The following is a 41,183-nucleotide window of genomic DNA, read 5'->3' on the forward strand; positions in this document are numbered from 1 at the left end:
CGCGGCCTGATCGCGCACTGGATGCTGGAAGAGGTCGGCGCGCCCTATTCGATCGAGGTCAAGGATTACGGAACGACGATGAAGGCGCCCGAATATCTTGCGATCAATTCCATGGGCAAGGTGCCGGCCATCAAGCATGGGGAGACGGTGGTGACCGAGGCGGCCGCCATCTGCGCCTATCTCGCCGACGCCTTTCCGGAGGCCGGGCTCGCGCCGGAGGCCGGGGCGCGCGGCGACTATTATCGCTGGCTGTTTTTCGCCGCAGGCTGCGTCGAGCCGGCGATGAGCAACCACGCCGCCGGTTGGGACCCCGCGACGCCCGAGATGCAGACCCGCTTTGGTTACGGCTCCTACGCCGCCGTGATGGACGCGCTGGCCAGGGCTGTGGCGGGACGTCGATATATTGCGGGCGACATGTTCACCGCCGCGGACGTTTATGTGGGGTCGATGATCGGCTTTGGGCTGCAATTCGGCGTGATCGACAAGCGTTCGGAATTCGAAGCCTATTGGAGCGGCTTGGAAAATCGCCCCGCGCGGCTGCGCGCCGGCGCAAAGGCCGAGAAGCTGGCGTCGAAACAAGCCTGGGCGCCGGCGTGATTCAGGCCACGATCCGCTAAGCGCTCCATGCGGCTGCGCGGCGGCGAACACATTGCCGATCGTCCTGACGACGATCGGCGTTGTGCCAGTTTGGAAATTTGCGTCTCTACGGATGATTTCCGTTATCCTGTCGCGCCGAGTTCCGAGGCTCGCGCCGCCGCGCGTAGCCCATCATCGAGCCACGAGTCGGTCATGCAGCGCTTTCATATTTTTCAAACCGCGATCGGTCCCTGCGGCATTGCATGGAGCGAAGAGGGCGTGACGCGATTCCAGTTACCGGAGCGGGATGATTCAGCTTTGGCGCGACGCATGGCGAAGGCGGATCGGTGGTCAGCTGCCCTGCCTTCGCCGATCGCGCAAGCCATCGCGGACCTCGAGCGATATTTCCGCGGCGAGAAGGTCGATTTCTCGACCCTGCGGCTGGACCTTCGCGCCTGCAGCCCGTTTCACAAGGCCGTCTACGATGCGACCCGCGCCATTGGCTGGGGCGCCGTCGCGACCTATGGCGAGATTGCCCGTGGCGTCGGATCGCCAGGCGCCGCGCGCGCGGTTGGACACGCTCTGTCGAGAAATCCGATCGCGATCATCATACCCTGTCATCGCATTTTGGCCGCCGGCGGAAAAATCGGCGGATTTTCCGCTCATGGCGGCGCAAGCGCGAAGGCGCGCCTGCTTGAAATCGAAGGCGCGCGTTTTGGCCAAGGGGCTGCCGCAAATCCTGACATTTTCGCGCCGTCATTCGGTTGAGCCACAACGCCGCGTTTCGAAATTCGATCGCTCAGGGCGATGACGCGCGACTGTGCTTCGCCAGTTCCAGCTCCACGAGCGCGTTCTTGACGAGAAATTTCAACGCACGACTTCACGACTCATCGGTTTCGTTACGCAAATCCGTTTGCGAGACATGCGACTTTCGGGGCATCGAGAGGCCGATCTATGGGCTTGCGATCCTTCGTGGTGAGAGGGTCGCCAATCCGACCACAACGTTAGTCCCTCTTCGATCGCAAATTTTACGTTAGTAAACCGCGCCACGCGCGGGCATATTTCTTCCGGTATTTGTTATCGGTCTCGGAGGCGATGAGCGCAGATGCCTGCGATTTTATCGCCCGATCCTTCGTCGCCTCGAAGAGAGAACGCGTCGCACAGAGAATATCGTAACGAATGAGGGCGCCGTTCTTCTCGGTCTTGCTCGTCTCGAACCGCTTTGCGAACCAAGCGAGCAGCTGTTTTCTGAGAGCGGGATGCTCCAAGCCGATTTTCCACGACGAAAGCAAGACATGCCGGGCAGTGACAAATCGTTCGTCCCAGGTAGTGGAAAGGATCAATTCGAAATCTCGACGGACGCGCTCCGGAGGAACGCTGCGCGCGAGATTACAGAGCGTCTGGCCGGCTATGGAGCGCGCTCGGTTGTCCTTGTGGGAGAGAAGCGACGTTAGTTCGTCCCAGGCGTCGTCCCCCCATGCCACCTTGTCCGCCGTTGCAGCGAGCAAAGTCTCATAGGCCGATTCTTGGGTGTCGCGTTTCCCCGATGCGAGGTCGGCAATGGCCTGCTGTACGGACCCGGGAATCATGATCAGAGCCATTGTGCGATCTGTATGAGATTGCCGCAAGTGTCGTGGAATACCGCAGTGGCGACCGGTCCCATCGGGACTGGCTTCTGCGTGAACGTAACATCGAGGGCTAATAAGCGCTTATATTCCTTATCGATGTCATCCACCCCGAAGGACGTGGAAGGGATGCCGTCGGCGACGAGTGCGGCCTTGAAGGGTTTGGCGGCCGGATGGGCGTCCGGTTCCAAGAAAAGCTCGACGCCATCTGGGTTCTCTGCCGAAACCAGCGTAAGCCAGCGAAGCTCCCCCATCGGAATATCCGTTTTCCGCCTAACGCCGAGGATAGCTCTGTAAAAGCGCAGCGCCTTTTCCTGGTCATCGACGAGCACGCTCGTCAGCACGATGTGCATCCGAGATCTCTCCGTTCTTTGTGGTCTAGCGGCCAATGCGAGCCTCCAAGTCATGGAGCGCTTGCGTCACGTGCAAATTGAATAATTCTGGCTGCTCGAATGGAATGTTGTGCGCGGCGCCCTCGAACCAGATGAGCGCCTTACTGGGAGCCTGCAGTTGCTCGAAATAGGCTGCGGCCATCCGCGAATCGACATGACGATCGTGCCTTCCCAACATGAAGATGACCGGCACGTCGACGGAAGGCGCCGACAAGCGCAGGTCCAGTTGTGATATTTCGTCATTCATTGCCTGAAGCGAAACATTATTCGCGTGGATAAATTTCCCTATCTCCCAAGGCGCGATATAGCCGCTGCAAATCCCTCTTAGGACGGTCATCAGAAAATTGGGGCGGTTATGAAAATAGCCGCCGAAGCGATCCACCAAATCTTGTGCGCGCAGACCATTCGTCGCTGAATAGGGAGGCGGCCCGATTGCGGCGAGCTCGGTCAACGCCGTCTGATCGCCCAAGCGCCGCGCTTCCGTATCGACGAAGGAATATTGGGCGCGCTGACCCTCGATCCCCGAGACGAATTGCGCGACTCCAACGAAGGCTGCGACTTTTTCTGGATGGCGCCGCGCATAGAGCACCCCAAGCGCGGAACCCCAGGAATGTCCGATCAGAGCGATCTTGTCGGCGCCAAATTTCGCGCGCAGGTGGTCGACGACGAAATCGAGATCCTCCAAGTGCTGCGCAACGGTAAGGCGCGCGGGGTCCGCGTCGGCGGAATAGGAACGGCCCGCGCCGCGCTGGTCCCAATAAGCGACGACAAAATCCGTTTCGAGAGCGCTGTTGAAAAGTCGAAAAAGGGGCCCTTCCGCCCCACCGGGTCCGCCATGCAGCCACAGGATTACAGGCGCGTCGCGACGCGTCCCGCGCGTCAGAAGATAGAGTTCCGCGCCATCCGTGCGTAACATTACCGATGACGCTATGGCTCGGAAATCCTGGCGCGGGTCCAAGCCCAAAAATATCGCGCCGGCCATGACGACGACCCCGAACGCAAGCCCCAACCAGATGACGAAATTGGCAATGCAAAATCGCTTTTTCATACCGTCGTCCCGCCGCAAGTTGCGATTAATCTGGGTCTTTATCCGAAGCGAGTTCTTCGGGCCGATGATGTCCGCCAAGCGCGCACTCGTCAGGGACGCGTTTCCCTTGGGAAAAGGCTCAAATTCAGGCGCAAACCGTCACGCTATCTCGCGGACCACGCCCGCGATGACGTCAAATATGTGACTCCAACCCCGGCTCATTACGACAAAGGCGAAGGCGTTGCCTAGCCCGAAGCCGTCATGCTCCATCCGCGCATGCGTCCCGCCGGCGACAGGCGACAGCGTCCATGTGACGACGCCGTCGAGGCGCGACCCATAGTTGTCGTTTGTCGCCGTCCCGCCGACACGGAGCCGGGCTTTCCAGGCCCCGCTTCGCCGTAGCGCGCAATATTGAGAATGCGCGAATTGGGAATGAGCGAGACATAAAAATTGGCCGCTTCCTTGGCCTCGTGGTCGAACCAGAGACAGCCGCGAACTTTTTGCGTGGGGGTCATCGGCGCGCTCCCCAACTGATTCAAGATTCAGCTCTCGCCTTCAAATCGGCGAGACCGGTTTCAAAGGCGCCAGAGACCATTTTCTCGGTGTTGACGAAAACGCTGAACAACTTCCCCATGAATGGTTGCTTGCCGCTCATCGCCCAAGTGACTTCCGTTCCGCCCGGTAGCGGAGCGAGGGTAAATTCGACGCGGTTTTGACATTTCATCGGACGGTCCATGCGCAGCGCCACGACGACTTTCGAGGGCTCGACGGACTCGATGATTTCCGCCCGGCCGCCGCCGACCTTGTTATTGCCGTCGAAATCATTGGCGGCGCCGACTCCGTTTGGCGGGCCGCTATAGGAGAGCTTGATGTTTGGATCGGCCTTCACGAAAGGGTTCCATTCGTTCATGGCGCGCGGATCGTCGATCAGCGGAAATATCTTCTCGGGCGGCGCCGAGATATGGATCGAACGCGAGAACTGACAACTGTCCGACTTTGTCGAAGCATAAAACAGCACTGCGCCGAGAAGGCCGACCAAGCAGGCGAAGAATATGAGCATCACGAATCTCCTTATTGCGATCTTTCGACATAGCGAGCGAAGTTGTTGAGGATCGCCTGCCAACCGCCGCGCTCCTGCTCGATCGAATGCGTCGCCTCCGCGTCAAATGTCACCCGCACATTAACGCCCGCTTCGGCGTCAGTGAATTCGACCGAGGCCGTTCGATCGCCGAAGAGGTATTCTATGAGTCTTGGCGCAACGATCTTCGTGTAGGTCCCGGCAAAGTCGAAACCCATGCTGCCATCCTTGGCTTCCATGCGCGAAGAAAACATTCCTCCCTCACGCAAATCAACCGTTGCAGCCGTCGTGCGCCAATCGTCGGACGCGGCATTCCATCGTTTGATGTCGTCAGGGCTCGTATAGGCGCGCCAGACTTGGTCGATCGGCGACGCGACCATCGCTTCAACCGTAATTTTCATCGTGTTTGATTCCTGTGTTGACGATCAATGGGCGATCAGGCGCTTGCTATCGGAAGCACCGGCGTCACTTCGATGGATTCTCCTGGGAAATGTTTGAAACGCGGATGATTTTCGAAGAGCTTTGCAGCGGCTTCGTGCGAGTGCGCGTTGACAGGGTTGAATGCTCCCATTGCGTTGCTGATGTCCTCAATTCCGTTCGAGGAAATCTTAGTTGGCATGTCGAGACCGCCTTCAGTGAGTTTGCTGGACGAGTTCGCTCGCAAGTTGCGCGAGATTCTCGAACGCGCCGGTCCAGCCATCTTGATGCGAGCACGCGGACTCTTCGGTCGCGAGGCCTGCATGGATGAAGATCATCTGGGTCTTGCCGCCAATTTCATTGAGAACCACGGTGATTTTCGTGTTCGCTCGCGGTTCGAGGCGGTTGCTCTCCCATGTGTGGGTGAAGACAAGACGCGAAGGTTTCTCGATTTCCAGATATTCTCCGCAATGAATGAAGTCCTCGCCTTCCGGTGAACGCATGCCCGAACGCCATTTGCCGCCAATGCGCAGATCATTCTCGGCAAACAGCACCTTGAACTCCGCAGGGCACATCCAGCGCAGCAGATGGTTGGCTTCCGTCCAAGCCTTCCACACGAGAATTCGCGGTGCGTCGAAGGTTCGATGCATGACCAAAGTATGGCCGTCGCCTTCCTCACCCGTGGCGCGCGCCAATCCTTCGAGAGCGCCTTCCCAGCCGGCGCGCACGCTGACGTCGATCGACGCCCATTCTGGCAAGAGGCGATGCGTGAGCGTGAGGACGCTTCCTGCGCCGTTCGGTTTGATGTCCACGGTCACGACGCTGAAGGGACCATCCTTATTACTTCCGAAAGTGAAAACGATTCGACGGGGACGGACGATTTCGCGGTATTCGCCGAAATGCGTCGCCAATATCTCGCCGCGTTGCTCATGAATTGCGAAACCGCCGCCGACGCGCGCGTCAATTTCGACATGTTTCGAGACGCCGCCAGGCGTAGCGAACAGCCATGCGCCGACGGCCTTCGGATCGAACCAGGCATCGAACAGTCGCTCGGGCGAAGCAGCGAAATGACGCGAAACGATAAGCGTCGGGTAAGACAAGTCAGTTGCGCGGCTCATCGGGATCCCCCTTCTGCAGTTCCTTCAGATAAGCGTCGAGGCGGTCGAAGCTTTGATCCCAGAAGCGGCGGTAGGTCTCCAGCCAGCCGGCCAGATCGCGCAGTGGCGCCGCCTCCAACCGGCACGGCCGAGACTGCGCAACCCGCCCGCGGCTGATAAGGCCGGCCTGCTCCAACACCTTGAGATGTTTGGAAATTGCCGGCTGGCTGATGGAAAAGGGCGCGGAGAGTTCGTTGACGGACGCCTCGCCTTGCGCCAGCCGGGCCAGGATGGCGCGTCGTGTCGGGTCCGCCAAAGCGGCGAGTGTAGCGCTCAGAGAGTCGGACATTATTTGCCAGTCAGTTATATAATGTATAGGTTAAATAAATGGCGTGATAGCCGACGTCAAGCTCCGGCGCAATGGCCGGAGCGTCGGTCAAGTCGGCTACGGACCTATGCGAACCCAGCCCGATCGTCCCTTCCTGCTCAGCCCCACGAGACGGGTGAGATAGTCGGCGAGCCATCCTTGGCGTCCGGCGCGCTTCGGCTTCGAGACGATACGATTGACGAGATCGACCGTAGGCGTATTCGAGCTTGGAGAAGCGCTCATCACGTCGCGCGACCTCGGCGAGGGTAAGCAGACCCGGCATGGCTTTGGCGGTTTTGATATCGGCGTCGAGCAACGGTCGCCACGCGGCGGGCCAAAACTTCACAGCCTTTTCGAACCCTTCGATCCATAGCTCCCACAGAACATCGCCGTTGCGATGGTCGATGGGGCTGTTGCCGGAAGCGCGTTACGACTCGGATGTTGTCGCGGGGCCTCACATTTTGCAATCACGCGGCGTGCAATTCTCCGCGCCCCGCCGTTTCGATTCCCGCGATCCAGCCGCTAATTGCATGCCCGATCGTAGACGCGTGATCTTCCTGAAGGTAATGCAAACCGGGACCAAGATTGAGCGCGCGACACCCTTTCAAAGTCGCGGCGAAGCTCTTGGCGAAGGCCGGAGTCACAAGCGCGCCCGGCTCGCCGAAGAGCAATAGCTTCGGATAGGTCGACGCCGCTAAGGCCTGATGCGCCGCTGCAAGCGTTCGCCAGACGTCTTCTGGTTCGCCCATGATAGGCAATTCTCGCGGCAGCGCGAGTATCGGACGGCGGCTTTCAGCGGTCGCGAAAGGCGCGCGATAGGCGTCCATCTCTTCGTCGCCGAGCTTTCGCATTATCGATCCGGGCAGCACATGCTCGATGAAGGCGTTGCCGTCGAGAATCATCTTTTCTCCTTCGCCCTGCGTTCTGAACTTATTGAATGTCTCGCGCGCGGCGGTCGTCTGGTGAAACTCGACCCAGTTCGCCATCGGCCGGATAAATTCCATGAAGACGAGACCGCGCACAAAGTCCTGCCGCCGCGCAGCCAAATGGAATGCGAGCGCTGTGCCCCAGTCCTGCGCGACGAGATAGGCCGATGCGATCCCCAGATTATCTATAAAGGCGTCGAGATAACGGATGTGATCGGCGAAGCGATAGGCGATATCTGGCTTGCCGGACTGGCCGAAACCGATCAGATCCGGCGCGATCACATGCGCGACTGGCGCGACAAGCGGCAAGATGTTTCGCCAAATATAGGACGACGTAGGATTGCCGTGGAGAAGCAATGCGACAGGCGCGTCCGGTTCGCCTCCTTCCCGATAGGCGATTGTCGAGTCGAGCGTCCGACGGTGGTGGATGGCGACTTCCGGGTGCGTGTTCATGACGGCTCCTTGAAGACGGTTTGGAAGAAGATCGTCTTGAAGCGCTCGAGCGCCGCCGGACTGCGCTCGACCTTCATGCGCAAGATGGCACCCTGCCAGGAGGCAAGCAGGAATTCGGCGAGCTCCGTCGCATCGAATTCCGAGGCGATTTCGCCTTTCTCCTGCGCCGCGGCGATACACGCGGCGAAGGGCGTCCTCCATTCCTCGAAAATCGCCGCAAGGCGCGTTCGCAGCGTCTCGCTGCTCCCGGAAGTTTCGAGACTGAGATCGCCGATCAGACAGCCTCGGCTCCAGGCGTCGCCCTGAAGGCGGCCGGTGATAATGTCGAGATAGCGGCGCAGACGCGCGCGCGGCGACAGGCTCGCATCGTCGAGCGCTTCGGCGACAAGCCGCCTCACATGCGCGAAATAGCGGTCGAGCACTTCACAGGCGAAAGTTTCCTTGGATCGGAAGTGATTGGTGAACGACCCCTGCGGCGCGCCCGCGGCGGCGGCGATGTCACGCACGCTGGCGCCATTATAGCCGGCGCGGAACATGACCTTGAGGCCGGCGTCCAGAATTGCGTCGCGAAGAGAGGGCTTTGGCATGAAGCTATAATACGTACGAACGTATTAATGTCAATCCATGCTGCTTAGCGCCAGTTAAGCGCTTAAAATGAATATCGATTCAACATGCAAAATGGCCAGCGTTCAACGGAACTCGTGGCGCGGGACCCGCCGTGATGACGAAGGTTGACGCAGCCGCGATCGAGATCCAGTAGGCCACACCGAAGGCGGCTGCCTTGCCGACTCCGGCGTGGGTTCGCGATCTTCGTCGCTCTGCGCTATGCGATTTGAAGCCCGCTACTTTGGAATTGCAACCTGATTGAACAATCGCCCACTCCCGCAATGATGAATGCGGGGTCATTGGCGCATGAACTTGATGCGTGCGTGAACTCATGCGGCGTTCCCTGTTCAGGAAGAGCAAAATGAGCTATCTGCTTGCTCGAACATTTGGCTGCAGCAGCGAGTCGAGCAACCCTGCTCGAGTCTCGTATTTGAGGTCGTGTCTGTAGGCAGCGTAACCTTTTTGGTATTCCATGATGCGGGCGACCTCAGAGAGAAAATATTCGTCGTAGCCGGTACGGCGAAGGAGGTGGAAATTCATCTCCATCCCAGATGGCGATCCCTCCGGCCGTGATAATACGTCCGCAAGCGACGATGCGGGCGCGGCACATGCGACAAGAAGGGGCGATTTCCGCCCGACAGCCGCTTTCGGAGCGAAGACTGACTACATCACACCGGGCAGCCCGTGGGAGAACGGCTTCATCGAGAGCTTCAATTCGCGCTTCCGCGACGAACGGCTAGACGGCGAAATCTTCTACTCGCTCAAGGAAGCAAGGATCGTGATCGAAAGCTGCGTTTTGGCGAGGAAGGAAGCAAGAATTTGCGCTACGGGATCTATTACTCGCTCGAACCTGACCTGACCGCTAATGAGTTTCGAGAGATTCTCGTCGCCTCGACGCTTGCAGAGCGTCGTCCCGCTGATGATCTTACTCGGCTCGACAGGATGCTACGCAACGCCGACATCATCATGGTGGCGCGGGATGCCGGACGCATTGTGGGCGTCGCCCGCGCTATCACCGACTTCGCCTATTGCTGCTATCTTTCCGATCTTGCCGTGCATCAGGAATACCAACGTCAGGGGATCGGAAAGCGTTTGATCACTGAAACTCGGGTCGCTGCTGGCGAGATGACGACTCTGGTCCTTGTCGCCGCGCCGCTCGCCGAAAACTACTATCCGCGAATCGGAATGACCCATTTTCAGAACTGTTGGGCCATCCCAAGGGATCTCTGAGCGAGATAAACGCCCAACGGAATAATCTCGTGACCAAGCAGGCCGGCGCCCAAGCCCTCTCGCAGTCCTTCGGCTAGGCAGGCGATAGCCGCGGCGCTATGGCGCATGGCGGCGCGGCATTCTCATCGCCCTTGGGTTCTTGCCCATCAAAGAGCTGTTGCATAAGCTCAATTGGCTAAGTCCGACGCGATAACGCCTCGGATCGACGCCGCATATTGGACGATGTAAGAAGAAGCGTGGCGGCTGCGGGAAACATTAGATGCGCGCCTCTGATAACGCTGCCCGTTATGCGACGATCCACAAGGATCCGGCCTCCTTTGCGGTTCCGTCAAACCTCGCGGACTATCGCGCCGTCTGCGCCGCGTTCAACTGGGAGGCGGCGCGCAAAGGCTTGAGCGGATTGCCGCAGGGAAGGGGTCTGAACATCGCTTACGAGGCGGTGGACCGACATGCCTACGGTCCCCGCACGGATCGCACAGCGCTGCGGTGGATCGGGAAGACCGGAGAACGTCGCGATTATTCCTATCGCGAACTGGTCCTCGCAACCAATCGCCTCGCAAACGCCTTACAATCCATGGGCGTCAAGTCGGGCGACAATGTCTTCGTTCTGCTCGGCCGCGTTCCGGAGCTTTACGTCGCCGTTCTGGGCGCGTTGAAGATGAAGTGCGTCGTCACGCCGCTCTTCTCCGCGTTCGGGCCAGAGCCGATCGCGACCCGCATGGAAATCGGCGACGCGCGCGTCCTGGTCACGACCGAAACGCTTTATCGGCGCAAGGTCGAAGCGCTACGCGGGAGCTTGCCCAAGCTCCACTGCGTTATTCTCGTCGACGCTGACCAAGACGGCGAAGGAACGCGCTCCTGGCGCAAGCTGATGCAAGCGGCCTCCGACGCCTTCGAAATACCCCCGACCGATCCGCAAGAGACGGCGCTGCTGCATTTTACCAGCGGCACGACCGGCCGTCCCAAGGGCGTCATACATGTGCACGAAGCCGTAGTGACGCATTACGCGACCGGACTCTATGCGCTCGATCTTCATGACGACGACCGCTTCTGGTGCACGGCGGACCCCGGCTGGGTGACTGGAACGAGCTATGGGGTCATCGCGCCGCTCACGCATGGCGTAACCAATATTGTCGTCGAGGCGGAATTCGACGCGCCGACATGGTACGGCGTGCTCGCACAGGAACGGGTCACCGTGTGGTACACCGCTCCCACCGCCATCCGCATGATGATGAAGCTCGGCGCGGACGCCTTGAAGGATTATGATCTCTCCGCCTTGCGTTTCGCCGCCAGCGTTGGAGAGCCGCTGAACGCCGAGGCGGTGGTGTGGGGCGCAGAGGCCTTCGGCCTGCCGTTCCATGATAATTGGTGGCAGACCGAAACGGGCGGCATCATGATCGCGAATTTCGCGTCCATGGACATCAAGCCCGGCTCGATGGGCCGGCCCTTGCCAGGCATCGAAGCGGGAATAGTCCGGCGGAAGGCCGACGGCGGGGTTGAAACGGTCAATACTGACCAAGAAGGCGAGCTCGCGCTCAAAAGCGGCTGGCCATCGATGATGCGCGGCTACCTTCACGAGGAAGCGCGCTATCGAAAATGCTTCGCTGGCGAATGGTATCTGACCGGCGATCTCGCACGCTGCGACGATGATGGCTATTTCTGGTTCGTCGGACGCGCCGACGACGTGATCAAATCCTCGGGCCATCTCATCGGCCCCTTCGAAGTCGAAAGCGTGCTGATGGAGCATCCGGCCGTCGCCGAAGTGGCGGTCATCGGCAAGCCGGATCCGATCGCCGGCGAGATCGTCAAGGCTTTCGTCGCCTTGAAGCTTGGCTTTCCGGCGGACGAAGCTATGCGCAAGGAGCTGCTCGGACACGCCCGCAAAAGGCTCGGCGCCGCCGTGGCGCCCAAAGAAATCGAGCTTCGCGCCAATCTGCCGAAGACCCGTAGCGGCAAGATCATGCGGCGCTTGCTCAAGGCGCGCGAGCTCGGCCTGCCGGAAGGCGATCTTTCGACGCTGGAGAGTGACGAGCGATGACCAAGAAAGTGCATCTCGATCACGTCCACTTGCTTCATCTCTTGAAAGCGATGATCCGCATCCGGCATTTCGAGGCCAAATGCGTCGAGCTCTATCAGGCGCAAAAGATTCTCGGCTTTCTTCACCTCTATGACGGCGAGGAGGCCGTTTCGGTCGGCGTGATGGAGGCGCTGACGCAAGACGACGCCGTTATCGCGACCTATCGCGAACATGGCCAGGCGCTCGCCCGCGGCGTCGATCCGAAGTGCCTGATGGCCGAGATGATGGGTAAACTGAACGGGTGCTGCCGCGGGCGCGGCGGCTCCATGCATTTTTTTGATCGCGCGCGCCGTTTCTATGGCGGCAACGCCATCGTCGGCGGAGGCCTGCCGCTGGCGCTCGGCGTTGCGCTCGCCGACAAGATGCAGCGACGATCCACTGTCACGGCCTGCTTCTTTGGCGAAGGAGCGGTGGACGAGGGCGAGTTCCACGAGACGCTCAACTTGGCCAAGCTCTGGCGGCTTCCGATCCTGTTCGTCTGCGAGAATAATCTATACTCCATGGGCATGGCGGTCGAGCGCGCGGAGGCAGATATCGACTTCGTGCATAAGGCGTCGGGCTACAGAGTCGCTGGCGAGAAGGTAGACGGCATGGACGTGGTCGCCGTCGAAAGCGCGGCGAGAAACGCCATTGATAGAATTCGCAGCGAAAACGACCCCTATTTCCTCGAGTGCCGAACCTATCGTTTTCGGGCGCATTCAATGTTCGACGCGCAACTCTACCGCTCGAAGGATGAAGTCGAAGCTTGGCGCAAAAAGGGGCCGATCGTCCGCTTCCAGACTTGGTTGGAAGCCAATCGCTTGATCAAGCCCGAAGAGCTTGCAGCGATTGAAGAGGAGGTCGACAAGGAGATCGCGGCCGCAGTCGCTTTCGCGGAAGCCGGCGGTCTAGAACCGGTTTCGGAGCTTGAACGCTTCGTCACGATGGAGGCGGTCCCGTCGTGAACACACCGCAAGCGAACGCCGCCGCCACGCGTATGACCTATCGCGAGGCCTGCAAGCAGGCGCTTCGCGAGGCGTTGCTCTCTGATTCACGCGTCTTCCTGATGGGCGAGGACATCGGCCGCTATGGCGGCTGCTACGCAGTGACAAAGGGTCTCCTTGAGGAGTTTGGCGAGGAGCGCATTCGCGACACGCCGCTCTCGGAGAGCGCCTTCGTCGGCGCGGGGGTCGGCGCCGCCATGGCGGGGATGCGACCGATCGTGGAAATCATGACCGTGAATTTCAGCCTGCTCGCGCTCGATCAAATCGTCAACAACGCCGTCACCATTCCGCATATGTCGGGCGGCCAGTTCGCGATCCCCCTCGTCATTCGGATGGCCACCGGCGGCGGTCGACGCGTCGGGGCGCAGCATTCGCGCAGCCTCGAGGGCTGGTATGCGCATATCCCTGGACTGCGCGTCCTGACCCCCGCCACGGTCGAGGATGCGCGCTTCATGTTGAAGGGCGCGCTCGCGGACCCCAATCCTGTGATTATTTTCGAGCATGTCATGCTCTACAATATGGAGGGCGATCTTCAGTCGGACATGGAGGAGGTCGATATTGCGCATGCGAAATTGCGTCGCGCCGGACGAGATGTAAGCCTCATCACCTATGGCGGCAGTCTGTTCAAGGCGCTGGAGGCGGCGGACGCGCTTGCTGCCGAGGGGATCGATGCGGAAGTCATCGATTTGCGCGTGCTCAGGCCGCTCGACACGAAGACCATTCTCGACTCCGTCGCAAAGACGAGGCGCTGTGTCATCATTGACGAAGGCTGGCGCAGCGGGTCGATTTCGGCCGAAATCGGCATGCGCATCGCAGAAGAAGCTTTCTTCGAACTCGACGCGCCGCTGCGGCGCGTATGCTCGCGAGAGGCGCCGATACCCTATGCGGCGCATCTCGAAGACGCTTGCCTGCCGCAAGTGGCGACGATCGTCGCAGTAGCACGCGAACTTGTCCGTCCGTCATGAGCGCGTTCAAAATGCCAGCGCTCGGCGCCGACATGGAGGCCGGCACGCTCGTCGAGTGGCTCGTGAAGCCTGGCGATCGCGTCAGATCCGGGGATGTCGTCGCGGTGGTCGAGACGCAAAAGGGCGCGATAGAGGTAGAAATCTTTCTGGAGGGCGTCGTCTCCAACATCCTCGTTCCGGTCGGCGCGCGCGTTCCGGTCGGGACAGTTCTTGCGCAGATCGACGGCGCGCCCGGCGCCGCCCCGCCGCCCCCCCTTGAACCCGCAGCCGCTGCGCTGAAGCCGGCGCCGCAGGTATTGGCGCAGGCGCCGCCGATGCCGGCCATCACGGCGCCGAGCTCGCGACTAAAGATTACGCCCGCGGCGCGGCGCCGAGCGACGGCGTTGAGCCTCGACCCCACAATGATCGTGAAAGGAACCGGCGTCGAGGGATCGATCCGGCTCGCCGATGTCGAAACATACGCGAGCGGAGCAAAGCTCGCACAACGCCCGGCAAAAAAAGGCCTCGATCTTTCTCAGATGCGCCAGGCAATCGCCGCCGCTATGAGTCGCTCGAAGCGAGAAATCCCGCACTACTACCTCACTGAAATGGTTGACCTTCACGCCGCTTCAACCTGGATCGAGCGATACAACGCCGAGAAGACCCCAGTCGAACGCATTCTGCCCGCTGTGCTCTTTCTCAAGGCTGCGGCCTTGGCCTTGCGCGAGCAACCGCAGCTCAACGGCGCTTATGAAAATGGCGCCTTTATTCCTTCTTCGAGCATTCACGTCGGTTGGGCGATTTCTCTGCGGGGTGGCGGGCTGATCGCGCCAGCAATTCGGGACTCGGATAAGAAATCGCTCGCCGAATTGATGGGAGCCATGCGCGACCTCGTCGAACGCGCGCGGCGCGGTAATTTGCGCAGCTCCGAACTCACTTCTGCCACCTTTACCGTCACGAGCGTCGGTGATCGCGGCGCGGAGTCGGTGACCGGCATCATCTATCCTCCGCAAGTCGCGATCCTCGGATTTGGCCGTGTGGTCACGCGCCCATGGGTCGTCGATGGGCGCATCGAGACTCGTCCACTCGTCACCGTCAGCCTCGCGGCGGATCATAGGGTCACCGACGGCCATATCGGCGGCCTGTATCTCGCCGCGGTCGGGCGTTTCTTACAGGAGCCGGATCAATTATGACGGACGCCGAAATCAGAGCGCTCATCCTGGAGCTCATTGGCGAAATCGCGCCCGAGGCCGATCTCGCGTTGGCTCGCAATCAAGATGATTTACGTGAAGTATTCGATCTTGATTCGATGGATTTCGCCAATCTCGTCGTCGCCATTCATGATCGACTGGGGGTCAATATTCCCGAGGTCCACTACAATCAGCTCTTCACGCTGGAGTGTGCGATCGCCTATCTGCATGATGCGCTCACGCAACTAAAACAAAACGATGGATAGCGCCCATCGTCAGGGATGTTTAGCAAGATGCATGTCGTCATCGATATTGGCGGAACGAAGACGCGGCTCGCAGGCGCTCATGATCTTGGTGCGTTCCTAGAACCCGTCATCGTCGATACGCGGCAGAATTACCGAGAAGCGCTCGACGCTCTATATGCTGCAGCTATAGGGGCGTCGACGGGCGCGTCGATCGACGGCGTGGCGATCGGCGTTCCAGGGGTGCTGTCGCGCGATAAGCGCGTTCTGGTTCACGCGCCCAATCTTCCAAAATGGAATGGAGCCAAAATCGCCGACGACATCGAATCCACTGTTGGCGCGCCCACCGTGTTGGAGAACGACGCCGCCCTTGTGGGCCTCGGCGAAGCGACCGATGGCGCGGGAAAGGGCTCGGCGATCCTCGCCTATGTCACGATCTCGACGGGCGTGAACGGGGCGCGCATCGTCGATGGCCAAATCGATCGCACAACCTATGGTTTTGAGATTGGCGAGCAATATGTCGACAATTCGACGCGCACTTTCGAGGAGCTTGTCTCGGGCCGCGCGATCGCCGCGCGCTTCAACATGCCTCCGCGAGAGCTCGGCAAGGACCATCCCGTGTGGGATGAACTCGCTCGGCTCACCGCGCGGGCTCTGCACAATGCGATCGCGCATTGGTCGCCCGACCGCATCGTCATTGGCGGCTCGATGATGAACGAAGTTGGCATTCCGATCGATCGCATATGGACGCATCTGCAGGCGCTGCCGCGCAAGAATCCGGTGCTGCCTGAAATCGTACATGCGACGCTCGGCGACTTCGGCGGATTATGGGGCGGTCTTGCACGACTGCGTCTCGCGCGCGAGCAAATATCGCTCGCGCCGGCCGGCTCAATTCGCCAAGCGAGCGTTTGATGCGGCGGAACGTTCGGGCAGCCGTTGTCGCGCGTCCAACGTCAAATGCAACACGCGGCCAAAGAACTTGTCCTGACTTTTTGGTCCGCTAACATAGATTAGCGCCGTTCCCGCCAGCTCTTGTCCGAAGACATCGAAAAGCGTTTGGCGTGCCTGGGGCGAGAGCGACTCGATCGCCTCGTCCACAACGACGAACCGCGGCTTGTGCAGCAGGACGCGTGCAAAGGCGAGTTGTTGCTGCTCGGGATCTGTCAGCTCATTCTCCCATCGCGCCACCCGATCCAGCAGAAACGCGAAATGTCCCAAATCGAAACGCGTCAGCGCCGCGACATAGGCTTCCTCAGAGAAATCGCTCGATGGCGACGGGTAGGATATAATCGCGCGCAATGAAAGATCGGGTATGTAGGCGCGCTTCGGGACAAAGAGAACGCTTTCCGCCGACGGCAGACGAATGCGTCCGCTCCCGGATGTCCACAATCCCGCCATCGCCAGAAACAACCGCGTCTTGCCGGACCTCGGCTCGCCTACGATCAGCACATGTTCGCCGGGCGCAATCTCGACACGGGCTTCGCTTAAGCTCGTTAGTCCGGCGGGCGAAAGAATGCACAGTTCGTCTAGGACAAACCGATCGTCGGACGTCTCTTCGAATGTGATGCGGCGCGCGTCCAAGCCGGCCTTGTCGATGTCGATCAAGGCTTGCCGAAAACCGCCGACGCGATGCAGCGTCGCGCGCCAATCGGCGATCGTTCCGGCATTGTCGACGAACCAGCGCAGCGATTGCTGCACCTGAGTGAAAGCCCCCACCGCCATGAGCAAGCCGCCGAAGGTGAGACTTCCTGCAAAATAGGCGGGGGCGGCGACGATGATGGGCGCAACGATGGTGAACCAGCCATAGCCGGCGGTCACCCAAGTCAGATTGGTGGTTGCGGAAACAATTCGGCGCAACACGTCGAGAAGACGATCGAGCTCTCGGTGCAGATGAGCTTCCTCCAGCTTCTCGCCGCGGGAAACCGCAATCGCTTCGCCGTGTTCATTGACATGCATCAGCGCAAAACGCATTTCGGATTCTCGCGCATAGCGTTGGGCGCCGAGCTCGACCAGCGGGCGCCCGACACGCCAGCTGGCGAAAGAAGCGACGCTTGCATAGAGGAGCGCACACCACACCATATAGCCCGGAATGACAATCTTTCTGTCAAATAGGCCGAATGCAACGCCTTCGGAGAGTCCCCACAGCACGCCGACGAAACTTAAGAGCAGCAAAGTTGCTTGCAGAAGGCCGATTCCTAAATCCGTTGAGACCTCGGCGAGCCGCTGCGCGTCCGCATGAATGCGCTGGTCTGGGTTGACGCCGATTTCGCCCAGACTCGCGATGCGGAAGCTGCGATGCGATTTCAGCCACTGAAAGAACAATTCCCGGGTCATCCCTTCGCGCAATTTCAGCTTGGCCATCTGAGCCAGCCACGTCTGAGCGACGTTGAGAACCAGCAATGCGCCGGCGATATAGGCAAAAACCAAAAGCTGCTCGATAACGGCGGAGAGCTCCTTTCGCGACAGCGCGTCGTAAAATGGCTTATTCCACGCGTTTAGCCGGATCTGGCCATAGGCCGTCGCGCTGATGATCACGACGAGAGCGAAGCCCAGCCAATAGAGCGCGAATCTTTCGCGAGACGCGCGAAGGGCGCCGAGGATCATCTTGAGATGCGGCCATAGGGTGACGGCCGTGGTCGTTCCCAGAGCCATTGCTTCCTGCTGCGGGTTGTCTTGATCAATCATCTTAAACGATCTCGCCCAAGCAATTTCACGGCGCCGTCTCCGACCGTTTCGCGCCGTCGGCGGCCGGATGATCTGTTATACACGCAGTTTAGAACGGATTGTTCCGCTAAGGCGAGGCCCAGGTCCGCGCCGAGACGGACGGTCGAAACGACGAATAATTATGTGGGCGACGCCATGAGCCGGATTGAGTCCCTTCTGCGCGCCATGACGCTCGAGGAGAAGCTCGGCCAGCTCAACCTCGTCACGGCCGGGCAGGTCGCCACTGGCCCAATCGTCCCAGGCGAGACGACGCAAGACATTCGCGCCGGCCTGGTTGGCGGCGTCTTCAACCTTTGGGGGCCCGATGTCGTCGCGCGGACGCAGCGGCTTGCGGTCGAGGAGACTCGATTGGGCGTGCCGCTGATTTTTGGCCTCGACATTCTCCATGGATATCGCACGATCTTTCCGGTTCCGCTTGCGGAGACCGGCGCTTTTGATCCGCTCTTATGGGAGCGCACGGCCCGCGCTTCGGCGCTAGAGGCGGCATGCGAGGGCATTCATCTGAGCTTCGCGCCGATGCTCGACGTCTCGCGCGATCCGCGCTGGGGCCGGATTGCGGAGGGACCGGGTGAAGACCCCTTTGTCGGATCGAAATTCGCGCAGGCGAAAATTCGAGGCTTCCAGGGCGAGCGCCTGAGCGATCGAGGCGCGCTCGCGGCGACCGCCAAGCATTTCTGCGCGGGCGGCGCCGCCACAGCAGGACGCGACTATGCGGCTGTCGATGTCTCGGAGCGCATGCTACACGAAGTCTATCTGCCGCCGTTTCGCGCCGCCGTCGAAGCAGGATGCGCGGCAATCATGTCCGCCTTCAACAATGTCAACGGCGTTCCGATGACGTCGCACGACAAGCTGTTGAACGGATATTTGCGGCGTAAACTCGATTTCGACGGCGTCATCATGAGCGATTACACGGCGGTCACGGAGCTCGTCGAGCATGGCGTCGCCGCCGATCTTGTCGAAGCGGCGGCCCTTGCGCTCACTGCCGGCGTCGACATGGATATGGTGAGCGGCGCCTATTTGCGTTGCCTTCCGGAGGCGCTGGCGCGCGGCCTCGTCGCTGAAGCGGACATTGACGCAGCCGTCGCGCGCGTCTTGCGACTAAAGGAGCGGCTTGGGCTGTTCGACGATCCCTATCGGTTCGCGACGCCGCCCGCTGAAGGCGTTCAGGAGGCGCATCGGCAGCTGGCGTTGGACGCCGCCCGGCGCGCGATCACGCTGCTGTCCAATCGGGGCATTTTGCCGCTTGCCGCGGATGTGCGCCGCATCGCCGTCATTGGACCCCTGGCGGATGCGCGCGCCGACATGCTTGGTCCCTGGTCTGCGGCCGGGGCCGCTGAAAATTGCGTCACAATCCTCGAAGGGCTCAAGGCCGCCTTGATGGCTTTTGAGATCATTCATTGCGCGGGCGTCTCGATTGAGGGCGACGACGAGAGCGGAATCGAACAGGCTCGCGCGCTGGCGAGGGACGTGGATGTCGTCGTGCTCTGCTTGGGAGAATCCGCCAGCATGAGCGGCGAGGCGGCCAGTCGCGCGACGCCGGGACTGCCTGGAAAACAACGCCAGCTTGCGGAAAGGATAATAGCGACCGGCGCGCCGACGATCGCGCTTCTTTCATGCGGACGCCCATTGACCGCGCCTTGGCTCTTCGAACAGGCGCAGGCCGTGCTCGCCACATGGTTGCTTGGCGATATGGCGGGCCGCGCCATCGCCGATGTGCTGACGGGCCGCTTCAATCCTTGCGCGCGGCTTGCCGTCACTTGGCCGCGCGATGTCGGGCAGGTTCCGATTTTCTATGCGTCGCGATCGACGGGGCGCCCGCCGGACGCGAACAATTTCTACAGCAGCAAATATCTCGATTGTCCTGTTGAGCCACAATTTCCTTTCGGCCACGGACTTTCCTTTGCGCGCGTGACCTTGACGAATCTTCGCATCAATCGGCTTGAGTTCACGCTCGGCGATGAGGTCGAGGCGCGCGTCGATGCGCGCAATGAGAGCGAGGTTGCGACGGAAGAGACGATCTTTCTCTTCCTTCATGACGTCACGGCGCGTGTCGCGCGCCCGCTGATGGAGTTGAAAGCCTGGGCCAAGGTCGCCTTGGAGCCCGGTAAAAGCAAGACGGTTGCTTTCACGCTGACCGCAGAAAGCTTCTCCTTTCCAGGCGACGATATGGAGCCCATGTTCGAGCCCGGCGCTTTCGACATTCTGGTCGGCCTCAGCGCGGACCGGAAAAATTTGCTGACCGCAAGCTTGCGCATGATTTCGACTTAACGCGCGTTGGAGGCGCACATGCCGCACTCCTGGTGGCGAACAGGAACGGTCTATCAAATCTATCCGCGCTCCTTTCAGGACTCGGACGGCGACGGCGTCGGCGATCTCGAGGGCGTGCGGCGCCGGCTCGACTATCTCGTCTGGCTCGGCGTCGACGCGATCTGGCTCTCGCCCTTCTATCCTTCGCCAATGCATGACTTCGGCTATGACGTCTCCGACTATTGCGATGTCGATCCGCTCTTTGGCTCGCTTGCGCGGTTCGACGCGCTTGTCGATGAGGCGCATGCAAAAGGACTGAAAATCATTATCGATTTCGTTCCAAACCATACGTCCAATGCGCATCCCTGGTTTCTCGCGAGCAAGAGCGCGCGTAGCGATCCCAAGCGCGACTGGTATCTTTGGCGCGATCCCGCGCCAAACGGCGGGCCCCCGAACAATTGGTTCGGCCATTTCGGCGGCGGCGCCTGGAACTGGGATGAGCAAACGCAACAATATTATCTGCACTCATTCTTGCCAGAGCAACCCGATCTCAACTGGCGCAATCCGCAAGTTAGCGCTGCGATGCATGACGTGCTGCGTTTCTGGTTGCGACGCGGCGTCGACGGATTTCGCGTCGATGTGATCTCGCATATCGTCAAGGACGCCGCCTTCCGCGACAATCCGGCCAATCCGAGTTGGACCGGAGAAGGGCCCGACATCATTCGTCTCGCCCAGACCTATTCCTCGGACCAGCCCGAAGTGCATGACGTCATCGCCGAGATGCGACGGGTGGTCGATGAGTTTGACGATCGCCTGCTGATCGGCGAAATCTATCTGCCGATCGAGAGGCTCATCGCCTATTACGGCAAAGAGCTGCAAGGCGTCCATCTGCCGTTCAATTTCCAGCTTCTAGACGCGCGCTGGAACGCCGCCGAGATCGGCCGATTGATCGAGAAATATGAAGCGGCGCTGCCGCAAGGCGCGTGGCCGAATTGGGTGCTCAGCAATCACGACAGGCCGCGCATTGCGGCGCGCGTTGGCGTGGCGCAGGCGCGGGTCGCCGCCATGCTGCTCCTGACGCTTCGCGGCACGCCGACGCTCTATTATGGCGATGAAATCGGGATCGGGCATGTCGATATTCCGGCGGATCGCGTGCAGGACCCTTGGACGAAGCGCGAGCCGGACCTTGGCGTCGGCCGTGATCCGTCTAGAACGCCCATGCAATGGGACGCAGGCCAATTCGCGGGATTTTCGACGCGCGAGCCTTGGCTGCCGCTGACGCCAGACCGCGAGACACGCAACGTCGCGACAATGCGCGACGACAAATCATCGATCCTCGCCTTGACGCGAAAGCTGCTCCATTACAGGCGCGAGCGCGCCCCGCTCAACAAGGGCGAATGGCGTCTATTGTGCTCTAGCGACGACATTCTCGCCTATGAGCGTGTTTCTGGCGAAGAGCGCGTATTCGTGGCGCTCAATTTCTGTAGTGAACCCAGAAGTTGCGCGCTTCCCACGACTGCTGGCGCCACAATAACGATCTCGACCCATGGCGACCGCTGCGGTGAAGCCGTCGGAACGGTCCTATGCCTTCGCCGCGATGAGGGCGTCCTCCTCTCCTCACCTTGAACCGCGTTGACCAACCTCGCCTTGTAGCGGAAGGTTATCGTTGGCGGGCTGTGAGGTGAAGGGATTCGGGTGTTCTTCCACTGGCGCAGGCGATTGCTTGGCAGGAGAGATGGTGATGGAGCGCATGATGCCGCCGGTGAGGTCGGTGGTAGGCGAAGTGACGATGTAGAGAAGGGTGTGCTCGCCGGGCGTGGTGGTGTCGATCGAGAAGGCGGTCGTGGTCGCGCCGTTGAGCAGGATGACAATCCCGAGATTGAGATCGCTCTCGGGTGCCACGATGCGAGCGCCAAGGTCGTTGTATGTATCGCCGATTTCGATCGTGCTCGCCATAGGGATCGCTGCCCTCGGTGAAGGCGTCGAACTCCCCAACGCGGCGCACAATCTGTTCCTGCGCCTCCTGCGCCGTTGTGGGGGGCGCGGCGAGCCCGTTGGTGAAGCAGGTAACGCCTGATGCGCCCTGACGACGAAATGCGTCGTTGAGCTCTGCGATGGTGCTCCTACGAAGAAAGCGACGAGGGCTGATAAGGAGGTCGACATCTTCCGGGGTCGCCGAGGAATGCCGCAGCAGGCGCATGCCGACAAGCGCGCGCGAAACACACGGGCTTTAGAAGCACTGGGCGGTGGCTCAAAATGTTCCGTCGGAATGTAATTAAATATTTTTCATGACATTGTGCGAGCGACGCCACAGCGGGTTCACAATGTCTTGGTAGAAAGACTCATTCCTCGACGGCTCTCCGCCTGGCTCGCACGCAGCTCTTCTTTGCGGCGCAGCATACGAGCAATGCGAGGTCAGCTTCAAACGAAACAACGTATATGGTCGCCATGAGCGGCCAAGGTGGAGTCATACCGATGATTACCCTTGAAGAATGCGCAAAGTTCGCGGCGCTCGAAACAAACGAGCTCTTCTCGGGGGCTGTCCTTTCGACAAGGCATCAATCGCTGCTATCGAGTTACCTTTTGAATTTGAAGCGCGGCCCAAGTGCCGTACGTAAGATGATTGTCTCCGACATTCGTGCGGCGGTTGACTTGGGCGCGTCGGGATATGCGGCGGATCTCGTTCTCGTGCTTCGGATGTTCCTCTCCAAACATACGGAAGCGAGAATTTCGCAGCAGACGCCTCGCATGAGCACCCGCGCGTATATGACATGCAGTGTCGCGCGCCGAATGGGGAGGGGGAGACTGCTCAGCCACTTGTGCCGCTGAAGATAGGCCGTCAGGCGTTGTCGTGAGGATTAGAACAGCATGCCGGTGCGGTACAGGAGCGAGCCGACCCACAATACGAGCGCCAGGTAGTAGAGCGCCCAGCCCTCGGCCGGCGGAAACCAGCGCGAGATGGTGCGGAAGTGCCGCACGTACCATTCTCTGCCGAAGTGTGACATCAGGTTGGCGCTGATTGCGTCGATGAGGAGGATGTAGAAGACGATGGCCTCGATGCTCATATCTGAATCCTTGGGCGGTCGCGCCTGGTCGGGAACCGCCAATCAGGATGGTGCTGTCCGGTTGCGGCTGATGCCAAACACCTTCATCTCATGATACGGAAAGAAAGACGATTCGCCTTTAGCGCGGGAGCGCTCCAGGACTACCGCGTAGCGCCCACGTCCGAGATAGTCAGCGCTTCTAAATCCCTCTTGGAGCAACTGCGAGTCTGCTCCTTTGAGCTGCGCCTCCAAGTGCGCGTCCAAAAATCACGCTCGGCACGCTTGTATTGAGGCAGGCACGAAGATCAGGACGTGGTCGTATGAATAGGCATAACTACCATCGGCGTGAACGGTGGGGCGCAAAATCCTTCACGGCATTCACGAGCGCTGCGAGTATCGGTGTCAGGAGCATCCTGGCTTGAGAATATAACCAAGGCTGCCACGGATACAAAAGATTCGGAAGCGGTCCCGTGGGCGTTCTCAAACCCTGTTCTACAACCATCAAAGGCTACATTCGACGCTGGGCTATCTCAGTCCGATGGCTTTTTAGAAAAGGCGGCTTGCCGACAAAGAAAGGCTCGCCGCAATATCGCCCACCTAAGGAAGCCGCTAAAGCAAATGTCCGGATGACCGGATATATCTGCAATAGGTTTCAGTCGAGTGGCGCTTCTCGCTCCGCATATAAAGAAGCGATCGATTGATCATCGCCGACGTCGTTGACGTTTTGTGTTAAGGGGTCCGAGTGGAGGTCGTCATGTCTTTGCGTTCCTCATGCGCTGTGTGTCTTTTCATATTCCTTGCGGTAATGCCGTCTCAGCAAGCGGCATCAGCGCATAGGCGGCAGGGGTGGCGCGCCCCGGGTGCTCCGCGCCTGGGACCATGGATCGAGAAGGGATGGTGCTGTGAGGACTGGTCCCGCGCCCCAGCGATCCGCGACTGGGGTTTTTCGGCCCCTTGGAGCTACGATCCCGCAACCGGGCTTCCTTCCAGCACCGCGGAATACCCGTGGGGGTACACAACCCCTTTCGTCAGAGTCGGGTCGAAATGTGTTGCAAGCGAAGTTAATGGCAGCCCTGGAGGCAATTGGGTACGCTATCAAAGGATCATGCCGTCCTACTACTGTCGTTGAACTGCGGTGACCTCGGCCTGAGGCGTTTCGTTGAGACACGCCGACACGGCGAATTCCTCGATTTGCACCATGCCGGAGCGATGGCGCCGGGGACATCATTGGTCCGGCTTCGCCCAGTGCAATCACGAAAAACAATGTCGCGAAGACCGGCGACGCGCACGTCGACCCACTTCTTGCGGCAGCCCTTCAGAGCCGGCCGGTCGATCGTGGCGAAACGTTCGGCCCGCCCGATATTGAAGCCCTTCATCAGGCAGCGTTGATCTCGTGGACGACCATGGCGACGGCGGCGTCGATCTCGGCGAGAGGGCTAACGTACGACCAGGGAAGCCCTGGGTTCCTGTCACGGTTCGCTATCGCACGCTCAATCTCGGCATGGTCTTGATGAGAAGGCGAGACGGCGTGTGGTTGATTCGCCTGACGCGGACATCAGGCGAGAGGGATCCGAAGCGCAAATTCGCCGCCAACACATACCCGTTGAAAAACTGTAACGCGCCGCCCCTAGGTTCGCGCTCGCGTTTAAGCTCGTTTTAAACTTGATCTTTCGGGGGCGAAGTATGAATCGACAGCATTGCCTGGCGCTGGCCGCGATCCTCGGCGTCGCGTCTGCAAATTCCGCTTCGGCGCAGGATGCAAATTCCGTCTCGGCCCAGAACATAGGGCCCAGCACGACCACGGAACCGTACCTTGTTCCTACGGTTGCAGGCGTCTCCGTCACCTCGGTGCTGACGGTCGGCGACTCGGTTGGCGGCTACCGTATGGTCGGCATTCCCGACGGGCTCGGCGCCTGGCTCCCCGATAGCAACGTCTTCGGTCGTTGGTTCGGTCACAAGGCGCGGTCGTTCAATTTGGTGATGAGCCATGAGCTCGGGCGCGGCCTGGGGACGCCGCGCGCGCACGGCTCCAAGGGCGCTTTCGTATCTCAGTGGACGATCGACCGCGTGACCTTGAAGGTGATTTCGGGTCGCGACCACATGACTAGCCCGAACGACATTCTGACCTGGAATGGCTCCGGTTATTCGGCCGGCGCGACTGCGCTCGAGCGGCTCTGTTCTGCGGACCTTGCGGACCCGAAGGCTTACGGACTGCGCACGCCAAGCCGCATCTTCCTGAGTGGCGAGGAGACGTCGCCTCCGTTCGCCGCCGACCACGGCCGCGTTTTCGCACACATTCTCGATGGACCAGAAAGGGACAAGTCGTTCGAGTTGCCGCGGCTGGGCAAGATGTCGTTCGAAAACGCTCTGGCGAATCCGTTTCCCGATCGCAAGACTATCGTGATGCTGAACGACGACGCCGGACGGGAGACCAACGTCACGGCTGAGACAAACGTCTGTCGCACCGCGGGTCAGTCAGGCTGCAAAGAACCGCCCAGCGAACTCTACATGTATGTCGGCTCCCAACAGCCGCATGGCGCTCAAATCGAGCAGGCGGGTCTTACCAACGGCAACTTCTACGGCGTGCGCGTGGTTCGTGACGGCCAAGTCGTCACTGGCGAGAACAAGGATTTCGTATTCGCTTCGGCGGCGCCCGCCGTCACTTCGGCCCGATTCGAAGTCGTCAATTTCGGCGATGTGTCGAACAAGATGGGCGTGCAAATCCAGGACGCTGCGATCGCGAACAAGGTGACGCAGTTCATCCGCATCGAGGACGGCGCCTGGGATCCGCGCCCGGGCAGGCAGCGCGACTACTACTTCATCACGACCGGCCGCATTACGTCGGACGCGACGACTTGGCGTCCTTCGCGGCTGTGGCGACTGCGCTTCGATAATATCGCGCGGCCAGAGGCGGGCGGTTCGATCGAGATGCTGCTCACTAATCAGTTCTATCCGGGCGCCGCCACGACGCCGGATGCCGACCCCGGCTACCAGATGTTCGACAACATGACGATTGACGGGTTCGGGCGCATCGTTCTGCAGGAGGACGTCGGCGGCAATGACCGGTTGGGCCGAATCTACGTCTATGGAATCGACAGCGGCCAACTTGTCCAGGTCGCCCGTCACAATCCTAAGTTCTTTGGAGGCAACGCATCAAACAATCCGACCTTCCTCACAAACGACGAGGAGAGTTCGGGCGTGGTAGACGCCGCGGAGTTAATCCGCGGCGGCTGGTTCCTGACCACGGTCCAGCCCCATCATGCATCGAGCGACGCGGAATTGGTCGAAAACGGCCAGATCCTGGCCCTCTTCATTGATCCATCGATTGCCCGAGGCCGTGGCGGCGACGCTCCTTTGCCTGCCGCCCTAAAGCCTTGACTCTCACCTGATTGAGAAAGCCTTCTTGAAGCTCAAGACGCTCCTGCTCAAAGCCGCCGAGAGGAGCGTCGGTTTCCAAAGTGAGCGCCATATGGTGGGAACGCGCTAACAAGACCGGCGGTTCTGCCGCCGGCGAGCGGGACGGCACCGCTGTCGGCGATATCGACGCGCACAAGGGATCGATTCTTCGCTCGTCGCGGAGACCTGCGACATCACCGCCGAATGCGCCGACTTTTTCGCCGCCGCTGGATATGAGGCATTCTGAAAAGAAACCACACTAGTGCTGAGTTTCGTGAGGCGCCAACGGTGGTTTATAGAGTTTTACTTTCGCGGATTGGACGCCGCTTTGCAAAATGACTTCTGCGCTGGTTATGGAGGCGACGGTCCAAGCGTCCACGGCGTCGCCAACCTTCCGCCACGCGCCCTGAGGCGAGCCGGCCGAGAAGAGGAACGCCTGGGCCGCCTTCTTGTGCCGTACAATGGCGGTGACGATCAGATCGGTGGGCGCATTAGAAAGGTTGGCCGCCCAGGCCGATGCTGAGTCGGTTTTGCGCAGCGGTTTGCGGTTCTTCGAGAAGATTGGTCGCGACAGGGATTCAACATCGGCCGATGCAAGCTTGGGCGCGCTCAATTCGACCACAGTCAGCGCCGGCGGCGTCCAGTCAGGCGCCCCGACACCGCTATCGGGGCTCAAGGGGCCAACGATGGCATAGAGGGCGAAGATCACCGTCCCCGAAAAAATTGCCGATAAGAAAACTAGGGCGATCGCTGAGAGCGGCGAAAGCTGCATCTGCTTGACGCCTGAGAACCGCGGCAGCGCGTTCTGCAGCAATGCCGCGAACCGAACTTGTCGTCTCGCCCTTATCATGAACGGCCTTTTTTAGGTGCGCCGCCGAAGACATCGAATTGCGCCTCTAGTTCATCGGTCTCTTGCGAGGCGCCCCAAAACATCGTCTGATTGTGAATTGTTGCGGTGGTGATGATCAGCAACGGCGGCTCGCCTTCTAGAGCACGGGCAAGCGCATGAATGCGGCCGTACGACCCCGAGACGTCGAGCCGCGCGCCAACGAGCGCTACTCCTTGAAAGGCCTTTTGGGGAAGCATCTGGATAGACCTTACGGTCACCTGTGCCGCTTCCGAAATTGCCTTTAGCCGCGCCTGTAAGTTAGCGCTAATGACGCCATCGCTGTCGCCGTCGAAGAGCTCGCCGCGGCCGTTAATGTCTGACACCTGCTGCGCGTACGCTTGGATCTGGTCTTCATGCGCGACAACGGCTTCGTAGCGCGCCAGCGTCTGCCGACGCTCGGCGATGGCATCGGCGCCGATCGCGATCATGTGGCGCGCCGGTTCGATAAATACAAAATAAAAAAGCAGCAGCGCCAGCAGATTTACGCCGGCAAAGACGGAGCGGCGGCCTAGGCGCGAGTGGCGGAGCGCCTTCCGAATGAAGGGGGCGCTGATCCGGTGTCTCACTTCCCACCCTCCTGCTTCCTGTTTTCGAGTTTCGCCTGAAGCGAAAAGCCCTCACGCTTTTCATGTGGGTCGGGGGTAATAGGCGCCGTCAGCTCCGCGTCGCTGAACAGTGGCGATTTGTTGAAGCGCGCCGGCAGACCGACCGCCGAACTCGCGAATCCGACGAGGTCAATTGTCCGCTCGTTGGGTGTGGGCTCACTCAGCCGGAAATCGGTAAGAAAAGCGTCATCAGGCAGAATGCGTGCGGTTTCCTCCCACAAATCAGCGAATTGCGGTCCGTTCCGGCGCGTGTTTCGCAAAACTGAGAGGATGCGACTCTCCGAGGAGGCCCGATCCACAGACTGGCGCACGCGCGCGGCGCGTACAGACATCTCCTGGATCTTTGCATCGATCTCTTCGTTCAAGGCGCTTTGGCGCCATAGCGTGGCCACTACGCCGACCAGCACAAACGCAAAAATTCCTGCGCAGAGACCAAACGCCAGATTGCGGAATCGATACGACGTCCGGGCCTCGGAGTGCAAGCGGATGAGAGGCGCTTTCTCGCCGCCCTCGCGTTGGCCAGCGGCCCGGATGAAGCCAACGTCGGAGAAGGCGAGGCCGGCGCGTTCGGCGGCCTCCATGGCGATATCGCGTCGCAGAATCCACAGACTCACCCGCAGTTTATCCGGAGCGGTAGGATGTTCCGCGATCGAGTGGTCGTAAAGTACGTCTGTTAGACGTAGAGGCGTCTTGCGTTCGATGTCAGCGACGAGAAGTTTGGGTAGAGCGCCGGCCGCGGCGCGTGGGACGTCGAATCGGCGCACGAAGAAGGAATCAGCCTCGATCTCGAGCCCGATCCGTACTGAGTTGCGCGTTAGCTCATGACGCCTCAACGCCTCTTCGAGCGACGAAGAGGCGAGTTCGTCTTCCGAAAGGCGCCAGAGCGGCGCGCCGCGTGGGTCCAGGCACCAGAGATCGCGCCCTCCCGCCCTGACAACCAGCTGCCGGTCGCCCCGATCGGTTAGCCAGGCGACCGTCTCCGGGGGAAATAGGCTGAAGAATTCGCGTCGATACCAAGCTAGGAACCGAAGCGCCATCGTTTTGATCGAACCCTCGAGAACTTGTCGCGTCCAGAACTCGCTTGCCATTTCGGACCATTGCCGATGTGAGAGACTTCGCTGCTATGGGATGAATGGCGCGTTTCTCAGCCGTAGCCGACGCTGTTCGCGCGGTTCCGTCGCCGACACGTCATCGCCGATCGGTCCCTCGATTGCGCCAAGCGCCGCGGCTACAAACGTCACTTCGCCTGTAAAGGCTTTGTGCTTGGCGAAAGGGATAAATCGGTCGGGCGAAAGAATCGCGGCCTTGTCCTGGAGGGCTTTCTCTTGCACAGACCTGTCGTCCGAATTATAAGATCTTGACACCGGAAAATACGCGAAGATTGCATGCGGTGTGTCCACCGCGAGCGTTGGCGCCGCTTCCACTCCTCTTGGAGATGCAATTATTTCGACGCCAAGCTCAGAGGGCATATAGCTCGACTCCTCGGACGGCGCATAGGACAAAGGTTCCTCAATCGACGGCTCCGCGTAGGTCGGCTCGCAAATGCGGAAATGCAGCTGACACTCGGCGCTAGCGGAAAAGCGTGGGGCCTTGTCGAGCAGTTGCTCGCGTGCATTGGTGAAAGCCGCCACGCACTCTCGTCTCGTAAAGGCGCCTGACGCGATGCATGCGTCTTGCGTCGCGAAGAAATAGGTTTTTCCCATGGTCTCGGCACATGCAGGCGCAACAAATGACAAGCAAAACGCCACGTAGCGTAGCGCCGCCACCGCACCGGACTGAAGCGTTGCGGTGTTGGAATTCTTGCTGTCCCACATTACAATCGCTCAACAAGACCTGAACAGTAGACGCATATTAATCTCAATTGTGTCATTCCGAAGTCCAATTACACGCTTGCCAGTCCGCTCCGATGAAGGGTTCTTGATGGAGTCGCAAATTGAGATCCGAGCCTATCGTGGCGATCGGGCGGAGCATTGGCCGGACGCCAATACTCCGGCTTTTGCGGCGAGCTTCGCCGCATTCCTCCTCGCCCAAAGCGCCATGGACGAACTGGCTCTGCAGCGTTCTGTCAGAGCGGCGTCACAGAGCGGCGAGCGCTTCGATCATGTGTTGACGAAGCTCGGACTTGTTTCGGAAGCCGATCTTTGCGCACACCTCAGCAAATTCCTCAAAATTCCCTTGCTTGAAGCAGCAGACATGCCGCTCGAACCGCCGCTGCGCGATGAAATTCCCGAAAAATTCATTCACGCCAATCGGCTGCTGCCGCTCTCGGTTCAGGGTCAGCGGCTGAAGCTTGCGATCGCCGATCCGCTAGATCTCGAACCGGTGCGGGCGCTGGCCTATTCGACGGGCCACGAAATCGAACTGCTCCTCATCTCGCCGGCCCAGTTTGACAAGGCCTGGTCCTCTCTCTATGGCGCGCGTCACGACAATGTTCCTGTGCTCGACGACGACCTGCGCGCCAAAGACGCAAGCGAATTCGACCTCCAGCGCCTTCGTGATATCGCCAATGAGGCGCCGGTCGTTCGGCGCGTTAATCAGATCATCGCTGACGCGATCGAAGCGCGCGCCTCCGACATTCACATTGAGCCTTCGCTCGAGGCCGTGCAGGTCCGCTACAGGATCGACGGCGCGCTGCGCGCCGCCGAGTCACTGCCACCGGGGTTAAAAGCTGCGATCGCCTCGCGCATAAAGATCATGGCGCGCCTGGACATCGCCGAGCGTCGCCTGCCGCAGGACGGGCGCATTAAACTCGCGATCCGAGGCGTCGACATCGACTTCCGTGTCTCGACGCTGCCGACGGCGCATGGAGAAAGCGTCGTTCTGCGCATTCTCGACCGCAGCCAAATTGCGCTCGATTTCGCTAGGCTGGGCTTCGAGCCGAAGACGACGGCGCAACTGCGAAAGGCGATGCGCAATCCCAATGGAATTGTGCTCGTCACTGGTCCAACGGGCTCAGGCAAGACCACGACGCTTTATACCGCTCTCAAGGAGCTGACGACTCCGGATGTGAAGGTGTTTACCGTCGAGGACCCGATCGAATATCAGCTTACGGGTGTCAATCAGGTTCAGGTGCAGCCGGCAATCGGCCTCGACTTTCCTAACACGTTGCGCGCCATTCTGCGCCAGGATCCAGACATCATCATGATCGGCGAAATTCGCGACTCAGAGACCGCGCGCATCGCCATTCAGGCCTCGCTCACGGGCCATCTCGTCTTTTCGACCCTCCACACGAACAGCGCCACCGCCTCGATCACCCGTCTTATCGACATGGGTGTCGAAAATTATCTGATCGCCTCGACAGTGAAGGCGGTTCTGGCTCAGCGGCTCGTGAGGCGCCTGTGTGAGGCCTGCGCCGCGCCCCTCGAATCGCGCACGCAAGTTCGGGCGCAGTTTGCGGGAGAAGTCTTCGCAAGCGGCCCCGACCGACTTTCAACGCCGAGAGGCTGTCCACAATGCCGCAATCTTGGTTATTCTGGGCGCTCGACGATTACTGAGCTTCTCATCATGAACGAGCGTATGCAGCGCCTCGTATGCGAAAGCGCCCCCGACGCGGCGCTAGAGGCGGCCGCACGCGAAGATGGCATGACGACCATGTATCAGTGCGGCATGGGCAAGGCTTGGCGCGGCGAAACAACGATTGAGGAAGTCGCGCGCGTCACGCGCATGGACTGACGCCATGCCGACCTTCAGCTATCGCGCCTATAGTGGCTCCGGAGATCTCGTGGAGGGCGAGATCGAAGCGTCCAGCAGCGACGAGGCGGAACATGCTCTGTTCCTGCGCGGGCTCACGCCCTTCGAGACGCACGAGGCGAGGTCGGTGTCGCCAGTCGCTGGGTTCGTCTTCGGTAGAAGACGTCCTAACGCCGCCCAGATTGCTTTCTTCACGCGAGAATTCGCCACGCTTGAACAGGCGGACCTTCCGCTCGATCAAAGCCTGCGCATTCTCGCTGCGCAATCTCCCACCGAGACGCTGCGCGCGCTGGCGCAGGAGATTTTGGCGGCGATCGTTGACGGCGCATCGCTTTCTGACGCCTTGTCCCGCCGCGCAGACGTTTTCTCGTTAGAATATATTAATGTCGTGCGCGAGGGGGAGACAGTAGGTAGGGTTGGTCCAGCGCTGATGGATCTCGCCGAAATGCTCGAACGCCGCCAGGACTTGAAGGCGCGCATCCAGAGCACGCTCGTCTATCCCGCGCTGCTCATCACGCTTGCTCTTGTGTCGACTGGCATCGTGCTCGGAACGCTCGTTCCAAGCATTGCTCCGATCTTCGCCGACAATGGCAAGGACATGCCGGCCGGTCTGCAGTTCATCCTCGAGATCGAGGCGAATGTCGGAGTCATCGCGCTCGCGCTCGGCGCAGTCGCAATAGCTATCGCGATTATCTACAAGATGGCGCAGTCACGCCCGCTCTGGCGGATTGCGATCGCGCGCATTTATCTTCGGATACCCGTCGTCGGCGGACTCCTGTCGCAATTCGCTGCGGCGCGATTTTCCCGCACCCTAGGCTCCATGCTGAAAGCCGGAGTCCCGCTTCTGCAAGCGCTCGAGAGCGCGCGCACGGCGGTGTCCAACGAGTTTCTTAGGCATGAATTTGCGGGCGTAATCGAGGCAGTGCGCGGCGGCTCCAATCTCAGCAACTCTCTCGCGGCCGTGCCCCATTTACCGCCCGTTGTGAAACAGATGATCGCCATAGGCGAAGAGACTGCGCAACTCGGCGATATGCTGCTGCGCATCGCCGCCATGTTCGAGCGACAAACGCAACGCTCGATCGAGCGAGCGATGGGCCTACTTACGCCCGCCCTGACCATTATGATCGCCGCCGCTGTCGGGGGGCTGATAATGACCGTCATGGACGCCGTGCTCAGCATCAACGATCTCGCGGCAAAGTGATGCGACGGCTCAGGAAAGGGCGGGAACGCCGCGCTGGATTCACTCTCCTCGAGTCGCTTGTCGTAATTGCGCTGATCGCGCTCGGCGCGAGCGTGGCCTCACAATTGCTGCGGCCGCGTTCGGGACGCCTCCGACTCGAGACTTCGGCGCAGAGATTTTGTGAGACGTTGCGGGCCTCCCGTGCGCGCGCCATAGCCACCAATAGCGATGCTTCCATCGTCGTAGACCTCTCCAGCAAGACTTACACCTCGCCCATAGGCCCGCCGGGCAAGTTTCCCGCCGAGGCGTTGATCACGCTTGATGTCGCCAATACGCAGCAGTTAACGACCCAAAGCGGCGCGATCACTTTCTTTCCCGATGGCGGCTCGACGGGCGCCGACATGACCCTGCAAACGCCGGAAGCGCGCGCGAGGATCGGCGTGAACTGGTTAACAGGCAGCGCCAAATGCGAAATCAGCTAAGATCGCGGCAGGGATTCTCTCTCATCGAGGCGCTCGTGGCGCTCGCAATATTGGCGGCGGCGCTCGGGCAACTGCTGGAGGGGGTGAGCGGCGGCGCCCGCAACCAGGCGCGCGCCGATTTCTTGTTGCGCGCGGCGCGTCAGGGCGCCTCCCAGCTGGACGCGCTCGGCGTCGACGGGCCCGTCCCTTATGGCGAATCGAGTGGCCGCTATCCGGATGGGCTGCATTGGTCGCTTTCGGTCGCGCCGGGGCCGAGCGTCGCCGGCGCGACCGGGCAACCGATCGCGACAAGTTTCCACGCGCGGCTTCAGATTAAGAAGCCCTCTGGATTTGGCGAGAGTTACATCATCTCTTCGTTCAAGATCAGGCCCGTTGAACAGCAGTGGCTCCAGTGAAGCGAATAGGGCGCGACGGTTTCACCCTTCTCGAGCTGCTGCTGGCGATCAGCCTCGTTTCGCTGATCACCGCCACGATCATGGGGGGAGTTCATCTCGGCCGACGAAGTTGGGAAAGCGGCCGCGCGAGCGAGGCGATCGACGAGATCGAGAGCGCGGTGCGCGCCGCGTCCTGGATCATCGGCAAGAGCTTCGTGGTCACTCCGGATCAGGTTCCACCTGGCGGCTCCGACCCACCGCCTATTTTCTTGGGCTCGGCCAATAAGTGCCGTTTGGTTATGCTGAGCGAGGGCGGCGCGCAATGGGGCGGTCTAATCGTTGCCGAGATCGCTGTCGATACTGGCCCCGATGGCGATGAACTTGCCGTCTGGACGAAGGTCTATCGGCCAAATGAGGGTCTTGCGCCGGCGCGGGAGACCATGCGGAAGACGGTCATTCTCCAGGGCTTGGCCGGTCTCGAAATTTCCTATTTCGGCACTGAGCAAAAGGGACAGGCGCCGGCTTGGAGCGTGGGATGGAGGAGCACGGATGGGCTTCCGGCGCTCGTTTCTTTGAAAATTAGCGCAAAGCGCCTCGGCCGGGTCATCGAGGTCGCCTCGACTGTGGCGATCCGCCAGCAGTGACGCTCAGCCGAATTCAATTTGGCCAAAGACCCAGGCAAACCACAACCCGAGCGCCAAATGTGGGCCGAAGGGCACGGGCGTGCGCGCATTTTTGAGCGTTCCCTGCCGCAGGCCGACAAGGGCGGCCAAAAGCGCCGATAGCGTCGCATAAACAAGGCAGCTTGGCAGGCCTTCGAAGCCGAGCCACACGCCTGCGACCCCGAAGAGCCGAGCGTCGCCTTCGCCAACGCCAGGCTGGCCGCGCAGTCTCTCGTAGGCGAGGGCGAGAGCGCGCAACGCGGCGAAACCCAGGGCCCCCCCGGCAAGCCGCTCGGCGATCGCTTCCGGCGTATTGGCGACCATGGATGCCAAGCCGCAAAGAAGGAGAAAGAGCAGCGGCCCATCCGGGATTACGAAATAGCGGGCGTCAAACAGGGCGATCACGCACAGCGCGGCAAAAAGAAACAGACTCGGCAGCAACAGCCAGCCAAGGTCAGCGCTCTGCGCGAGCAATGCGCCGAGCCCGATGAGCGAAAGCCACGCCGTCGCGGTCAACGATCGCGCCTCGGACCGTCCAACTAAGATGTCGCGAGCCACGGACTCGATCGCCCGGCGCCGGCGCCGACATGACGGCGAAAAAAACATGCTGAACACGTGAGTGGCCCACTTGTGGATCATGGCGTAATGGCGGTTTAAACGCTCTCGCTTGAGCTAGTCTCCAGACGGCGTTAGCAGCTGCTTAGTCCATTGAACACAATAGCTTACCCGCTTCGCTTCTGAAGCGCGAATCATCTCAAGTTGTCTTGAACGGTGAAGCTTAGTAGAGATCAATCGTTCTCCAGGGCCAGTCCAGCCTTCTGCTCACCACGGGTGCTAAGGTATTGCGTTTGATCCCCAAAGCAGCTGTCTTGGCTCTTGTGGTCGCTGGCCTCGCCGGTTGCAATGGTTCATCGGTGTCGGGCGGCCCCCCCGTGGCGGAATGGAACGTCACGCCTCTGAAGGAGCGATCCCGCGGCGACCCGGTGAGAACTTCGGGCGTTGCGCCCTCCTCAAGAAGCGGGGGAAGAGCCGCCATCGTTGCGACTGGCACGGGCCGGATGATCGGCGACGGGAAGGCGCTGTCAGCGGCGCTAGAACCGCTCGACGAAGAAGGCGTGACTCTTAACCTCGTAGACCTTCCGATCGCACAGGCCGCAAAGATCGTGATTGGCGACATCGTTGGGGGCGATTTCGTCGTCGACCCCAAACTCGATGGCAAGGTGACGGTTCATACAGCCAACCCCGTTCCGAAGAGCACGGCGCTGGACCTTTTCCAGTCCGCGCTACGCGTGTCCGGCGCTTCTGTCGTCAAAGCCGGCCAAATCTACAAAGTTGTTCCAAGCGACCAGGCGGCCGTCTCGGGCGCGGCAATCATCGGCGACTCGCCGCCGCCCGACGCCACGCCGTTAGGCGAAACCGTCAGGGTTGTCCAGTTACGCTATGTCTCAGCTTCCGAGATGAAGCGCGTGCTTGAGCCGATTGCCGAGCGCGGCTCCGTTGTGCGCGCCGACGCCGCCCGCAATACGTTGACGATCAACGGATCAGCGCAGGATATCGCCACGCTGCTCGACGCTATCAACATGTTCGACATCGACACGATGAGAGGAATGTCCTTCGCGCTCGTTCCCGTGCGAAGCGGCGACGCTGATCTTTTGGCCGAGGATCTCAAGAATGTTTTCGGCTCCGAACGAGATGGCCCAATGGGGGGCATGGTCCGTTTCATCGGCAACAAGCGTTTATCATCGATTCTCGTAATCTCGTCGCAGTCAGAATACATTGGCCGCGCCCGCGCTTGGATTGAAAAACTCGACGCACGCGCTGAACGCGGCGAGAAGCAGTTTTTCACGTACCGTGTCCAGAATCGTCCCGCCAAAGAGCTTATGACGGTGCTGACATCCATCTTCGGTTCAAAGCGACAGCCAGATTCGAATGTTTCGCCGCGCTTCGGCTCATCGTCCCAGTCGTCAGGCGGCGCGATTGGCGGGGCGTCCGGCCCGTTAGGAGCTTTGTCTGCGGCGGGCCCGACGAATGGCGGCGGCCCCGTGGCCACGAACAGCAGCGGATCCAGCGACAGCGGACAGTCGGGCGGCGGCTTCGGGCCAGGATTCAGCGGCGCCGCGGGCTCGCCTAGCAGCATCACCGGCTTGAGCGTGCCCGGCGCCGGGCAGACGGTCGGACCGGCCGGGCCGACGCCAGCGGTCAGCCTCGACGACGACCGTTACAAGGTTGGCGTCGACGACGCTAAAAACGCGCTGATCGTTATGGCGACGCCTGAGGACTATCGACGGATCCGGCGTGTCATCGAGACGCTCGATGTTTTGCCCAATCAGATCTATCTTGAGGCCACCATCGCCGAAGTGCGGCTAAACGACACGATTCGTTTTGGCGTCCGTTGGTTTATGCAGACGAATCCACATCTTTTCGGCTACAGCAATTTCGCTGGAACTAATCCAGCGGCGAACGACATTTTAGGCAAAAATTTACTAGGCGCCAGCGTGGGCGCCGTTTTTCCCGGCTTCGCTTATGCCTTCAGAGCGTCTAGCCAACAGTTAACGATCGACGCATTGAACGCCATCACCGACACGAACATCATCTCAACTCCGTCACTGACGGTGCTGGACAACCGAGAGGCGATTCTGCAGGTCGGAGACCAAATCCCCGTGCAGACGCTCACCAGCGTTTCGGCGATCGGCAACACTTTCAACTCGGTCAGTTACACTAATACAGGCGTCATTCTAAAAATCACGCCACATATCAGCGAAAGTGGACGCGTCATGCTGGAGATCGAACAGGAAGTCTCCAACGTCGATCCCTTGTCAGACCCCAACAGCACCACGCCCCGAATTCAGCAGCGCAGGGTCAAAACTCAGGTGGTCGTCAACGACAATGAATCGTTGATGCTCGGTGGGCTCGTTAAGAATGAGACCGGCAAGAACTCTTCACAGATCCCGGTCGCCGGCGACGTTCCCCTGATCGGCAATCTGTTCAAGAACCATGGTGACTCCATTGGAAAACAGGAGCTCATCATTATGCTTACGCCCCATGTTGTGCGCTCCCTAAGCGAAGGCCGGGAGATTACAGAGGAGTACAAGCGTAAGCTTCTCGACATCTCGTCGCGCGCCATCGGACGCCCTCACGACATCGAACAATCGGTGCGGCGCACCCTATTGGATCCCTGGTCGAAGAGCCCTTGGCGTGCCGACAAAGAGACACGTTGACGCCTCTTAGCAGTCCGGAACGCCGGCGCCATTGGCGGCAATGATGGCGCGCAGTCGATCGGCGTAGCGAGACTGGCCGCGTCTGATTTCGCGAATTGCAAACTGCTTCCCGCTCGGTGGGCGCAAGTCCAGAATGGCTTCTCTTGCGATCGTCTGGCCTGTCGCAAGCCGAACTTCAGCGTGGATGAGAAAGGCGCTTTGGCTGCCTCGCTCATTGAAATTCGCCGGAAAGCGTGGATCCGAGCGGTTGAGATCATTCGGATAGGGTTGCACGGCAAGAGCTCTCACGGCCTCAACAGGAAATCCTGAAAGGGCGGCGAAGAGCGCGGGCGGGCTCGAACGGGCGTCGATCCCCGCGGTATTCGAATGGACTGTGACCAAGGGCAGAAGCGCGCGGAAGAGCGTGGGGTCTACCCCGCTCACCTGGTCGAGCTCCATGATAGTCTCGAACAGTCCCTCCTTGGATGTCGTGGGCTTGCCGCCTGCGCGCGTCGAGCTCATCTGGGCCGTGGCATCGGTCGACGACGTACGAAAGGCGACAATCGCGCTCGCCGCCTCCTGCGCTTTGCGCTCGCTGAGGCCGAGGCCAAGAAGCGCCGCCTGCAAAAGCTCGGGCCGCGCGGCGTTCAAATCGATCTTGCCGGCCTCGTCTTCGACTGCCAACGCCACGAGAGCTCTGTCCAATGCACAAAATTTCGGCGTGCCGTCGTAAACCGTCTCTCCCGTCGGAGAGGCTTCTCTTTTCGTAAGCAGTGCGAGTGTTGCGAGGTTGATCGCGCTTTCCGCGACATAGCTCGCCTGGTTTGCGCTTCCGATATTGAAGGCGGCCTGCAACCGAAGACGCCCGGAATCCATGAAAGCGATGATGAGCATCGCGATCAGTCCGGTGCCCCAGATAACCGCTAGCAAGGCGAATCCGTCGCGCCTCCTATTGATGGAGCTGCGCGTTTTGCTGTCTGAAGTCACGCGGCTCGCTCACTTGGCCTGCTCGCTGCGAGAAATCGCACTTGCGGAGCCTTCGCGGCCTTCTGGTCCATTTGAGCCGACGTCGTAGGGGCCGTCCCTGCCCGGCGCTCGATAGAGGTAGGCATGCCCCCATGGATCCCTGGGAACGCCCGTCGACTTTAGATAAGGGCCGCTCCAGGACGAAACGGCGGCGGGCCGCTGCACCAACGCGCCCAGACCTTCCTCAGTCGTGGGGTAACGTCCGGCGTCGATATAAAAGAGATCGAGCGCGCTCGCGATGTTCTGCATCTGAATTTGAGCGGTCTTCACTTTGGATTCGGAAAGATAGTTGAGCACGCGCGGGCCGACGAGCCCAACGATTAACCCTATGATCGCAAGCACGACCAACATTTCGACCAGCGTGAAGCCGGCGCGACGTCTCCGCCGCGCATGCATCAATTGGGCGCGGCGTCTGGTCGCCTTAGCGGATCGTTCCAAACCCTTCTGCCGCATGTTTCTGCTCCTTTCTTGAGCCGATTAAGAATTGACTCAGCGCACGAAATTCAATCTGGCAGTCGGCGCTGGCCCCGGCCAGGAGCGATATCAAAGCTCCACGTAAACGTCGCAACCGTAGATCGAGACCGGGTTGCCTTCGGAATCCTCGATTTTGTTCCAGCACTTGCCGATGCCCCAAATCATTCGATAGATGAAGACGCCTTCAAGTTCGACCACGCGTTTTTCGGGAACGCGTTGCCGCCCTAAATAATTGAAATAGGCCACTGCGATGTCATCCCCACAACGGTAGAGCGTTCCCCGGTCCAGGAGAAAGACGCTACTGCGGTCCTTCGCATGGCTGATGCAGTAAGAATAGTGCATTAAGGCGTCCGGTCTAACGTTGATCTCGGCGACAGCCGCTACCGGCAGAACCAGCTGGGCGCCTAGCAGGAGAGGCAATGTGGACTGCGAGGCATTACCGATTATGTTTGACCAGAACTTAGGCTGAGTTTGCTTATACAGACGGGCCGCGCCCAGAAGGCTAATCAGCGGCGCTAGAAAGCGCCATGAAACAATCCCCATTATACCTCCGACAATCGCGGGGCGTGACGGGATCATGTGTATTGCTGTTTAAAGCCAGGCGCAACGCGAAGAAAGCAATGGCGGTAACGCACGCGAAGCGCGCTGGGGTAAAGGGCTGCTATCGTTGGCGGAGCTTCAGGGAACGAAGGGGAGGTTAGATCAACGAATGATGGCGTTTGGCGGCGCAGGCGACTGCGGAAGGATCGCCCGGGCGCCGTCGCCGTTACCCTATGCTGTCGCGGCTTCGCAGGCCCCAGTTTGCGTGTCAATTTTGTCACTGTCTGGAAAAATTCCAAAGAGCCGCGCATTGACGTCGATCAGCCACATTGATTTTGCTGACAAAAAATAACAGGGTCCCCGGCAAAGCTCGTGAAGGAAAGCACCGAGGGGGCGGGGCGATGAATATTAAATTTGGGATGATCGCATTGACGATGGCGCTTGCCAGCAGCCCAGCTGTTGCCGCCGATCTTTCTTCGCTCAAGGGGCCTGTTCCTCCCCCGCCGCCGCCGATCTGGACCGGCTTTTACGCGGGCTTGAATGCTGGCTACGGTTGGGGAACGTCGAATGCGGTTACGACCGGCGCCGCGCCTCTCTACGACACTCTCGCGACCGATCCCTTCTGGGGAACCCCGGTCGGCTATACTGCGGCGGCCAACGCCGGCGTTGCGACCGTCAATCAGTCAGGCTTCATCGGCGGCGGCCAGGTCGGCTATAATTATCAGTGGGGCCCGAGCGTCGTAGCGGGATTGGAGGCCGACATTCAAGGCTCGGCAATCCGGGGAACGGGCGGTCAGTTTGGGGCTGTGCAGTTTGGGCCGGATCTCTCCGGGCTCAACAACCTGGCGAGTGGCGGGGGCGTCGTCACGGCCGGAGTCGACTGGCTCGGCACTGTTCGTGGCCGTCTCGGCTATCTGGTGACGCCGAGACTGCTGGCCTATGCGACGGGCGGTCTCGCTTATGGCGGCGTCCATGCGGACGCCGCACACTCGCTCGCCTTCTCCGACAACCTTCCGACTATTTTTCCGACCTTTGGCGGCGGCGGCCGCTACGCCGACACGCGTGTGGGCTGGACGGCCGGCGGCGGCGGCGAGTGGATGTTTGCGCCGAACTGGAGTCTGAAGGCGGAGGCTCTGTACTATGACCTCGGCTCCGCGAGCTTCGCGTCGGGCGTGATGGGAGCCGTGGATCCGGACGGCACGAATCTGGCTGTCGGCGCCGCCCCAGGCGCCCTCCTCTTCGCCAACAGCTTGGCGACGCGGGTGAGATACGACGGCGTCATCGCGCGCGTCGGCGTCAACTATCACTTTAACGGGTGGACGGCCGCTGCGCCCGCAGTTGCGTTCGCGCCGCCGATCTGGACCGGCTTTTACGCGGGCTTGAATGCTGGCTACGGTTGGGGAACGTCGAATGCGGTTACGAC

43 protein-coding genes and 1 pseudogene are annotated in these 41,183 nt (G+C 60.4%); 20 read left to right on the top strand and 24 right to left on the bottom strand.

Annotated elements, in window-relative coordinates; all coding sequences use genetic code 11:
- Positions 1 to 597, top strand: a 597-nt coding sequence (locus IYW40_RS04355) for a glutathione S-transferase family protein (RefSeq protein WP_196399547.1), incomplete at its 5' end; no start/stop codon positions are given.
- Between the two features lie 192 nt (positions 598 to 789).
- Complete coding sequence (locus tag IYW40_RS04360; RefSeq protein WP_196399548.1) at positions 790 to 1,344, top strand: methylated-DNA--[protein]-cysteine S-methyltransferase; 555 nt, start codon at positions 790 to 792, stop codon at positions 1,342 to 1,344.
- Between the two features lie 260 nt (positions 1,345 to 1,604).
- Here IYW40_RS04360 and IYW40_RS04365 read toward each other — a convergent pair whose 3' ends face one another.
- The 12 genes from IYW40_RS04365 to IYW40_RS04415 form a co-directional block, all read right to left on the bottom strand.
- On the bottom strand, positions 1,605 to 2,177 hold the full coding sequence (locus IYW40_RS04365) for a hypothetical protein (RefSeq protein WP_196399549.1): 573 nt from the start codon (positions 2,175 to 2,177) through the stop codon (positions 1,605 to 1,607).
- A complete protein-coding gene (locus IYW40_RS04370; RefSeq protein WP_196399550.1) occupies positions 2,168 to 2,554 on the bottom strand; it encodes a VOC family protein in 387 nt (128 codons plus the stop codon). Before IYW40_RS04370 ends, IYW40_RS04365 begins: the two co-directional genes overlap by 10 nt.
- Before the next feature lie 25 nt (positions 2,555 to 2,579).
- A complete protein-coding gene (locus IYW40_RS04375) occupies positions 2,580 to 3,641 on the bottom strand; it encodes an alpha/beta hydrolase (protein ID WP_196399551.1) in 1,062 nt (353 codons plus the stop codon).
- Positions 3,642 to 3,779: 138 nt separating this feature from the next.
- Positions 3,780 to 3,890, bottom strand: a complete 111-nt coding sequence (locus IYW40_RS21640; protein WP_246720633.1) for a hypothetical protein — start codon at positions 3,888 to 3,890, stop codon at positions 3,780 to 3,782.
- Positions 3,866 to 4,135 carry a VOC family protein gene (locus tag IYW40_RS04380; RefSeq protein WP_196399552.1) on the bottom strand — a complete coding sequence of 90 codons (270 nt, stop codon included), beginning with the start codon at positions 4,133 to 4,135 and terminating at the stop codon, positions 3,866 to 3,868. Before IYW40_RS04380 ends, IYW40_RS21640 begins: the two co-directional genes overlap by 25 nt.
- A gap of 20 nt (positions 4,136 to 4,155) precedes the next feature.
- Positions 4,156 to 4,680 carry an SRPBCC family protein gene (locus tag IYW40_RS04385; RefSeq protein WP_196399553.1) on the bottom strand — a complete coding sequence of 175 codons (525 nt, stop codon included), beginning with the start codon at positions 4,678 to 4,680 and terminating at the stop codon, positions 4,156 to 4,158.
- Positions 4,681 to 4,691: 11 nt separating this feature from the next.
- Entirely contained in the window at positions 4,692 to 5,099 is a 408-nt protein-coding gene (locus IYW40_RS04390; RefSeq protein ID WP_196399554.1) for an SRPBCC family protein, read from the bottom strand.
- A gap of 231 nt (positions 5,100 to 5,330) precedes the next feature.
- Positions 5,331 to 6,233, bottom strand: coding sequence for an SRPBCC family protein (locus IYW40_RS04395; protein WP_196399555.1), 903 nt, complete (start codon positions 6,231 to 6,233; stop codon positions 5,331 to 5,333).
- Positions 6,217 to 6,561 carry a metalloregulator ArsR/SmtB family transcription factor gene (locus tag IYW40_RS04400; protein WP_196399556.1) on the bottom strand — a complete coding sequence of 115 codons (345 nt, stop codon included), beginning with the start codon at positions 6,559 to 6,561 and terminating at the stop codon, positions 6,217 to 6,219. Before IYW40_RS04400 ends, IYW40_RS04395 begins: the two co-directional genes overlap by 17 nt.
- Positions 6,562 to 6,657: 96 nt before the next feature.
- Positions 6,658 to 6,822: a hypothetical protein gene (locus IYW40_RS04405; protein WP_196399557.1), complete on the bottom strand. Its 165-nt coding sequence runs from the start codon at positions 6,820 to 6,822 to the stop codon at positions 6,658 to 6,660.
- A gap of 224 nt (positions 6,823 to 7,046) precedes the next feature.
- Positions 7,047 to 7,958, bottom strand: a complete 912-nt coding sequence (locus tag IYW40_RS04410; RefSeq protein ID WP_196399558.1) for a haloalkane dehalogenase — start codon at positions 7,956 to 7,958, stop codon at positions 7,047 to 7,049.
- Entirely contained in the window at positions 7,955 to 8,545 is a 591-nt protein-coding gene (locus IYW40_RS04415; protein WP_196399559.1) for a TetR/AcrR family transcriptional regulator, read from the bottom strand. Before IYW40_RS04415 ends, IYW40_RS04410 begins: the two co-directional genes overlap by 4 nt.
- Before the next feature lie 668 nt (positions 8,546 to 9,213).
- Between IYW40_RS04415 and IYW40_RS04420 the strand changes: the two are divergent.
- From IYW40_RS04420 to IYW40_RS04455, 8 genes and pseudogenes are all read left to right on the top strand, one after another.
- Positions 9,214 to 9,354 (top strand): annotated as a pseudogene (locus IYW40_RS04420) (transposase); the annotation flags it as partial.
- A 29-nt stretch (positions 9,355 to 9,383) separates the two neighbouring features.
- On the top strand, positions 9,384 to 9,794 hold the full coding sequence (locus tag IYW40_RS04425; RefSeq protein WP_196399560.1) for a GNAT family N-acetyltransferase: 411 nt from the start codon (positions 9,384 to 9,386) through the stop codon (positions 9,792 to 9,794).
- 259 nt (positions 9,795 to 10,053) lie between these two features.
- Positions 10,054 to 11,832, top strand: a complete 1,779-nt coding sequence (gene acsA, locus IYW40_RS04430) for an acetate--CoA ligase (protein WP_196399561.1) — start codon at positions 10,054 to 10,056, stop codon at positions 11,830 to 11,832.
- Positions 11,829 to 12,815 carry a pyruvate dehydrogenase (acetyl-transferring) E1 component subunit alpha gene (gene pdhA / locus IYW40_RS04435; protein WP_196399562.1) on the top strand — a complete coding sequence of 329 codons (987 nt, stop codon included), beginning with the start codon at positions 11,829 to 11,831 and terminating at the stop codon, positions 12,813 to 12,815. The genes acsA and pdhA overlap by 4 nt, the downstream gene beginning before the upstream one ends.
- Positions 12,812 to 13,819 carry a pyruvate dehydrogenase complex E1 component subunit beta gene (locus tag IYW40_RS04440; protein WP_348644228.1) on the top strand — a complete coding sequence of 336 codons (1,008 nt, stop codon included), beginning with the start codon at positions 12,812 to 12,814 and terminating at the stop codon, positions 13,817 to 13,819. The genes pdhA and IYW40_RS04440 overlap by 4 nt, the downstream gene beginning before the upstream one ends.
- A gap of 11 nt (positions 13,820 to 13,830) precedes the next feature.
- On the top strand, positions 13,831 to 14,991 hold the full coding sequence (locus IYW40_RS04445; protein WP_210327187.1) for a dihydrolipoamide acetyltransferase family protein: 1,161 nt from the start codon (positions 13,831 to 13,833) through the stop codon (positions 14,989 to 14,991).
- Complete coding sequence (locus IYW40_RS04450) at positions 14,988 to 15,254, top strand: acyl carrier protein (RefSeq protein WP_196399564.1); 267 nt, start codon at positions 14,988 to 14,990, stop codon at positions 15,252 to 15,254. Before IYW40_RS04445 ends, IYW40_RS04450 begins: the two co-directional genes overlap by 4 nt.
- Before the next feature lie 27 nt (positions 15,255 to 15,281).
- Entirely contained in the window at positions 15,282 to 16,142 is an 861-nt protein-coding gene (locus tag IYW40_RS04455; protein WP_196399565.1) for an ROK family protein, read from the top strand.
- Here the strand turns inward: IYW40_RS04455 and IYW40_RS04460 are convergent.
- Complete coding sequence (locus IYW40_RS04460; protein ID WP_246720634.1) at positions 16,119 to 17,915, bottom strand: ABC transporter ATP-binding protein/permease; 1,797 nt, start codon at positions 17,913 to 17,915, stop codon at positions 16,119 to 16,121. The genes IYW40_RS04455 and IYW40_RS04460 overlap by 24 nt on opposite strands.
- 174 nt (positions 17,916 to 18,089) lie before the next feature.
- Here IYW40_RS04460 and IYW40_RS04465 point away from each other — a divergent pair, with 174 nt between their 5' ends.
- Together IYW40_RS04465 and IYW40_RS04470 are read left to right on the top strand one after the other, a co-directional pair.
- Positions 18,090 to 20,222, top strand: a complete 2,133-nt coding sequence (locus tag IYW40_RS04465) for a glycoside hydrolase family 3 N-terminal domain-containing protein (protein ID WP_196399566.1) — start codon at positions 18,090 to 18,092, stop codon at positions 20,220 to 20,222.
- An 18-nt stretch (positions 20,223 to 20,240) separates the two neighbouring features.
- Positions 20,241 to 21,827, top strand: a complete 1,587-nt coding sequence (locus IYW40_RS04470; RefSeq protein WP_196399567.1) for an alpha-amylase family glycosyl hydrolase — start codon at positions 20,241 to 20,243, stop codon at positions 21,825 to 21,827.
- Here the strand turns inward: IYW40_RS04470 and IYW40_RS21645 are convergent.
- Both IYW40_RS21645 and IYW40_RS04480 read right to left on the bottom strand, forming a co-directional pair.
- Entirely contained in the window at positions 21,819 to 22,157 is a 339-nt protein-coding gene (locus IYW40_RS21645; protein WP_246720635.1) for a hypothetical protein, read from the bottom strand. The two genes, IYW40_RS04470 and IYW40_RS21645, sit on opposite strands and share 9 nt — an antisense overlap.
- A 902-nt stretch (positions 22,158 to 23,059) precedes the next feature.
- Positions 23,060 to 23,266, bottom strand: coding sequence for a hypothetical protein (locus tag IYW40_RS04480; protein ID WP_196399569.1), 207 nt, complete (start codon positions 23,264 to 23,266; stop codon positions 23,060 to 23,062).
- Positions 23,267 to 24,928: 1,662 nt separating this feature from the next.
- On the opposite strand from IYW40_RS04480, the gene IYW40_RS04485 reads away from it, so the two are divergent.
- Positions 24,929 to 26,623: a phytase gene (locus tag IYW40_RS04485; RefSeq protein WP_196399570.1), complete on the top strand. Its 1,695-nt coding sequence runs from the start codon at positions 24,929 to 24,931 to the stop codon at positions 26,621 to 26,623.
- Between the two features lie 277 nt (positions 26,624 to 26,900).
- Here the strand turns inward: IYW40_RS04485 and IYW40_RS04490 are convergent, their stop codons facing one another.
- From IYW40_RS04490 to IYW40_RS04505, 4 genes are all read right to left on the bottom strand, one after another.
- On the bottom strand, positions 26,901 to 27,413 hold the full coding sequence (locus IYW40_RS04490) for a hypothetical protein (protein ID WP_196399571.1): 513 nt from the start codon (positions 27,411 to 27,413) through the stop codon (positions 26,901 to 26,903).
- Positions 27,414 to 27,487: 74 nt separating this feature from the next.
- Positions 27,488 to 28,096 carry a type II secretion system protein GspM gene (gene gspM / locus IYW40_RS04495; protein WP_196399572.1) on the bottom strand — a complete coding sequence of 203 codons (609 nt, stop codon included), beginning with the start codon at positions 28,094 to 28,096 and terminating at the stop codon, positions 27,488 to 27,490.
- Positions 28,093 to 29,172 carry a PilN domain-containing protein gene (locus IYW40_RS04500; RefSeq protein ID WP_246720636.1) on the bottom strand — a complete coding sequence of 360 codons (1,080 nt, stop codon included), beginning with the start codon at positions 29,170 to 29,172 and terminating at the stop codon, positions 28,093 to 28,095. The genes gspM and IYW40_RS04500 overlap by 4 nt, the downstream gene beginning before the upstream one ends.
- Before the next feature lie 84 nt (positions 29,173 to 29,256).
- Positions 29,257 to 29,949 carry a DUF1190 domain-containing protein gene (locus IYW40_RS04505; protein WP_196399574.1) on the bottom strand — a complete coding sequence of 231 codons (693 nt, stop codon included), beginning with the start codon at positions 29,947 to 29,949 and terminating at the stop codon, positions 29,257 to 29,259.
- A gap of 106 nt (positions 29,950 to 30,055) precedes the next feature.
- On the opposite strand from IYW40_RS04505, the gene IYW40_RS04510 reads away from it, so the two are divergent.
- From IYW40_RS04510 to IYW40_RS04530, 5 genes are read left to right on the top strand one after another with little or no spacing between them, the layout of a single operon-like run.
- The gene (locus tag IYW40_RS04510) at positions 30,056 to 31,807 is read left to right on the top strand and encodes a GspE/PulE family protein (RefSeq protein WP_196399575.1); all 1,752 of its coding nucleotides are present in this window, start codon (positions 30,056 to 30,058) and stop codon (positions 31,805 to 31,807) included.
- Positions 31,808 to 31,811: 4 nt separating this feature from the next.
- Positions 31,812 to 33,026, top strand: coding sequence for a type II secretion system F family protein (locus tag IYW40_RS04515; protein ID WP_196399576.1), 1,215 nt, complete (start codon positions 31,812 to 31,814; stop codon positions 33,024 to 33,026).
- Complete coding sequence (locus tag IYW40_RS04520; protein WP_196399577.1) at positions 33,026 to 33,487, top strand: GspH/FimT family pseudopilin; 462 nt, start codon at positions 33,026 to 33,028, stop codon at positions 33,485 to 33,487. Before IYW40_RS04515 ends, IYW40_RS04520 begins: the two co-directional genes overlap by 1 nt.
- Positions 33,472 to 33,882, top strand: a complete 411-nt coding sequence (locus IYW40_RS04525) for a prepilin-type N-terminal cleavage/methylation domain-containing protein (protein ID WP_196399578.1) — start codon at positions 33,472 to 33,474, stop codon at positions 33,880 to 33,882. Before IYW40_RS04520 ends, IYW40_RS04525 begins: the two co-directional genes overlap by 16 nt.
- Positions 33,879 to 34,505 carry a prepilin-type N-terminal cleavage/methylation domain-containing protein gene (locus IYW40_RS04530; protein WP_196399579.1) on the top strand — a complete coding sequence of 209 codons (627 nt, stop codon included), beginning with the start codon at positions 33,879 to 33,881 and terminating at the stop codon, positions 34,503 to 34,505. The genes IYW40_RS04525 and IYW40_RS04530 overlap by 4 nt, the downstream gene beginning before the upstream one ends.
- A 3-nt stretch (positions 34,506 to 34,508) precedes the next feature.
- Here the strand turns inward: IYW40_RS04530 and IYW40_RS04535 are convergent, their stop codons facing one another.
- Entirely contained in the window at positions 34,509 to 35,039 is a 531-nt protein-coding gene (locus tag IYW40_RS04535; RefSeq protein WP_246720637.1) for an A24 family peptidase, read from the bottom strand.
- 575 nt (positions 35,040 to 35,614) lie between these two features.
- Positions 35,615 to 35,755 (bottom strand): hypothetical protein, encoded by a 141-nt coding sequence (locus IYW40_RS22215; protein ID WP_348644233.1) that lies wholly within the window; start codon positions 35,753 to 35,755, stop codon positions 35,615 to 35,617.
- Between IYW40_RS22215 and gspD the strand changes: the two genes are divergently transcribed.
- Positions 35,699 to 37,741 carry a type II secretion system secretin GspD gene (gene gspD / locus IYW40_RS04540; RefSeq protein ID WP_348644232.1) on the top strand — a complete coding sequence of 681 codons (2,043 nt, stop codon included), beginning with the start codon at positions 35,699 to 35,701 and terminating at the stop codon, positions 37,739 to 37,741. The two genes, IYW40_RS22215 and gspD, sit on opposite strands and share 57 nt — an antisense overlap.
- Positions 37,742 to 37,747: 6 nt before the next feature.
- Here gspD and IYW40_RS04545 read toward each other — a convergent pair whose 3' ends face one another.
- From IYW40_RS04545 to IYW40_RS04555, 3 genes are all read right to left on the bottom strand, one after another.
- A complete protein-coding gene (locus tag IYW40_RS04545; protein ID WP_246720638.1) occupies positions 37,748 to 38,650 on the bottom strand; it encodes a type II secretion system protein GspK in 903 nt (300 codons plus the stop codon).
- A 66-nt stretch (positions 38,651 to 38,716) separates the two neighbouring features.
- On the bottom strand, positions 38,717 to 39,142 hold the full coding sequence (gene gspG / locus IYW40_RS04550; RefSeq protein ID WP_246720650.1) for a type II secretion system major pseudopilin GspG: 426 nt from the start codon (positions 39,140 to 39,142) through the stop codon (positions 38,717 to 38,719).
- Between the two features lie 147 nt (positions 39,143 to 39,289).
- Positions 39,290 to 39,763: a hypothetical protein gene (locus tag IYW40_RS04555; protein ID WP_246720639.1), complete on the bottom strand. Its 474-nt coding sequence runs from the start codon at positions 39,761 to 39,763 to the stop codon at positions 39,290 to 39,292.
- 398 nt (positions 39,764 to 40,161) lie between these two features.
- On the opposite strand from IYW40_RS04555, the gene IYW40_RS04560 reads away from it, so the two are divergent.
- A partial coding sequence (locus IYW40_RS04560; RefSeq protein ID WP_196399582.1) for an outer membrane beta-barrel protein occupies positions 40,162 to 41,183 on the top strand: 1,022 nt, incomplete at its 3' end.

It is taken from the genome of Methylocystis sp. H4A (assembly GCF_015709545.1).
Classification (GTDB): Bacteria; Pseudomonadota; Alphaproteobacteria; order Rhizobiales; family Beijerinckiaceae; genus Methylocystis; species Methylocystis silviterrae.

What these genes read in the sequence shown, in the direction of transcription:
- IYW40_RS04370 (WP_196399550.1), bottom strand. Translation starts at nt 2,554, where the DNA reads ATGCACATCGTGCTGACGAGCGTGCTCGTCGATGACCAGGAAAAGGCG.
- IYW40_RS22215 (WP_348644233.1), bottom strand. Translation starts at nt 35,755, where the DNA reads ATGAACCGTCACCTTGCCATCGAGTTTGGGGTCGACGACGAAATCGCC.
- IYW40_RS04520 (WP_196399577.1), top strand. Translation starts at nt 33,026, where the DNA reads ATGCGACGGCTCAGGAAAGGGCGGGAACGCCGCGCTGGATTCACTCTC.
- IYW40_RS21645 (WP_246720635.1), bottom strand. Translation starts at nt 22,157, where the DNA reads ATGGCGAGCACGATCGAAATCGGCGATACATACAACGACCTTGGCGCT.
- IYW40_RS04465 (WP_196399566.1), top strand. Translation starts at nt 18,090, where the DNA reads ATGAGCCGGATTGAGTCCCTTCTGCGCGCCATGACGCTCGAGGAGAAG.
- pdhA (WP_196399562.1), top strand. Translation starts at nt 11,829, where the DNA reads ATGACCAAGAAAGTGCATCTCGATCACGTCCACTTGCTTCATCTCTTG.
- IYW40_RS04500 (WP_246720636.1), bottom strand. Translation starts at nt 29,172, where the DNA reads ATGGCGCTTCGGTTCCTAGCTTGGTATCGACGCGAATTCTTCAGCCTA.
- IYW40_RS04380 (WP_196399552.1), bottom strand. Translation starts at nt 4,135, where the DNA reads ATGACCCCCACGCAAAAAGTTCGCGGCTGTCTCTGGTTCGACCACGAG.
- IYW40_RS04400 (WP_196399556.1), bottom strand. Translation starts at nt 6,561, where the DNA reads ATGTCCGACTCTCTGAGCGCTACACTCGCCGCTTTGGCGGACCCGACA.
- gspG (WP_246720650.1), bottom strand. Translation starts at nt 39,142, where the DNA reads ATGCATGCGCGGCGGAGACGTCGCGCCGGCTTCACGCTGGTCGAAATG.
- IYW40_RS04365 (WP_196399549.1), bottom strand. Translation starts at nt 2,177, where the DNA reads ATGGCTCTGATCATGATTCCCGGGTCCGTACAGCAGGCCATTGCCGAC.
- IYW40_RS04515 (WP_196399576.1), top strand. Translation starts at nt 31,812, where the DNA reads ATGCCGACCTTCAGCTATCGCGCCTATAGTGGCTCCGGAGATCTCGTG.
- IYW40_RS04480 (WP_196399569.1), bottom strand. Translation starts at nt 23,266, where the DNA reads ATGAGCATCGAGGCCATCGTCTTCTACATCCTCCTCATCGACGCAATC.
- IYW40_RS04390 (WP_196399554.1), bottom strand. Translation starts at nt 5,099, where the DNA reads ATGAAAATTACGGTTGAAGCGATGGTCGCGTCGCCGATCGACCAAGTC.
- IYW40_RS04510 (WP_196399575.1), top strand. Translation starts at nt 30,056, where the DNA reads ATGGAGTCGCAAATTGAGATCCGAGCCTATCGTGGCGATCGGGCGGAG.
- IYW40_RS04415 (WP_196399559.1), bottom strand. Translation starts at nt 8,545, where the DNA reads ATGCCAAAGCCCTCTCTTCGCGACGCAATTCTGGACGCCGGCCTCAAG.
- IYW40_RS04450 (WP_196399564.1), top strand. Translation starts at nt 14,988, where the DNA reads ATGACGGACGCCGAAATCAGAGCGCTCATCCTGGAGCTCATTGGCGAA.
- IYW40_RS04410 (WP_196399558.1), bottom strand. Translation starts at nt 7,958, where the DNA reads ATGAACACGCACCCGGAAGTCGCCATCCACCACCGTCGGACGCTCGAC.
- IYW40_RS04490 (WP_196399571.1), bottom strand. Translation starts at nt 27,413, where the DNA reads ATGCAGCTTTCGCCGCTCTCAGCGATCGCCCTAGTTTTCTTATCGGCA.
- IYW40_RS04445 (WP_210327187.1), top strand. Translation starts at nt 13,831, where the DNA reads ATGCCAGCGCTCGGCGCCGACATGGAGGCCGGCACGCTCGTCGAGTGG.
- IYW40_RS04505 (WP_196399574.1), bottom strand. Translation starts at nt 29,949, where the DNA reads ATGTGGGACAGCAAGAATTCCAACACCGCAACGCTTCAGTCCGGTGCG.
- IYW40_RS04555 (WP_246720639.1), bottom strand. Translation starts at nt 39,763, where the DNA reads ATGGGGATTGTTTCATGGCGCTTTCTAGCGCCGCTGATTAGCCTTCTG.
- IYW40_RS04455 (WP_196399565.1), top strand. Translation starts at nt 15,282, where the DNA reads ATGCATGTCGTCATCGATATTGGCGGAACGAAGACGCGGCTCGCAGGC.
- acsA (WP_196399561.1), top strand. Translation starts at nt 10,054, where the DNA reads ATGCGCGCCTCTGATAACGCTGCCCGTTATGCGACGATCCACAAGGAT.
- IYW40_RS04525 (WP_196399578.1), top strand. Translation starts at nt 33,472, where the DNA reads ATGCGAAATCAGCTAAGATCGCGGCAGGGATTCTCTCTCATCGAGGCG.
- IYW40_RS04405 (WP_196399557.1), bottom strand. Translation starts at nt 6,822, where the DNA reads ATGAGCGCTTCTCCAAGCTCGAATACGCCTACGGTCGATCTCGTCAAT.
- IYW40_RS04470 (WP_196399567.1), top strand. Translation starts at nt 20,241, where the DNA reads ATGCCGCACTCCTGGTGGCGAACAGGAACGGTCTATCAAATCTATCCG.
- IYW40_RS04375 (WP_196399551.1), bottom strand. Translation starts at nt 3,641, where the DNA reads ATGAAAAAGCGATTTTGCATTGCCAATTTCGTCATCTGGTTGGGGCTT.
- IYW40_RS04360 (WP_196399548.1), top strand. Translation starts at nt 790, where the DNA reads ATGCAGCGCTTTCATATTTTTCAAACCGCGATCGGTCCCTGCGGCATT.
- IYW40_RS04395 (WP_196399555.1), bottom strand. Translation starts at nt 6,233, where the DNA reads ATGAGCCGCGCAACTGACTTGTCTTACCCGACGCTTATCGTTTCGCGT.
- IYW40_RS21640 (WP_246720633.1), bottom strand. Translation starts at nt 3,890, where the DNA reads ATGGAGCATGACGGCTTCGGGCTAGGCAACGCCTTCGCCTTTGTCGTA.
- IYW40_RS04460 (WP_246720634.1), bottom strand. Translation starts at nt 17,915, where the DNA reads ATGATTGATCAAGACAACCCGCAGCAGGAAGCAATGGCTCTGGGAACG.
- IYW40_RS04385 (WP_196399553.1), bottom strand. Translation starts at nt 4,680, where the DNA reads ATGCTCATATTCTTCGCCTGCTTGGTCGGCCTTCTCGGCGCAGTGCTG.
- IYW40_RS04485 (WP_196399570.1), top strand. Translation starts at nt 24,929, where the DNA reads ATGAATCGACAGCATTGCCTGGCGCTGGCCGCGATCCTCGGCGTCGCG.